Source organism: Psychromonas marina (genome assembly GCF_030161115.1).
Classification (GTDB): domain Bacteria; phylum Pseudomonadota; class Gammaproteobacteria; order Enterobacterales; family Psychromonadaceae; genus Psychromonas; species Psychromonas marina.
On sequence record NZ_BSPQ01000019.1, the window covers coordinates 1 to 57,671 of the forward strand.

General features: G+C 39.9%; 47 protein-coding genes (1 of these 47 running past the window's edge). 22 read left to right on the plus strand and 25 right to left on the minus strand.

The window, feature by feature from the left end:
* The first annotated feature begins 560 nt into the window (after positions 1 to 560).
* From rapA to QQK09_RS16325, 5 genes are all read left to right on the plus strand, one after another.
* The gene (gene rapA / locus QQK09_RS16305; RefSeq protein WP_284205226.1) at positions 561 to 3,473 is read left to right on the plus strand and encodes an RNA polymerase-associated protein RapA; all 2,913 of its coding nucleotides are present in this window, start codon (positions 561 to 563) and stop codon (positions 3,471 to 3,473) included.
* An 86-nt stretch (positions 3,474 to 3,559) separates the two neighbouring features.
* Positions 3,560 to 4,234 (plus strand): RluA family pseudouridine synthase, encoded by a 675-nt coding sequence (locus tag QQK09_RS16310; RefSeq protein WP_284205227.1) that lies wholly within the window; start codon positions 3,560 to 3,562, stop codon positions 4,232 to 4,234.
* Between the two features lie 358 nt (positions 4,235 to 4,592).
* On the plus strand, positions 4,593 to 6,137 hold the full coding sequence (locus QQK09_RS16315) for a Re/Si-specific NAD(P)(+) transhydrogenase subunit alpha (RefSeq protein WP_284205228.1): 1,545 nt from the start codon (positions 4,593 to 4,595) through the stop codon (positions 6,135 to 6,137).
* A 2-nt stretch (positions 6,138 to 6,139) separates the two neighbouring features.
* Entirely contained in the window at positions 6,140 to 7,513 is a 1,374-nt protein-coding gene (gene pntB / locus QQK09_RS16320) for a Re/Si-specific NAD(P)(+) transhydrogenase subunit beta (RefSeq protein ID WP_284205229.1), read from the plus strand.
* A 341-nt stretch (positions 7,514 to 7,854) separates the two neighbouring features.
* Complete coding sequence (locus QQK09_RS16325) at positions 7,855 to 8,601, plus strand: substrate-binding periplasmic protein (RefSeq protein ID WP_284205230.1); 747 nt, start codon at positions 7,855 to 7,857, stop codon at positions 8,599 to 8,601.
* 49 nt (positions 8,602 to 8,650) lie between these two features.
* Here QQK09_RS16325 and QQK09_RS16330 read toward each other — a convergent pair whose 3' ends face one another.
* Positions 8,651 to 9,850 (minus strand): multidrug effflux MFS transporter, encoded by a 1,200-nt coding sequence (locus tag QQK09_RS16330; RefSeq protein ID WP_284205231.1) that lies wholly within the window; start codon positions 9,848 to 9,850, stop codon positions 8,651 to 8,653.
* Between the two features lie 162 nt (positions 9,851 to 10,012).
* Here QQK09_RS16330 and QQK09_RS16335 point away from each other — a divergent pair, with 162 nt between their 5' ends.
* Positions 10,013 to 10,963, plus strand: a complete 951-nt coding sequence (locus tag QQK09_RS16335) for a LysR substrate-binding domain-containing protein (protein WP_284205232.1) — start codon at positions 10,013 to 10,015, stop codon at positions 10,961 to 10,963.
* A gap of 241 nt (positions 10,964 to 11,204) precedes the next feature.
* Positions 11,205 to 12,194, plus strand: a complete 990-nt coding sequence (locus QQK09_RS16340) for a carbohydrate kinase family protein (protein WP_284205233.1) — start codon at positions 11,205 to 11,207, stop codon at positions 12,192 to 12,194.
* A 36-nt stretch (positions 12,195 to 12,230) separates the two neighbouring features.
* On the opposite strand, the gene QQK09_RS16345 is transcribed toward QQK09_RS16340, so the two are convergent.
* Entirely contained in the window at positions 12,231 to 12,884 is a 654-nt protein-coding gene (locus tag QQK09_RS16345; RefSeq protein WP_284205234.1) for an alpha/beta family hydrolase, read from the minus strand.
* Between the two features lie 6 nt (positions 12,885 to 12,890).
* Entirely contained in the window at positions 12,891 to 14,051 is a 1,161-nt protein-coding gene (locus QQK09_RS16350) for an FAD-dependent monooxygenase (protein WP_284205235.1), read from the minus strand.
* A 176-nt stretch (positions 14,052 to 14,227) separates the two neighbouring features.
* Here QQK09_RS16350 and miaB point away from each other — a divergent pair, with 176 nt between their 5' ends.
* From miaB to QQK09_RS16395, 9 genes are all read left to right on the plus strand, one after another.
* A complete protein-coding gene (miaB, locus tag QQK09_RS16355) occupies positions 14,228 to 15,649 on the plus strand; it encodes a tRNA (N6-isopentenyl adenosine(37)-C2)-methylthiotransferase MiaB (RefSeq protein ID WP_284205236.1) in 1,422 nt (473 codons plus the stop codon).
* Positions 15,650 to 15,661: 12 nt separating this feature from the next.
* Positions 15,662 to 16,684 carry a PhoH family protein gene (locus QQK09_RS16360; RefSeq protein WP_284205237.1) on the plus strand — a complete coding sequence of 341 codons (1,023 nt, stop codon included), beginning with the start codon at positions 15,662 to 15,664 and terminating at the stop codon, positions 16,682 to 16,684.
* Positions 16,684 to 17,157 carry an rRNA maturation RNase YbeY gene (gene ybeY, locus QQK09_RS16365; protein ID WP_284205238.1) on the plus strand — a complete coding sequence of 158 codons (474 nt, stop codon included), beginning with the start codon at positions 16,684 to 16,686 and terminating at the stop codon, positions 17,155 to 17,157. Before QQK09_RS16360 ends, ybeY begins: the two co-directional genes overlap by 1 nt.
* Before the next feature lie 9 nt (positions 17,158 to 17,166).
* Positions 17,167 to 18,030: a CNNM family magnesium/cobalt transport protein CorC gene (gene corC, locus QQK09_RS16370; RefSeq protein WP_284205239.1), complete on the plus strand. Its 864-nt coding sequence runs from the start codon at positions 17,167 to 17,169 to the stop codon at positions 18,028 to 18,030.
* A 4-nt stretch (positions 18,031 to 18,034) separates the two neighbouring features.
* Positions 18,035 to 19,585 (plus strand): apolipoprotein N-acyltransferase, encoded by a 1,551-nt coding sequence (lnt, locus tag QQK09_RS16375; protein ID WP_284205240.1) that lies wholly within the window; start codon positions 18,035 to 18,037, stop codon positions 19,583 to 19,585.
* 6 nt (positions 19,586 to 19,591) lie between these two features.
* On the plus strand, positions 19,592 to 20,971 hold the full coding sequence (locus tag QQK09_RS16380; protein ID WP_284205241.1) for an MATE family efflux transporter: 1,380 nt from the start codon (positions 19,592 to 19,594) through the stop codon (positions 20,969 to 20,971).
* A gap of 98 nt (positions 20,972 to 21,069) precedes the next feature.
* A complete protein-coding gene (locus QQK09_RS16385; protein WP_284205242.1) occupies positions 21,070 to 21,831 on the plus strand; it encodes an ATP-dependent zinc protease family protein in 762 nt (253 codons plus the stop codon).
* A 17-nt stretch (positions 21,832 to 21,848) separates the two neighbouring features.
* Positions 21,849 to 23,375 carry an inactive transglutaminase family protein gene (locus tag QQK09_RS16390; protein ID WP_284205243.1) on the plus strand — a complete coding sequence of 509 codons (1,527 nt, stop codon included), beginning with the start codon at positions 21,849 to 21,851 and terminating at the stop codon, positions 23,373 to 23,375.
* 3 nt (positions 23,376 to 23,378) lie between these two features.
* Positions 23,379 to 24,326, plus strand: coding sequence for an alpha-L-glutamate ligase-like protein (locus QQK09_RS16395; RefSeq protein ID WP_284205244.1), 948 nt, complete (start codon positions 23,379 to 23,381; stop codon positions 24,324 to 24,326).
* An 80-nt stretch (positions 24,327 to 24,406) separates the two neighbouring features.
* Here QQK09_RS16395 and QQK09_RS16400 read toward each other — a convergent pair whose 3' ends face one another.
* The 11 genes from QQK09_RS16400 to QQK09_RS16450 form a co-directional block, all read right to left on the minus strand.
* On the minus strand, positions 24,407 to 24,826 hold the full coding sequence (locus QQK09_RS16400; RefSeq protein WP_284205245.1) for a ClpXP protease specificity-enhancing factor: 420 nt from the start codon (positions 24,824 to 24,826) through the stop codon (positions 24,407 to 24,409).
* A 15-nt stretch (positions 24,827 to 24,841) separates the two neighbouring features.
* Positions 24,842 to 25,471: a stringent starvation protein SspA gene (gene sspA, locus QQK09_RS16405; protein WP_284205246.1), complete on the minus strand. Its 630-nt coding sequence runs from the start codon at positions 25,469 to 25,471 to the stop codon at positions 24,842 to 24,844.
* Between the two features lie 112 nt (positions 25,472 to 25,583).
* Positions 25,584 to 26,330, minus strand: coding sequence for a cytochrome c1 (locus tag QQK09_RS16410; RefSeq protein ID WP_284205247.1), 747 nt, complete (start codon positions 26,328 to 26,330; stop codon positions 25,584 to 25,586).
* Complete coding sequence (locus QQK09_RS16415; protein ID WP_284205248.1) at positions 26,330 to 27,607, minus strand: cytochrome b; 1,278 nt, start codon at positions 27,605 to 27,607, stop codon at positions 26,330 to 26,332. The genes QQK09_RS16410 and QQK09_RS16415 overlap by 1 nt, the downstream gene beginning before the upstream one ends.
* Positions 27,607 to 28,197 carry a ubiquinol-cytochrome c reductase iron-sulfur subunit gene (petA, locus tag QQK09_RS16420; RefSeq protein ID WP_284205249.1) on the minus strand — a complete coding sequence of 197 codons (591 nt, stop codon included), beginning with the start codon at positions 28,195 to 28,197 and terminating at the stop codon, positions 27,607 to 27,609. Before petA ends, QQK09_RS16415 begins: the two co-directional genes overlap by 1 nt.
* A 232-nt stretch (positions 28,198 to 28,429) precedes the next feature.
* Positions 28,430 to 28,954, minus strand: a complete 525-nt coding sequence (gene ftnA / locus QQK09_RS16425; RefSeq protein WP_284205250.1) for a non-heme ferritin — start codon at positions 28,952 to 28,954, stop codon at positions 28,430 to 28,432.
* Between the two features lie 409 nt (positions 28,955 to 29,363).
* The gene (locus QQK09_RS16430) at positions 29,364 to 30,695 is read right to left on the minus strand and encodes a DEAD/DEAH box helicase (protein ID WP_431312604.1); all 1,332 of its coding nucleotides are present in this window, start codon (positions 30,693 to 30,695) and stop codon (positions 29,364 to 29,366) included.
* 175 nt (positions 30,696 to 30,870) lie between these two features.
* Positions 30,871 to 31,173: a DUF406 family protein gene (locus QQK09_RS16435; RefSeq protein ID WP_284205251.1), complete on the minus strand. Its 303-nt coding sequence runs from the start codon at positions 31,171 to 31,173 to the stop codon at positions 30,871 to 30,873.
* 116 nt (positions 31,174 to 31,289) lie between these two features.
* Positions 31,290 to 33,830 carry a glycogen/starch/alpha-glucan phosphorylase gene (locus QQK09_RS16440; protein WP_431312605.1) on the minus strand — a complete coding sequence of 847 codons (2,541 nt, stop codon included), beginning with the start codon at positions 33,828 to 33,830 and terminating at the stop codon, positions 31,290 to 31,292.
* 314 nt (positions 33,831 to 34,144) lie between these two features.
* On the minus strand, positions 34,145 to 35,797 hold the full coding sequence (gene pgm, locus QQK09_RS16445) for a phosphoglucomutase (alpha-D-glucose-1,6-bisphosphate-dependent) (RefSeq protein ID WP_284205252.1): 1,653 nt from the start codon (positions 35,795 to 35,797) through the stop codon (positions 34,145 to 34,147).
* Between the two features lie 212 nt (positions 35,798 to 36,009).
* On the minus strand, positions 36,010 to 36,645 hold the full coding sequence (locus QQK09_RS16450; protein ID WP_284205253.1) for a replication initiation regulator SeqA: 636 nt from the start codon (positions 36,643 to 36,645) through the stop codon (positions 36,010 to 36,012).
* Positions 36,646 to 36,826: 181 nt separating this feature from the next.
* On the opposite strand from QQK09_RS16450, the gene QQK09_RS16455 reads away from it, so the two are divergent.
* The 5 genes from QQK09_RS16455 (at position 36,827) to fur (ending at position 39,184) form a co-directional block, all read left to right on the plus strand.
* Positions 36,827 to 37,609: an alpha/beta fold hydrolase gene (locus QQK09_RS16455; RefSeq protein WP_284205254.1), complete on the plus strand. Its 783-nt coding sequence runs from the start codon at positions 36,827 to 36,829 to the stop codon at positions 37,607 to 37,609.
* Between the two features lie 70 nt (positions 37,610 to 37,679).
* Positions 37,680 to 37,898 (plus strand): DUF2788 domain-containing protein, encoded by a 219-nt coding sequence (locus QQK09_RS16460; protein WP_284205255.1) that lies wholly within the window; start codon positions 37,680 to 37,682, stop codon positions 37,896 to 37,898.
* Positions 37,899 to 37,920: 22 nt separating this feature from the next.
* Complete coding sequence (gene ybfE, locus QQK09_RS16465) at positions 37,921 to 38,193, plus strand: LexA regulated protein (RefSeq protein ID WP_284205256.1); 273 nt, start codon at positions 37,921 to 37,923, stop codon at positions 38,191 to 38,193.
* Between the two features lie 15 nt (positions 38,194 to 38,208).
* Positions 38,209 to 38,736, plus strand: coding sequence for a flavodoxin FldA (gene fldA, locus QQK09_RS16470; RefSeq protein WP_284205257.1), 528 nt, complete (start codon positions 38,209 to 38,211; stop codon positions 38,734 to 38,736).
* A 25-nt stretch (positions 38,737 to 38,761) separates the two neighbouring features.
* Positions 38,762 to 39,184, plus strand: coding sequence for a ferric iron uptake transcriptional regulator (gene fur / locus QQK09_RS16475; RefSeq protein WP_284205258.1), 423 nt, complete (start codon positions 38,762 to 38,764; stop codon positions 39,182 to 39,184).
* A 136-nt stretch (positions 39,185 to 39,320) separates the two neighbouring features.
* Here the strand turns inward: fur and QQK09_RS16480 are convergent, their stop codons facing one another.
* The 5 genes from QQK09_RS16480 to glgX form a co-directional block, all read right to left on the minus strand.
* On the minus strand, positions 39,321 to 41,942 hold the full coding sequence (locus tag QQK09_RS16480; protein ID WP_284205259.1) for a TRAP transporter permease: 2,622 nt from the start codon (positions 41,940 to 41,942) through the stop codon (positions 39,321 to 39,323).
* 83 nt (positions 41,943 to 42,025) lie between these two features.
* Positions 42,026 to 42,988 (minus strand): TAXI family TRAP transporter solute-binding subunit, encoded by a 963-nt coding sequence (locus QQK09_RS16485; protein WP_284205260.1) that lies wholly within the window; start codon positions 42,986 to 42,988, stop codon positions 42,026 to 42,028.
* A 332-nt stretch (positions 42,989 to 43,320) separates the two neighbouring features.
* Entirely contained in the window at positions 43,321 to 44,277 is a 957-nt protein-coding gene (locus QQK09_RS16490) for a TAXI family TRAP transporter solute-binding subunit (protein WP_284205261.1), read from the minus strand.
* Between the two features lie 42 nt (positions 44,278 to 44,319).
* Positions 44,320 to 45,654 (minus strand): amino-acid N-acetyltransferase, encoded by a 1,335-nt coding sequence (gene argA, locus QQK09_RS16495; protein WP_284205262.1) that lies wholly within the window; start codon positions 45,652 to 45,654, stop codon positions 44,320 to 44,322.
* A gap of 81 nt (positions 45,655 to 45,735) precedes the next feature.
* Positions 45,736 to 47,790, minus strand: a complete 2,055-nt coding sequence (gene glgX, locus QQK09_RS16500) for a glycogen debranching protein GlgX (protein ID WP_284205263.1) — start codon at positions 47,788 to 47,790, stop codon at positions 45,736 to 45,738.
* Between the two features lie 703 nt (positions 47,791 to 48,493).
* On the opposite strand from glgX, the gene QQK09_RS16505 reads away from it, so the two are divergent.
* Entirely contained in the window at positions 48,494 to 50,377 is a 1,884-nt protein-coding gene (locus QQK09_RS16505) for a hypothetical protein (RefSeq protein WP_284205264.1), read from the plus strand.
* Between the two features lie 77 nt (positions 50,378 to 50,454).
* On the opposite strand, the gene QQK09_RS16510 is transcribed toward QQK09_RS16505, so the two are convergent.
* From QQK09_RS16510 to clcA, 6 genes are all read right to left on the minus strand, one after another.
* A complete protein-coding gene (locus QQK09_RS16510; protein ID WP_284205265.1) occupies positions 50,455 to 51,081 on the minus strand; it encodes a trimeric intracellular cation channel family protein in 627 nt (208 codons plus the stop codon).
* A gap of 60 nt (positions 51,082 to 51,141) precedes the next feature.
* Positions 51,142 to 54,273, minus strand: a complete 3,132-nt coding sequence (locus tag QQK09_RS16515; protein ID WP_284205266.1) for an efflux RND transporter permease subunit — start codon at positions 54,271 to 54,273, stop codon at positions 51,142 to 51,144.
* 2 nt (positions 54,274 to 54,275) lie between these two features.
* Positions 54,276 to 55,355 carry an efflux RND transporter periplasmic adaptor subunit gene (locus QQK09_RS16520; RefSeq protein ID WP_284205267.1) on the minus strand — a complete coding sequence of 360 codons (1,080 nt, stop codon included), beginning with the start codon at positions 55,353 to 55,355 and terminating at the stop codon, positions 54,276 to 54,278.
* A gap of 182 nt (positions 55,356 to 55,537) precedes the next feature.
* Entirely contained in the window at positions 55,538 to 55,885 is a 348-nt protein-coding gene (gene erpA / locus QQK09_RS16525) for an iron-sulfur cluster insertion protein ErpA (RefSeq protein ID WP_284205268.1), read from the minus strand.
* A gap of 149 nt (positions 55,886 to 56,034) precedes the next feature.
* Positions 56,035 to 56,754: a DUF6776 family protein gene (locus QQK09_RS16530; RefSeq protein WP_284205269.1), complete on the minus strand. Its 720-nt coding sequence runs from the start codon at positions 56,752 to 56,754 to the stop codon at positions 56,035 to 56,037.
* A gap of 2 nt (positions 56,755 to 56,756) precedes the next feature.
* Positions 56,757 to 57,671, minus strand: partial view of a H(+)/Cl(-) exchange transporter ClcA gene (gene clcA, locus QQK09_RS16535; protein WP_284205270.1) — the 3' portion only. It continues 504 nt past the right edge of the window; the window shows 915 of its 1,419 coding nt (coding positions 505–1,419); its start codon lies off the right edge, out of view; the stop codon is at positions 56,757 to 56,759.

The window sequence follows — 57,671 nt, forward strand, 5'->3', positions numbered from 1 at the left end:
TGTTGTTACCAACACTGCGACTCAATATTACTGACTAAAACTAAGTACCTTTGCAACAAGTGCAATGTACCGTTGTTATTCTGAATTAATGAATTAATTCGTGTGTCATTGATATTGATTCTTTTTGTCCCCTCTTACAAGTAAGGAGGACTTTTTTGAAATCTACTACCAATGCTCACACAGATTGTTTGATTAAATTGTTAAAGAGCGAGCCTTTCGGCGAGGTGCGTATAATACGCTACCTGTGAACCTTGTCAACACCTTATTTTAAATAAGATTTTCGACTCAAACTCTAGGAGTTTGTTGGTTCCGACTAGGTTAGTGGCTTGCGCCTCAGTCCTTGTCTGTGCGGCGTATTATAGGGAGTTGAATTACATTGGCAAGGGTTTATTATCAATTAAAAACTGTTTGCTTATTTAATAAACAAAACCTATTTTTATACATTTATATGCTAGTTTATTTGAGATCAAACTTTATAGTTTTATGATTAGCAAAGCATGTATACATTTAGGTAATATACGCGCCTTGATTTTTCTCCGTTTTATTTTGAGTGGTATTTTATGACATTTTCTTTGGGTCAACGTTGGATCAGTGATGCAGAATCTGAATTAGGCCTTGGCACTATCGTCGCTATTGAAGGGCGCATGTTAACATTGCTGTTTGCTGCTTCTGGCGAACAACGACTTTATTCAATTGCCGAAGCACCGGTAACACGTGTGCGCTTTAATATAGGTGATGAGATTATTAGTCACGACGAATCTAAAATATTGGTTACCGATATTGATGATGAAGGCGAGCTTATTACCTATATAGGTACTTCAGTGGCGACAGGTGAACCTGTTCGCTTGAAAGAAACCTTTTTAAATAACTTTATTAAATTTAATAAGCCGCAAGATAAACTATTTGCAGGTCAAATCGATAAATTTGATCGCTTTGGCTTACGTTATAAAGCGCTGACCAACCAACACACTCAACAAAAATCAAACCTTCGTGGCTTACTAGGCCCTCGTGTCGATCTTATCCCTCACCAATTTTACATTGCTGAAGAAGTTGGCCAACGTCATGCGCCACGTATTTTATTAGCCGATGAAGTAGGTTTGGGTAAAACTATCGAAGCAGGTCTTATCATCCACCAGCAAATTATTACTGGTCGTGCTAAACGTGTATTGATCGTGTTACCAGAAAACCTGCAACATCAATGGTTAGTTGAGATGATGCGTCGCTTCAATCTGCATTTCAGTATTTTTGACGATAGCCGTTGTAGTGAGGCTTATGCAGATGCGGTTAATCCTTTTGATACTGAACAGTTAGTCTTATGTAGCATCAACTTATTGCGTAAGAAAGTTCATTTTGAAAACGCATTAGAGGCAGAATGGGATCTGCTTATTGTTGATGAAGCACATCACCTGATTTGGGATAAAGAAAAACCAAGCCGTGAATACCAAGTTATTGAAGCATTAGCGCAAGAAACACCTGGAGTTCTGTTATTAACAGCGACACCAGACCAATTAGGTCACGAAAGTCATTTTGCACGTTTACGCCTGTTAGACCCAAATCGTTTCTATGACTACCAAAAATTTGTCGATGAAGAGCTAGGTTATAAACCTGTCGTTGATGCCGTAAATCAATTATTAGATAACCAACCACTGTCTAATGAAGCACAAAATAGTATTACCGACTTACTTAGTGAACGAGATATTCAACCACTACTGAAAGTTATCGAAGATCTGCCGCCTGGTGATAGTGAACGTTCACAAGCAGAGCGCGAATTGATCAGTAATTTATTAGATAGACACGGTACTGGTCGTTTATTGTTTCGTAATACACGTTCTGCAATTAAAGGTTTTCCAAAGCGTATCCTAAAATCGATCGCCCTACCGCTGCCTGAACAGTATAAAACAGCAATGAAAGTATCTAAAATGCTGCCTTCTGGAACGATCGAAGAGCAAGCTTTTAGTGCACTTTACCCGGAACAGATGTATCAAACCTTTGAGGGTGGTACAAGCAATTCATGGTGTGCTTTTGATCCTCGTATCAGTTGGTTAATTGATCTCATTCAACAAAATAAAGATGAGAAAATATTAATCATTGCTGCACAGGCTGAAACAGCTTTAGCATTAGAAGAAGCATTACGTACGCGTGAAGCGATAAAAGCAGCGGTTTTCCATGAAGGGCTATCTTTGGTTGAGCGTGATAAAGCTGCAGCTTATTTCGCACAGGTAGAAAATGGCGCTCAAGTGATGCTATGTTCAGAAATTGGCTCTGAAGGTCGCAATTTCCAATTTGCACACCATTTAGTGCTATTTGATCTGCCTATTAACCCTGACCTGTTAGAGCAACGCATCGGACGATTAGATCGCATCGGCCAACGTTGTGACATCCAAATTTATACGCCTTACCTAAAAGACACTGCACAGGAGCATTTGCAGCAATGGTATGAGAATGGTTTATCCGCTTTCACCCAAACAACACCAACAGGACATACTATTTATGAATTAGTAAAAAATGACCTGATTAACCTACTTGCAACAGGTGAAAATAATAACGGTGAATTTGATAAATTAATTCAAATAACGAGTTCAGAGAACAGCAAGCTAAAAGCACAACTTGAACAGGGTCGTGACCGTTTACTTGAAATAAACTCCAGTGGAGTCTTACATGAGAGTAATCTGTTGGATGATATTACTGAAATAGATCAACTACCTGATTTCACTACTTTTGCCCTACAGTTATTTGATGTTGTCGGTGTTCAACAGGAAGATCAAAGTGAGCACTGTTTAGTCTTGCGTCCTACTGATCATATGTTAACCAGTGATTTTCCGGGCTTACCAGAAGAAGGCGCAACGGTTACCTTTAATCGCCAAACTGCATTAAGTCGTGATGATGTTCATTACCTGAGTTGGGAACACCCAATGATAACAGGTGGTATGGAGATGATTTTAAGCAGTGATACAGGCACAACCTCTGTTGCTATTCTTAAAAATAACTCATTACCACCCGCATCTACTTTCTTAGAGTTAATCTATGTAGTCGAAGCGATTAATACGGATAATGCGCAACTGAGTCGCTTTTTGCCAACCACCCCAATCCGCCTATTGTTAGATAAGAACGGTAAAAACTTAGGTAAAAATGTCACCTTTGATAGCTTTGAACGTCAACTAAGTCCTGTTAATCGTCATATTAGCCGTAAAATAGCCAATACATCACAACCGTTAATTCATCAGTTAATTAAAGATGCATTACCAACGGCACAAACCTTGATGGCTGATATTTTATTAGACGCTAAAACGAATATGCAACAGACACTGCAAGGTGAGCGCGATAGGCTACAAGCACTGCAAGCGGTTAACCCTAATATTCGAGAAGATGAGGTACAATTTATTCGTGACCAACAAACTAACTTCGAACAGATATTAGATCAAACCCAGCTAAAACTAGATTCATTACGCTTTATTGTTTCTACACAAGCATAAACTAAAGCTGTAAGCTGACGGCTAATGCTGTCAGCTTTATCTTACTAGATAGCTTTCTACCTTCCAGTCTTTGAGCGAACACTACTATGCCACATTTTGTTTATAATCCTCCGCAAAAGCCTTACCTCGACATCCTTTATCAAGATGAAGATATTGTTGTATTAAACAAACCTGCGGGCTTATTAAGTGTGCCAGGTCGTGAAAAGAAGCATTCCGATAGTTTGGCACTACGTATTTTACGTATTTGGCCAACTGCCTGTGTTGTACATCGATTAGACCTTGCTACTTCAGGACTGATTGTTTTAGCAATGCGAAAATCAGCACAAAGCCATATCGGCCGACAATTTCAGCAAAAAGTGATTGATAAGACTTACTATGCACGTGTTGAAGGTATCATTGAGCAAGACAGTGGTTTAGTAGATCTACCGATTCGATGTGATTGGGAAAACCGCCCTCGCCAAATTGTTGATTTTGAACAGGGTAAAAGCTCGCAAACCGAATGGAAAGTAATCAAACGTGAAAAACAAACAACGGTTGTTGAGTTAACCCCTTTAACGGGCCGAACACATCAACTGCGAGTACATATGCAACAAATAGGTCACCCTATTGTAGGCGATGATTTTTATGCCAGTGAATTTGGTAAGAAATTTTCACCACAGCGATTAGCACTTCATGCGGGTAGCATTACATTGACCCACCCCACTACAGAGCAGCGCGTCACCTTTAATTGCCCACCAACATTTACCCCATGTAACCTATGAATTTTAGATACATAGATAACAGGTAATTTCTTTCAAAGGTGTAAATTTATTCCATTAAAACCAGTATTTAACAATTTGTTAACATCATATTGCATTTTATTATATAAAATAACGTTATTATTGCTAAATCAGCCCTTTTATAAACTTAAAAAGCTAGCCTAAATCACAATTTTTAACTAAGATTTAACCCTCGATTTTATGTTGTAATAAAACAACCAAATCGAGAAAATATATTTTATATATACGTCACAATTGGCAATACAAAAGGAAAGTAATGTTGATTTTTTTCCTTTTGTAAATTGTACGTAAATCGACATTCATCTATTCATTAATAACCACAAGCGATCACGGACTTACTATGCAAATAGGTATACCTAGAGAGATCCAAGAAAATGAAAACCGCGTAGCAGCAACCCCTAAAACGGTTGAGCTATTGATTAAACAAGGTTTTACTTTTCTTGTAGAAACAAACGCCGGGGCTAACGCTAGCTTTTCGGACCAACTTTTCAGCGAAGCGGGTGCAGAAATTAGCACTACAGCAAGTGACGTTTTAGCATCGGACATTATCTTTAAAGTAAATGCACCGACCCCAGCTGAAATCGAGCAAATTAAAGAAGGTGCAACGCTAGTTAGTTTTATCTGGCCAGCACAAAACCCTGAATTGCTTACACTACTTGAAGCTAAAAATATCAGCGTTATTGCAATGGACAGCGTGCCACGTACTTCACGTGCACAAGCACTTGATGCACTTAGCTCAATGGCAAACATTGCAGGTTACCGTGCGGTAATCGAATCAGCTAATCAGTTTGGTCGTTTCTTTACCGGTCAAATTACAGCTGCAGGTAAAGTGCCACCAGCAAAAGTACTAATTATTGGTGCAGGTGTTGCCGGTCTTGCTGCACTGGGTGCTGCAGGTAGCCTTGGTGCGATTGTTCGTGCATTCGACACTCGCCCAGAAGTAAAAGAGCAAGTTGAGAGTATGGGCGCTGAATTCTTGGAAGTTAATTACCAAGATGAAGAAGAAGTAAGCTCTGACGGTTATGCTAAAACAATGAGTAAAGGCTACCAAGAAGCGCAAGCTGCAATGATGGCTGAACAAGCAAAAGAAGTGGATATCATCATCACTACTGCACTTATTCCTGGTAAACCAGCACCAAAATTAATCTCTGAAGAGATGATTAAATCAATGAAAGCGGGTAGCGTAATTGTTGATTTAGCAGCGGCTGCTGGCGGTAACGCAGCACTCACGGTTAAAGATCAAGTGTTCACTACTGAAAATGGCGTTAAGATTATTGGTTACACTGACTTACCAAGTCGTTTACCAACTCAATCAAGCCAACTGTATGCAACAAACCTAGTTAACTTAATGAAGCTACTTTGTAAAAACAAAGACGGCCAAATTGACATCGATTTTGAAGATGAAGTTATCCGTGGTGCAACGGTTGTTAAAGAAGGCGAAATTTCTTGGCCACCACCAGCAATCAACGTAAGTGCTGCACCTGCGCCAAAAGCTGAAGAAGTTAAAGAAGCCGTTGTTGTTGAAGAAAAAGCACCCAACAAATGGATTAAACCTGTTTCAGCTGTCGTAGCTGCAGGCCTATTTGGTTGGTTAGCAGCCGTTGCTCCAGCTGACTTCTTAGCACACTTCACAGTATTCATGCTTGCATGTATCGTAGGTTACGGCGTAGTTTGGAATGTTGCGCATTCACTACATACACCGCTTATGAGTGTAACCAATGCTATCAGTGGCATCATCATCATCGGTGCATTATTACAAGTGGGTAGCGATAACGTTGTTGTTACCGTGTTATCTACGATTGCAATCTTAATTGCAACGATCAACATCGTGGGCGGTTTTACCGTGACACACCGTATGTTGAAAATGTTCCAGAAGGATAAATAATAATGTCTCAAGGATTAATTACAGCAGCATATATCATCGCTGCAATGTTATTCATCGCTAGCCTTAACGGCTTAAGCAGTCAAGAAAGTGCTCGTAAGGGTAACTTATTTGGCATCATCGGTATGATCATTGCTGTTATCGCAACGATCGCAAGTGCACAAGTATCTGGCATGGGTTACATCACTATCGCTATGGCGGTAGGTGCAGCTATCGGTGTACGTTTAGCACTTAAAGTTGAAATGACGTCAATGCCTGAGCTAATCGCGATTCTTCACAGTTTCGTTGGTCTAGCAGCTGCATTTATCGGTTTCAATTCATACCTAGATCACGGTGTGTTATTGGGCGCAGCTAAAACGATTCATGATGTAGAAGTATTCCTAGGTATCTTCATTGGTGCGGTTACTTTCACAGGCTCTATCGTTGCCTTTGGTAAGCTAAGTGGCAAAGTAAGCAGCTCAGCATTATCACTACCGGGTAAAAACTGGATCAACATTGCAGCGGTTACCTCATCTGCATTCTTACTGGTTGCATTCGTAAGTGGCGACATCGGTATCACAGCACTTATCATTATGACGATCATTGCATTAGCATTTGGTTGGCATTTAGTGGCTTCTATTGGTGGTGCAGATATGCCAGTAGTAGTATCAATGCTTAACTCATACTCAGGTTGGGCTGCGGCTGCAACAGGTTTCATGCTAGCAAATGATCTACTTATCATCACAGGTGCATTAGTAGGTTCAAGTGGTGCGATTCTTTCATACATCATGTGTAAAGCGATGAACCGTTCGTTCATCAGTGTAATCTTAGGTGGCTTCGGTAACGAAGATACCTCTGGCGCTGTAGACAAAGAATACGGTGAGCACACTGAAACTAACGCAGCAGAAGTTGCAGAAGCACTGAAAGCAGCGAAAAACGTTGTTATCGTACCTGGTTACGGTATGGCGGTTGCACAAGCACAATACCCTGTTGCTGAAATAACTAAACGTCTTCGTGAGAAAGGCAAAAACGTACGTTTTGGTATTCACCCAGTTGCGGGTCGTCTACCTGGTCACATGAACGTATTACTTGCTGAAGCAAAAGTACCTTATGACATCGTATTAGAGATGGATGAAATCAACGATGATTTCCCTGAAACTGATGTGGTATTAGTTATTGGTGCAAATGACACAGTAAACCCAGCAGCAAACGAACCAGGCACACCGATTTCAGGTATGCCAGTATTAAGCGTTTGGGAAGCTGAGAAAGTCGTTGTATTTAAACGTTCAATGGGTGCTGGTTACGCTGGCGTACAGAATCCATTGTTCTTCAATGAAAACTCTGACATGTTATTAGGCGATGCGAAAGCGTCAGTTGATGCGATTCTACAGAATCTATAATCAGCAAACTTAATCATTTAAAAAGCCGAATCATTTGATTCGGCTTTTTTATTACCTCTGCATTAATAGCATTGCGCATAATGCCTAGTAAAGTCATATCAATCTGTTTTATCCTCCACTTTAAATCACGTTCGATCCCTCCTAAAAGAAATAATCATTGCACTCATTTTTTGCTAAACCAAGATGAACTCTACTACTCTTATCCGATAGGCTAACTCCCTGCAACTCAAACACTCCAACCTTGGTAAAATTTCGATATGGAGAGTTCAGGATAGAGCAGCTCAATAATCAACAAGCACCTTAATTAAAGTACCTTGGAAATGGATATCAGGTAACGAAACATGAAATATTCAAAAAACTGGCTTATTACGGCGATTGTATTTATCGCTTTACCTTTTACACAGACAAGTCCGGCTGAGACGCTTCGGGTTATGCTGCATACAGGTTCCTTTCCCCCCTATTTTTTTGAAGAGGGAGATCAAAGGACAGGGACGATTAAAGACATTTTCACTGCTATTAGCCAAGAAACTGGAGACTCTATTGAATATGTTCGAGTTCCTTTTAAGCGGGCACTGCGCCTTTTTGAAAACGGAGAAATTGATATCGAGCCAATGACAAACCCAATTTGGCGACAGAATTCATCAATACAGAGTGTTTATAGCATTCCATTCACCGCTTCCGAAGATGTAATTATTTTCCAAGCAGATAAATATATTGCAGTACACTCTGGCGATGACTTATTAGGTAAGCGATTAGGGGTTGTCCAAGGCTACAGTTACCCTGCATACCAAGCATACTTTGCCGCTGGGCGAATAAAAGCAGCGCCCTTTCATGACGAAAACAAACTTATTCAGTTATTAATTGCCAAGCGTTTAGACCAAGCCTTAATTAATAAAGACTTTGCTCAGTATCAAATAAAAAATGAGAATTTAACCGGGCAACTAAAAATAGGAGAGCCTTACAGTGTGCTGGACATGATGATCCGTTTTCACCCAAGCAAAGCACATGTATTACCGAGGTTTAATAAAGCCCTTAAAAAGCTTTTGAAAAGCGGCAGTATCAACAACATTTACAACCGTTATCGTTGAACAAAAGGCAGCCCTTATCAAAAGATAAGAGCTGTTATCAATAGTTAGATTAAGAAAATTGCTCTTGATGCCAATGCGAAAAACGAGGCATGAGCATCATCACCAATAAAACCGATGTTAATCCCCCCATTAAGATGACCACTGCGTAAGGTGCCGTTAACTCTGTTTGTTGAATTAACCCAGCTAACAACGCAGCACCACTCATTTGAATACAGCCTAACATTGCCGATGCGGTGCCTGCGCGCTCACCAAAGGCACTCAGAGCCATTGACGTTGCAGGTCCAAGTAATAAAGCAAAACCAATACACAACAGCATCATAGGGAGCATAAATGCAAAAGCAGCAGGTAAACCTGATGTCGGTCCGAATTGCTGTACTACAACTTGTAATATCGCTGAGCTAAGCAGTGTAAATAGCGCAATAATAGCAGTTGGACGATTACCACAGCGCTTAATCACCCAAGGTGCAGCAAATGCTGCAGCAATATTAACCGTCGCATTTAAACCGAATAACATACTAAAGCTCATTTCTGAAACACCTAAATGGCTAATTAACCAATCAGGTGCATAGGATACATAAGTCAGAATAGAAGCCATACCCACCATACAAGCAAGCGCGTAGAACATGAAGTGCGTATCACTTAACACCGGTTTGAAACGATTCCAATGATAAAGGGAACCACTCGTTTGAGTATTGTTAGGACGCGTTTCTGGCAATCTAAAAGCAACAATCAGTAAAATGATAACGGCAAATAAGGCCATAAATATGAAGGTAGAACGCCAACCAAACTGCAACGCTAACATTCCGCCAAATGTAGGTGCTAATGCCGGTATGACACAAATAACACCGTTTAAATAGCTATAATATTTAGCACTATCAGCACTGTTAAAGGTATCTCTTACCGCGCTAAAGACCACAATTGAAGTTGCACATGCAGCAATACCTTGCAGTATTCTTGCACCCTGCATAAGTTGGAAATCAGTGGTAAATGCAGCTAATAAACTACTCGCGATGTATAATACGATACCCGCTAACGCGATTGGACGGCGCCCAAAACGATCTGCTAACGGGCCAATTAATATCTGCCCAACCCCTAACGCAAACATAAATAAGACTAACGTTGACTGTATGTCACTCGATGAAACATTGAACTCAGTAGCCATCACTGGCATAGAGGGTAAATAGATATCAATAGCGAGGGGGCTTAATACCACCATCGACATTAATATCGGTAAAATTGTTTTGCGCATTAGGAGCCTTAAGGGATTTAGTAATGAGTAATGAGTTGTTAGTTGAAAGCCATTCACTGATAATTTTCAGCGTGCAGTTTACTCAAACAGAGATATGAATCATAATGGCATTTTTTCAGAACTGAATTTCCCTCAGGGAATATCTGTCCATTTGGAGCCTCTATGAATTTAGGAAACCTTGCCAAAATAGATCTTAACTTATTGGTAACCTTACAGATATTATTAGAAGAAGAGAGTGCAACACGTGCTGCTAGTCGTTTGCACCTCAGCCCATCAGCGTTGAGCAAGAGCCTTAATCGCCTTCGAGAAACCTTAGGAGACCCACTTTTCCTGCGAACAGCCCATGGCCTAAAACCAACTGCTCATGCCCTGCATTTAAAACAACAGTTGCCAGAGATATTACAAGCACTTTATCAAGTCACTTTACCTCCTAGCTTTAGTGCAGCAACAAGCCAACGACAATTTTCTTTCGCGATGGTCGAGAGTGCCTACGAAACCTTGTTACCAGCCTATATCGGCCCACTGCTTAATCAAGCCCCAAATATAAAGTTAGATACCTACGGTTGGAATGAAAAATCGATGCAGGGTCTACTACAGGGAGAGATTGATTTTGGCATTACGGCAAGGGATTTGCATCCAACATCAGATTACCGTTTGAATAATCTTCCCTATGGGATTGTTCAGACTACCCTTTTTACTGACAAACAAGTTTGTTTAGTACGTAAGAACCACCCTATTCTTGATACGGTGAAACAAAAACAGTGGGATGTTGCCGCATACCTCAATATGAAGCATGTTCAGGTTCGTTGTGAAGGTAACGATTGGTGGGCACTCGATTATCACCTTGCAGAGTCTAACCAGCATCGCCGCATTAGTAGTACATTGCCGGATTTCTATGGTGCAGCAAGTGTCTGTGCACATAGTGATCTTATTTTCACCGTGCCATCAAATTTTGTCGCGCATGCACAGAAACTTTACCCATTAGTGGAGGTGCCACTGCCAATACCGTTCTCTCCACTTGCTTACGTACTGTTATGGCATCAACGTAATAATGATGAACCTGGACATAAATGGGTTAGAGAAAAAATTTGCGACAGCATCAAGCATCACTAATCATTTACTTTTTTATCACCATTAAGCAACACCAATGAGAGTAAGTAGTAACATAATTTATCTTATTGAGCACTGAAGTCACTTTTACAGCAAAAGCTTGTAAACAATGGGCGCAAGCAGGTCAAATAATTAACTGTTTCCCAAAAAAAGATACTAACCTATAACTTATTACTGCTAGTATCAGCAATCAACTTGATCTTCACAAACTCATTTGAGTGACTTATTTTATAGAAGGTAATAAATGCAAAAAATTCTCTGTTTTGGTGAGTTAGGCGCTTATTGGATTCCTCGTGGTACACAAACTATTGATCAGTTAGAGGTACCTCTTTACGCACAATTTCCCGGTGGTTCGGCTGCCAACGTTGCCGTTGCATGCCAACGCTTAGGTATCAGCAGTGCTCTAGTAGGGCAAATTGGCTTCGATACGGTCGGGCGTTATGTAAAAGATTGCATCGAGAGATATGAAGTAGATTGTAAATACTTACTGCAATCAGATTACTCAACACCGATGGCATTTTTGCATTTAGATACAAAAGGTAAGCGCTCGTTTAGCTTCAATCGAGATAATACTGCTGATTTAAACTACCCTAGCAGTGAGTTACACTCAGAGATGTTTGCAGATGTTGGTATATTCCACTGCTGTTCAAATAGCTTAACCGAACAAGCAATTTATGAATGTACGTTACAAGCGATGCAGATGGCGAAGGCTGAGCAGACATTAACCAGCTTTGATGTGAACTTACGTTTGATCATTTGGCCTGATATGAAGCAAGTTAAACCACGTGTCATGCAGATGATGCACTATAGCGATATCGTAAAATTACGCGTCGAAGAGATCAACTACCTACGTGGTACTCAATCGGAATCTGATTTTTTATCAGAATTATTTGAATGCGGTGTAAAAGTAGTTTTGATTAGTGATGCTGAACACCCGGTACGTCTATATACTAAAAGCCATCATCAATCATTAATGACACCAACAGTTGAAGTCGTTGATATTACTGGTGCTGCAGATGCCTTCAGTGGCGGTTGGTTATATGGATTATTAAAACAAGGTATTCACAACCCATCACAATTAGAAAATGCATGTAATAAAATCACACCGTTAATTGATGCGGTTAATATTGCAATGTGTTGTGGTGCTTATGCGATTACTCAAAAAGGAGCTTGGAGCGCAATGCCAACGCACTCTGACATTAGCGAACTATTAACATCAATCGAAACGATTTAAAGATTTATAGCCTTTATCAACTTAATGAATATGAGGCTATACAGCCTCTTTAATAAAAGAGGCTAAGCGCTGAATCGCTTGTTGCAGATGTTGGTCATGGGTAAAACCACTTTTTACCCTTGGTTTCAGATCATGATCCCCATCTTCTAACCATAGCCACTCGATTATCGAAGGTAAGTTGTAATTATCTACCTCTTCAAAGCTCCCTAATTTATCTCGTGTTCCTTGAATAATTAACTGCTTTTGTTTCACCAACGGAAAATGGTCAATGCGTAATTTATCTAACTTACCAACGGGATGAAAAGGGAAACCTAAACAAGCAACCCCTTTAATTTCTGTTAACTGATTTTCTTCAAACATAGACGCAACTAAGCTCGCCATCCGTCCGCCCATCGATTTACCACCAATCACTATCGGTCTTTTCTGCTCAGCGTTCAATAGCTTGATTCTATCTTCAAACTGCTGAATCAACTTAGGCGCACGCTCCGGTGGTCGACGAGATCCCGTCTCCACGCGTTGCTGCATATAATCAAAATTAAAACGCATGACACAGATGCCCTGTTGCGCAAGTCCTTCTGCGATAGTTTGCATAAATACAGAGTCACAGGGGGCACCTGCTCCATGAGCAAACAGGAACAGTGGCCCATCTTCTGGACCGTCAGCCATAAATGTAGTGCTAGATATCATCATAAATTCCTATAAACCCATCGCATATTTCATCACTCTATTTTTTAACTGCCCACTATTTTGAGCTGCAAGCAATACTGTTTTACGTAATAAACGCACCGCACTAACGTCACTTTTACTGCCCTTATAGAACAGATCCATTGCGCTTTGCATTAACAAGTTGTGTGGCTTACGAAATAACTCGTAACGCTTAAGTAATGTCGGCATAGGCAGATCGCTGCTATGCAGTAATAAGTCGACCAAGCATTGCACATCTTTAAAGCCAAGGTTCACTCCCTGCCCAGCTAATGGATTAATGGTATGCGCCGCATCACCTAATAAAACGGCACAACCTTTATGATAGGTTTGTGCATGGCGACGCGTTAAGGGGAATGAACCTTTATCGATCACTTCAAAATCAAAGTTCAGGGTTGGAAACTCTAGCTCTATCTGCTTTTTAAGCTGGCTATTACTCAGTGATTGCAACTGCTTTATTTTTGCAGGGCTGTGGTACCACACTAAACTGGCGTTATTTTCGGCCAAAGGTAAAAACGCACAGGGCCCCGTTTCGCGAAACTCTTGCCAAGTAATATTTTGCTGTGCACTATCGGTTTTAATATTAATCAGCATACAATGTTGACGATAATCCCAGGCTGTAATACCAATATCCAATAACCGCCTAGTCGCAGAATTAGCGCCATCACAAGCAATTAATAGATCACCTTTTAATAGTTGTTCATCCGTCAATAGTACAGAGACACCAGTATCACTATTATTAACACTTAGTAGTTCACTATTTTCATAAAAATAGACATTATTTAAACGCTCTAACGCTTGCCACAATACAGCCTGAATCCAGCAATTCTCTGCGATATAACCCAGTGCTTGCATCCCTAACTCGGTGCTATCAAATTTTAGCTTACTGCTACCCACTTCCCATGTTTGCAAACCTTGGTAAGCACATAAGCGGTTTTCAGGGAGATCATCCCAAACCCCCGCTTGCATTAATAAATTTTTACTCTGTGCGCTAAACGCGGAAACCCGCAGTTCAAAGGGCGCGTCATCAGTTGGCAGTTGCACAGGATTTTTTTCAACAAGATGAATAACAAAACCCTTTTTAGCAAGTAATAAAGCGGTTAATGCACCAACCATGCCTCCACCAACAACTATTATCTCTCTGTTTTTCATCATCTTATCTCTTTTAAATGGGTTAACTCATTGTACTTAATTGAGCCTAAAATTGAAGACCCAACAAACAAGTAGCAAGTTAGCCATGATCTGCGTAAAATGTGCGCTCTTTTATTTATATACTCATATTAGCGTAATTATCGTTATGAGTATTTAGCACTTCAGATGAGTTACAGATTATGAGTTTAAAATTACACGTCAAAACTTGGGGCTGCCAGATGAATGAATACGATTCTTCAAAAATGGCAGACTTATTAAATTCAAGCAATGGTTATATCGCTGTTGATAACGCAGAAGATGCAGACGTGATTTTATTAAATACCTGCTCAATTCGCGAAAAAGCACAAGAAAAAGTATTCCATCAGCTAGGTCGTTGGAAGCAATTAAAAGCGATCAACCCCGATCTTATTATTGGCGTTGGTGGTTGTGTTGCCTCACAAGAGGGTGATGCTATTCGCCGTCGTGCACCCTATGTCGATATTGTTTTCGGACCGCAAACATTGCACCGTTTACCAGAAATGATCAAACAGGTTAAATCTGATGAAGGTTCTGTGGTTGATGTGAGCTTCCCTGAAATCGAAAAATTTGATGCGATGCCTGAGCCAAAAGCAGAAGGTGCAACGGCCTTTGTTTCAATCATGGAAGGCTGCTCTAAATACTGTACTTTCTGTGTTGTACCCTACACACGTGGTGAAGAAGTAAGCCGCCCATTAGATGACGTTTTATTAGAAATAGCACAACTTGCAGAGCAAGGTGTACGTGAAATAAACCTATTAGGCCAGAATGTAAACTCATACATTGGTGCTACCCACGATGGTGATGATTGTACGTTTCCTGAGTTATTACGTTACGTTGCTTCTATCGATGGTATCGACCGTTTACGTTATACCACCAGTAACCCAATCGATTTCGATGAAGATATTATCGATGTTTACCGCGATACACCTGAGCTGGTCGACTTTTTACACCTACCAGTGCAAGCGGGCTCAGACCGTATTCTTAATTTGATGAAACGTGGTCACAATATTGAGCAATACCGTCAAAAAATTGCAGCACTTAAAGCGGTTCGCCCTGCGTTAACATTAAGCTCTGACTTCATTGTTGGTTTTCCAAATGAAACCGATGAAGATTTTGAGCAAACCATGAATCTTATCAACGAGATCGGTTTTGATACCAGCTACAGTTTTGTTTATAGCCAACGACCAGGTACACCAGCAGCAGATATGCCTGATGATGTGACGCTGGAAACTAAGAAACAACGTTTAGCTATTTTACAAGAGCGTATTACCCAGCATGCACAGCAGATTGGGCGCCGTATGGTAGGTTCTGTACAACGTATTTTAGTTGAAGGCCCATCACGTAAAAACATCATGGAATTATGTGGCCGTACTGAAAATAACCGTATTGTTAACTTTGAAGGCGATCACCGCTCAATTGGTGGTTTTGTAGATGTTGAGATCACTGAAGTACATAAGAATTCGATTCGTGGTAAGTTTATTCGTGGCGAAGAAGAGATGAATCTGCGTGAATCTATCCGCCCAAGCGATATCGTAAACAAAAAAACAGAGAACTTAGGTGTGCACACCTATACGCCAGAATAAGGTTTAACTACGTTGACAACACAATTAACTACAGTACATCTTGATTTAGTGCCACAGGACAGTGACCGTTTAGCGGTATTATGTGGTCCATTTGATGACAATATTAAACAAATTGAACGCCGTTTAGGCCTTGAGATTGTTTATAAAGATGCACACTTTCAGATTATTGGTGAGCATCGTTATGCGCAAGCGTGTAATGACCTTTTAAAAGAACTTTACATTGAAACACAGCCGATTAGAGGCAAAACAGCAACATTAACTGATGGCGATGTACACCTTGCCCTGCAAGATTTAATTGCAAACCATCGTCTGCTTGAAATTCGTTTAGCGGAAGCTAAAACAGGAACTCAAAGCCTAACGATTAAGACTAAACGTGGCGTAATCAAGCCACGTGGTGAAAACCAAAGCCAGTATGTTAGCAATATATTAAGTAATGATATCAGCTTTGGTATTGGTCCTGCCGGTACAGGTAAAACTTATCTCGCTGTTGCTTGTGCCGTTGAAGCATTGGAACGCCAGGAAGTACGTAGAATTTTATTAACCCGTCCAGCTGTTGAAGCTGGTGAAAAGCTGGGTTTCTTACCCGGAGACCTTTCACAAAAAGTGGATCCTTACCTACGCCCATTATATGACGCGTTGTTTGAGATGCTTGGTTTTGAGAAAGTTGAGAAACTGATTGAAAAAAATATCATCGAGATTGCACCACTAGCTTATATGCGTGGACGTACCTTAAATGATGCTTTTATTATTTTGGATGAAAGTCAAAATACCACTGTTGAACAGATGAAAATGTTTTTAACGCGTATTGGCTTTAACTCAACAGCGGTTATTACGGGTGATATAACTCAAATCGATCTGCCTCGTCATCAAAAATCAGGTCTTCGTCATGTTATTGAAGTATTAAATGATGTGGAAGAGATCAGCTTTAGCTTCTTTACCGCTGATGATGTAGTACGTCACCCAGTGGTGGCACGCATTGTGAAAGCCTATGAAGCCTTTGAACGAAAAGTAGAAATAGAGTCGGAAAAATCATAATGGAACTGTTTGTTGATCTACAACTAGCCACTGAAAATGAAACCGCTTTACCGCTATTAGCTGACATTGAAAAATGGGTCGCAATAGCTATCGAAGCGGGATCCGATATAGATAGAGAGGAAGCAGAACTAACCGTTCGTTTGGTCGATAGTGAGGAGAGCCAACAGCTTAATCATGACTATCGCGGTAAAGATAAACCCACTAACGTGCTCTCATTTCCTTTTCAAAATCCACCCGGGATCACATTACCTTTGCTAGGTGATCTGGTAATCTGTAAACAGGTGGTTGAAAAAGAAGCAGATGAGCAATGTAAAAGTTTAAATGCACATTGGGCACATATGTTAATTCATGGTACCTTGCACCTACTTGGTTACGATCATATTATCGAAGAAGAAGCCATTGAGATGGAAACCCTAGAAACTAAATTATTAGTTGAATTAGGCTTTCCTGCTCCTTATAACGAACAAGAGTAAAAAACAGTAATGTCAGAAGAACATTCTACCAACGAGCAAGCAAAATCTGGTTTGCTCGATAAAATCGGCAATCTATTTCAAAACGAACCTAAAAACCAAGCTGAATTATTAGAGATGATCGATAGCGCTAAAAAGCGCGAACTGATCGATCAAAAAACGAAAGAGATGATTAAAGGTGTCTTAGACGTATCAAAACTACGTGTTCGAGATATTATGATCCCTCGCTCGCAAATGGTGACACTTGGGCTACAACAAAGTGTAAAAGAATTTTTACCAATTCTTATTGATTCTGCACATTCACGCTTTCCTGTTATTACTGAAGATAAAGACCATATCGTTGGTCTATTATTAGCCAAAGATTTGATCAAATATGGCTTCAGTAGTGAAGCGAATGAATTCAAAATAGAAGATATTTTACGACAAGCTGTCGTTGTACCTGAAAGTAAACGTTTGGATACCTTGCTCAAAGAGTTTCGTAGCCAGCGTTACCACATGGCTATCGTTGTTGATGAGTATGGTGGTGTATCAGGACTGGTTACCATCGAGGATATTCTTGAAGTGATCGTCGGTGAAATTGAAGATGAATTCGATGATATTGATGTTGATGAAATTAGACAGATTGGTAAACGTACCTATGCAGTAAGTGCATTAACGACATTAGATGATTTCAACGACCACTTTGGTACAACTTATAATGTCGAAGAGCAGGATACCATTGCTGGACTGATGATTAACCGCTTGGGTCACCTTCCTGGTCGCGGTGAAAGTATCACCATTGATGGTTACAAATATAAAGTAATCAATGCGGATAATCGTCGTTTAATTCAACTACAAGTTCGTATTCCCAAACAGATAAAAAAGATTGAAGAGTGACCTTTTGCACCCGATTAATAAATTAACAACAACACTTTTAGGGCAACTGTTAGTTGCTCTTTTATTGGGTGCAATTCAAGTATTTGCGTTCTCCCCCTTTGAACAGTGGTGGACGCTTTACCCTTCCTTTATTGGCCTATTTCTATTACTTCAACAAGTAGCAAAAACCAATAAACGATTTTTCTTGGTTGGGTTTGCCTTTAACCTCGCGATGTTTGTTGCCACTATCCATTGGGTCTATGTCAGTATGGATCTGTTTGGTGGCATGCCTAAAATCATTAATATGCTATTGATAGTATTGCTTTGTGCTTACCTCGCTATTTTCCCTACCATCGCAATTTGGGCATCTCAGCGTCTAAATTTAATCTCTAATACAACCCGCACTTTACTTGTTTTCCCTGTTTTTTGGCTGGTGATGGATTGGGTTAGAGGGTGGTTTTTAACAGGATTTCCTTGGGCCTATTTAGGGTATAGCCATGCAGATACGCCATTAGTTGGCTTTGCACCAATTCTTGGTGTGCAAGGTATAACACTCGCTATTTTACTGATCTCTGCGGCATTAACCCTGATCATTAAGCAACAACGAATAAAAACCAGTGTATTGCTCATTGCCACCATTATTATAAGTGGGCATTTTTTGCAGCAACTACGATTCACAGAGCTACAACCTGCGATTAAAGTCGCTTTAGTACAGGGTAATATCGATCAAAATAAGAAATGGGAACAGTCGCAACTCTACCCCTCTCTTTACAATTACTTAGACTTAAGTGAAGCAGGTGATAATAGCGACCGTGAAAATGAATTAATCATTTGGCCAGAGTCTGCGATCGCTGCACTTGAAATAGATATGCAAGGTTTTTTACAACCACTCTCTCAAGAGCTGTCGATGAAGGGTAAAACCTTAATGACAGGGATCATCGAGTATGATTTACAAAATGACAACTATTACAATAGTATCATTATGTTAGGAAAACTACCTACAGGGCAAGGATACTCACAAACAAGCCCTAACCGTTACCACAAGCATCAGCTACTCCCTATTGGTGAGTTTGTACCTTTTGAAGATCTATTGCGCCCTATTGCGCCCTATTTTAATCTGCCGATGTCTAGCTTTCAGCGAGGTGATGCAGTGCAACCTAATTTACAAAGTGGCTTAACCACCTTAGCCCCCGCACTATGCTATGAAGTCGCCTTTCCAGAATTGATGCGCAATAACGTGCATCGGAATACCGGGATGTTATTGACGTTAAGTAATGATGCTTGGTTTGGTAGTTCGATTGGCCCAGATCAACACCTCGAAATCGCACGTATGCGCGCGATTGAGTTTGCACGCCCCATATTGCGCAGCACCAATAACGGCGTTACGGCTATTTTTGACGATCAAGGTCATGAACTCGGGCGTTTACCTTCGAATAAAGAGGGCGTATTACGTCAAACGGTACAACCTGCTTTTGGTCTAACACCCTATCAACGCTTTGGTTCAACACCACTCTACCTGTACAGTTTATTAATTTTAATAGCGACACTATTCATTTTCCGCAGACGCACAGAATAGTCGCTAATGAAGAATAAAATAGCCACCTTTCGTGCGCCTGATTTTCAGAAGAAACTGTGGCAACTTGCACTGCCAATCACTTTGCAATCTTTACTGTATTCGTTTCTTGGTTTAGTTGATATTTTGATGGTCAGTCAACTTGGCGAAAGTGAGATTGCCGCCGTTGGTTTAGGTAATAAGATATTTTTCTTTAATTTATTGATGATGGTCGGTATCAGTCATGCCGGTGGCGTTTTGGCAGCACAATATTTTGGCGCCGAAGATCTTTCAGGATTACGTAGAAGTCTAGTCATATCACTCCTTTTTAGCTTACTAAGTGTCATCCCATTCATCATTTTTTACACCCTTTCTCCACAAACTATTACTGGCCTAGCGAGTAGTGATAATCAGCTACTGATATTTGCAAATGACTATCTTGTCATTACTGCCTATAGCTTCATATTTACCGCAGTCGTTTTACCCTTAGAAACGGCCCTTCGCTCAGCAGGCGATACTAAAACGGCGATGAACATCAGCATATTAGTGCTGCCATTAAATGCATTGCTTAATTATATTTTCATTTTTGGTCACTTGGGCTTTCCTGAAATGGGTGTTGCAGGGAGTGCATGGGGAACCGTGTTTGCACGCTTTGCACAAATGCTACTAATGGTACTGTTTGTCGTGAAGCGACGTCCCTTTATCATTGCAAAAATGGATGAAGTCAAACAAGCATTAAGTCTGTTTGAGATAAAACGTTACACCAAACTCGCATTTCCAATGGTACTTCATGACAGTGGCTGGGCATTAGGTATATTGGTCTACACGCTTATTTTTGCGATGATTGGCGTACAAGAACTTGCAGTTATGAGCATGGTTTCGACCATAGAACAAACCGTCTTTGCACTGTTTATTGGTATTGCGATTGCCAGCGGCACCATGATAGGACACCAACTCGGCGCGAAGGCTTTTTCCCAAGCATGGCAACAAGCATGGACCTTCATCCTCTTCGTACCAGTACTCGCATTTATTTTCACGCCAATAATTATTGTACTGCGTGAGCCCATTCTATCTCTATTTCCTACCCTTTCTGTAGAGTCGATGCATAGCGCTTCTCAAGTATTGTTGGTACTTGCATTCGCTTTGTTTGTTAGGGTAATCAATTTTATCGGTATCATCGGTGTATTACGCAGTGGCGGAGATGTTAACTACAGCACTTTTATTGATATTTTTTGCATGTGGTGTGTCGGTATTCCGTTAACTTTTATCGCCGTTAAGTACTATCACGCGACACTTATTGAAGCTTATATCATCATGCTCTCAGAAGAACTTATTAAAGTTTTATTAGTCATTCATAGAGTGCATAAAAAACATTGGCTTAGAAATATGCTTAATAGCGTCGCAAAATAACCACGTTTACTTAAAAGCGTGAGGATTTCACTGTCTTTTAATACACAAACTGCTAACATTCTTATTAATTTATTTTTTTATCACGTTAAGGGACATTCATGTTTTTAAACAAAAAAACACTATTCGCTGCATTTACCGCTGTTGCAATCACAGGCTGCGCCTCTACAGCTAACACAGAACAGCAAGAGATGATCACTAACCTTGAAAGCTCTCTCAGCGAGTCAACTATTTTAACTGAGAAAACACAATCTGAACTAGCAACGTCAAAAGCGACCTTAGCTGCTAACGAACAAAAAATATCCGCATTAAGCAGTGATTTAGCAAAAAGCCAAGCTGCATTAAAAGCTGCGATTGCTGCATCAGAAAAAAACTCGGCAACTGAACACCGAACAGATAAAACCAAAGTAACACATGCTGATGATAAAACTATTCTTGGTCAAGCCGAATGGGTTTATGTGTCAACAGCAAAAGAAAACTTCAAAGGCCGTATTGATACTGGTGCCGCAACATCTTCTATCAATGCGGTTGATATGGAACGCTTTGAACGCGACGGTCAAAAATGGGTACGTTTCAACCTAGCTCACTCAGAGGGTGAGAAAGCAGATGTTATTGAAGCTAAAATTATACGTATTGCGAAAATAATACAATCAAGCAAACCGGGTGTTGAGAATGAGCGTCCAGTTGTTAAGTTACATGTTCGTATTGGCGATGTTGCTCATCTAACAGAGTTTACCTTAACCAACCGTTTACACATGGAATATCCAGTATTAATCGGCCGTAGCTTTATGCGCGACGTGATCCTGGTTGATGTAAGTAAAGAGTATAGCTTCCCAAAATTTCAAGCATCCGCTGAAAAATAAATAGATAGGAAACAATGATGAATGCACGTATTTTTTTCTTTGTCTTAGTCGCAAGCTTAATGTCGCTTGGCGTATTTCAATCTGTACAACGTCATATGGCGTTAGATATACCCTGGATACCTGGTGAAACGCGTACCATTTGGAACATTGATGCAAAGGTAGACTTTAATGCTAATGATGGCCCAGTATTAGCAACGTTAACCACTCCTGAGCGACAAGCAGGTTTTACTAAAATAAGCCAAAATGCGGCATCTCCTGGTTATGGTCTTTCATTTCTAGAAGATAAAGAATCAAAACGTGCTGAATGGACTATTCGCGAAGCGTCAGGAAAACAGACACTTTATTATAATATTCAAATGCTTGAAGATAATAAAAGTGTCGACCAAAAAATTACAGAGATGCCTGAACTCTTTGATAAAGAGTACACAGCCTCTAGCTCTACTGCTGGTCGAGCGATTATTAATGACGCACTAAAAACCAGTGCTGATGCGTATAGTTTTACAAGAGAAGTATTGAAGCAACTGAATGCAGATGTACCTAATCAAAACGTAACACTGATATTAACCAGTAAAGCGAGTAAAACTGACATACTAATTGCACTGTTAAACGCAGCGGAAATTCCAACTAAGAAAATTGGTGCTTTAGTATTAGAAGATGGTCGACGTCGCCAACACTTGACGCCATTAGTAGAAGTTTTTCAAGAATCTGAAGGGGTCATCACTTCACGATTGTTTGATGCAAGTTCAGTCGGTGCTGTTGACCGTGATAAGCTATTGTTATGGGATCAAAGCGGTGTAGCATTACTTGAACTTACTGGTGCTAGTGATTCAAAAGTTAGTTTTTCTATGATTGAGCAAGAGCAACCTGCCCTTTCTGCATTATTACAAAAATCCGAAAATGATCACCTATTTAATTTTTCAATCCACAGCTTGCCTGTAGAAGATCAATCTTTGTTTAAAGGTATCTTAATGATTCCTTTAGGTGTATTGATTGTAGTGATGATGCGCGTATTAGTTGGCCTTAAAACCTCTGGTACTTTTATGCCCGTTCTAATTGCGATGGCATTTATCCAAACGAGCTTAATCACTGGTTTAGTTGGTTTTATCTTATTGGTAGCCGTAGGTCTATTTATTCGTTCGTACCTCTCACACCTCAATCTTTTGCTCGTCTCTCGGATATCCACGGTTATTATTATGGTTATCCTACTGATTGCACTATTTGGTGTACTGTCATACAAACTAGGACTCACAGAAGGGCTTAAAATCACTTTCTTCCCAATGATTATTTTGTCATGGACAATCGAGCGTATGTCGGTGCTGTGGGAAGAAGAAGGTGCTAAAGAGGTAATGGCACAAGGTGGCGGTAGTTTATTAGTAGCAGTACTTGCCTACTTTGTAATGAGCAACGATGTAACACGTCACTTAATGTTCAACTTTATCGGCTTACAATTTGTAGTGATGTCACTAGTATTGTTATTAGGTAGCTACACTGGTTACCGATTACTCGAATTACGCCGCTTTAAACCATTGGTTGATAAGGAATAAACTATGTTTTTTTCCAGTCCCTTTAAATTAAGAGATAAAGGTATTATGGGCATGAACCAACGTAACAGTGGTTACATTGGTCGCTATAACCCACGTAAGCTTTATCCATTAGTTGATAATAAACTAAAAACTAAAATTATCGCCAAAGAAGCAAATGTTACAACACCCGCACTGCTTGGTGTTATCTCAATGCAAGCGGAGGTTGAGGGTGTTGAAACCTACATAAAAGGAACTCCTGGCTTTGTTATCAAACCAGCTAAAGGCAGTGGTGGTAAAGGTATTCTGGTTATTACTAAAGTCGAAAATGGGCGTTACTATAAACCCAACGGCGATGAAGTGGCACTTGCTGAAATTAAGCGCCATGTAACTGATATTTTAGCCGGCCTATTTAGTTTGGGTGGCAGTGCCGATGTAGCCGTTGTAGAAGGCTTGATTCAATTTGACAATGCCTTTGATGGCTTTAGCTTTGAAGGCGTGCCTGATGTACGAGTTATCGTTTTTAAGGGATTCCCTGTGATGGCAATGATGCGCCTTTCGACAGCCGCATCCGACGGTAAGGCAAACTTACATCAAGGTGCTGTAGGCGTTGGTATTGATATCACCTCTGGTAAAGCGATCAATGCAGTACAATTTGATAAACCGGTCCAATTTCATCCTGATACAGGTAAAGAGCTAGGGTTATTACAAGTCCCTAAATGGGAACGCTTAATCTACCTTGCATCTAGTTGTTATGAGATGTCTGGTATGGGCTATTTAGGTACCGACATGGTATTAGATCGTGATTTAGGTCCGATGTTATTAGAACTTAATGCACGTCCTGGTTTAGCTATTCAAATTGCCAATGGCCAAGGTATTTTACCGCGCTTAAAACTGATTGAAAGTTTGGGTGATGATCATGGTATGACGGTTGAGCAGCGAATTGAATTTTGTAAAAAGCACTTTTCATCGTAAAGCTAAAGTACTGAGCAACAGATATAAAAAAACCTAGCTAAGCTAGGTTTTTTTATATCTGTAAAAGCGTTAAATATTAACTATTTTACTATTTTCAAGCCAGCTCTATTTTTCGCGATAGGCTTTTCAGCAACTTCCACTTCTTTTTCAGGCTGTACTTCTTTATCTAAAGCTTGATATGCAGGCTCCTCAGGAAACATCGTACCCGCACCATTTTCACGGGCATAGATTCCTTCGATTGCATATAGTGGCACATAGACCTGCATCGGTTGCCCAGAGAATCGAGCATTAAATGCAACGGCATCATCATCCATTGAAAACTGCATCACCGACCTTGGTGCAATGTTTAATACGATTTTACCATCTTCAACAAACTGCTCTGGTACTTCTACACAAGGCTGTGTTGCATCAACAATAATATGGGGTGTACATTCACTGTCCACGATCCAATTAAAGAATGCCTTTAGAAGATATGGGCGTTGCACTAACATACTGCTCATTAGAAAACTCCGTTATTAACCGACGCGAATTTCGCGCTCAGCTTCAGTCATCGATGCTTGGAATGATTCACGTTCAAACACTTTAACCATGTAGCTCTTAATGCCTAAGTGGTCCATACCTAAGTCAATTTTTAGCTCAGGTAAACGCCATAATAGCGGTGCCATGTAACAATCTACTAATGTAAACTCTTCTGACATGAAGTAAGAGAAGTGATCAAAAATAGGTGCAACTTCTAAAATCTTATTACGTAACGTTGTGCGTGCAAGTGAAGACTTAGCTTCATCAGCGCCCATAATAAGTTTAACAAGTGGGTACCATTCAGTTTCGATACGTTGCATTAATAAACGGCTTTTAGCGCGTTCTACAGGGTAAACAGGCATTAGTGGCGGATGAGGAAAACGCTCGTCTAAGTATTCCATGATAATGCGTGAGTTATAAAGTACTAATTCACGATCAACTAATGTTGGTACTTCGCTGTTTGGTGTTAATTCAGCAAGCTCAGCAGATGGGTTTTCATCATCGACATAGGTGATTTCAACATTAACGCCTTTTTCAGCTAATACAATGCGTGTTTGATGGCTATATAGATCTGAAGCACCAGAAAAAAGTGTCATTACAGAACGTTTGTTCGCGGCTACTGCCATAGTTATCCCCTAATATTATGAATAATAATAAAATTATGTTTCTTTAAAAACAAAAAGGCAATGGCGAAAAAATCACCATTGCCTATCAACGAAATTGAGTCTTTAGCTGCGATTAATGAATGTCGCGCCAGTACTCTTTCTTCAATAAGTAGCTAACAATAAATAGAACAAATAGGAAGGCTAATACCCATATTCCTAAGCTTTGACGTTCTAACTTATTTGGTTCACCGGCATATACAAGGAAGTTTACCAGATCAAGTACCGCTTGGTCATACTCATCCGATGACATCTCACCCGTTTCATCACTGGTTAATGCAACAACGGTTTTGTGTTCGATACCATCAGCATCCACAACCACTTCATAAGTCGGTGTAGATATCCCTTGTAACTCTTCTAATACATGTGGCATACCAACATCTGGGAACACAGTGTTATTCACGCCAAATGGACGGCTCTCATCAACATAAAAAGAATGTAAGTAAGTATAAATCCAGTCTGCACCACGTAAGCGTGCTTCTAATGTTAAATCTGGTGGCGCGGCACCAAACCATTTAGCAGACTCTTTTTTATCCATACTATTATGCATTAAATCACCGATTTTACTATCAGTAAAAATCAGGTTCTCTCGCATCAACTCGTCAGGGATACCAAGATCCGTTGCAACACGTTGATAACGTTGATGTCCTGTAGAGTGACAAGCAAAACAGTAATTCATAAACAGTTTGGCACCATTTTGCAATGACGCTTTATCTGATAGATCATAATTTGCTTTTTCAAGGTGAACGTTACCACCTGCAGCAGAAGCAAACATAGGAAATGTAAATAACAGGGCCACTAAGGCGATCATTAATTTTTTCATTAGTGTGTCAACCTTGTTGGTAATGGTTTAGTTTTCTCATTTTTACTGTAAACCCACAGTGCGATAAAGAATCCGAAATATCCAACTGATGCAACCTGTGCAACCGTCGTTAGTAATGGTGTTGCTGGTAATGCACCTAAAACACCTAACACGATGAAGCAGATAATGAACTGTGTGATGTTCAGTTTATGCTTCCAGCTGCGGTAGCGAATCGATTTCACTTTACAACGGTCAAGCCATGGTAAAAGGAACAGAATAGCAATTGAACCACCAAAGAAAACGACACCAATTAACTTATCAGGAATGGCACGTAAAATTGCGTAATACGGCGTGTAATACCAAACCGGTGCAATATGATCCGGCGTTTTTAGTCCGTTTGCCGCTTCAAAGTTAGGTGGCTCAAGGAAGTAACCGCCGCCTTCAGGAATAAAGAATATAACTGCTGCAAAGCAGATTAGGAATCCAGAGACCCCCATAATATCTTTTACCGTAAAGTAAGGATGGAATGGGACAGCATCGATAATATCTTTTTTACCACTGTACTGTTTGTGGAAAGTAAATTTCCCTTTTGCCTCTTCCGATGCAGTGCCTTTTTTCTGTTTAATCTCAACACCGTCAGGGTTATTTGAACCGACTTCGTGCAGAGCAACAATATGCAAAAAGACCAATGCCACTAAAGCAAGAGGTAACGCCACCACATGTAACGCGAAGAATCGGTTAAGCGTAGCACCAGAGATAACGTAATCACCACGAATCCAAAGCGTTAAATCATCACCAATAATTGGAATCGCACCAAATAGCGAGATAATTACCTGTGCGCCCCAGAAAGACATCTGTCCCCAAGGTAATAGGTAACCCATAAACGCTTCTGCCATTAAGACAAGGAAGATTAACATACCAAAGATCCAGATAAGCTCACGCGGTTTCTGGTAAGAACCATAAATAAGACCACGAAACATATGCAGGTAGATAACCACAAAGAACGCTGAAGCGCCCGTTGAGTGCATGTAACGTAGTAACCAACCATACGGTACATCACGCATAATGTATTCTATAGAAGCGAATGCGCCCTCTGCAGACGGGTTGTAATGCATCGTCAACCAGATACCTGTTAGAATTTGGTTAACTAACACTAGCATCGCTAATGAACCAAAAAAGTACCAAAAGTTGAAATTAACTGGCGTCGGGTATTGCGCTAGATGTTTATTCCACGTTTCCGTCATCGGAATACGTGCGTCCACCCAGTCGATACCGTCTAATACTAATTTTTTAAGCATTAGGCATCTCCTTTATCAAGGCCAATAACAATCTGTGATTCACTCACGTAGTAGTGTGGAGGAATAACTAAATTAAGTGGTGCAGGTACGTTTTGGAATACACGTCCCGCCATATCAAATTTAGAGCCATGACAAGGGCAGAAAAAACCAGACTCTACGCCTTCAACTTGCTCAGAAAATGAATCAGGTAGGTAAGTAGGTGAACAACCAAGGTGAGTACAGATACCAACAGCAATAAATATCTCTGACTTTAACGAACGTAACGGGTTCGTTGCATAATCAGGTTGCTGTGCTTGTTCAGAAGCAGGGTCGCGTAATTTATCATCAAGCGTGCTTAGTTCATCAAGTACTTTTTGAGTACGGGAAACAACCCAAACTGGTTTACCACGCCATTCAACTCGAATTAATTGACCAGGTTGAATTTTACTAATATCAACTGCAACAGGGGCTCCAGCCGCTTTTGCTTTCTCACTAGGACTCCAAGACTTCACAAAAGGAACTGCAACAGCAGCAGCTCCAATTGCACCAACAACACCCGTTGTTAGTGTTAGAAACTTGCGGCGACCAGAATTGTCAGGCGCATTGCTCATTTAACCATCTCCATTGGTAGGTACAAAAGTAACCCATTAAACATAAAACTGTGAAGTGCCATCTCCAAAAAATCAATCGAAAATCATTTGGCGCACAAAATCTGGCTGAATTCTAAAGAAATCGCTCAATATTTACAAGCTATTAACATTACTTTTACGAGGGGGAGTAGATAAAAGCATGGCTTAATTGACCATGCTCTCATTAAGGGGATTTTTTAATTGAATTATAGTGTTAAGCGGGCGTGTCCATAATTGATGTTGCTCCCGTTTTAGCTAACTCAGCTAAGTCCTTATCGACCCAGAATAATGCCTTACCATCTTCACCAACAAGTTCAATTTTATCCAAAATACCTTTGAATAATTTTTCCTCTTCATGCTGCTCTGCAACGTACCACTGCAGGAAGTTGAAGGTTGAATAATCATGTGTCGTAAACGCAACATGTGTTAATTCATTGATCGCTTTTGTTATCAAACATTCATGATTATAAGTTTCAGTGAACACCTCTTTCAACGACTTAAACTCATGTGGTGGGGCATCTATTGCACCGATTAAGGGTAACGCACCCGTCTCACTTACGTAGGTAAATAAACGGTTCATGTGCATCATCTCTTCGGTAGCATGCTCACGTAGCATCATCGCCGCACCTTCAAAACCTCGGTCTTCACACCATGCACTCATTTGCAGGTATAGATTTGAAGAGTAAAATTCAAGATTAATCTGTTCGTTCAGTTTTTCTACCATTGTTGCTGCTAACATTATTATTTTCTCCATTTAGTTTCATATACTCCGTATAGCTACAATAAACGTAAATGACTTTTTAAGCAAAGCCCTCTCCTGCTCATTTTAACTATATTTAAATGGAGGGCATTAAATCCACAAAAACATTTATTTCAGATACTTAGCAACCAAAAAAAAATTATGCTGAAATTCAGAATAATTAATGGTTTGCGAGTAGGCTACTTTTCAGTTCAACCATCTCAAACATAAAGTGCTGATTTAAAGCAAGACCTAGAGGGTAAGAATTTAGCAACGTAAGGGGGAATAAAGACAGACTGATCAGCCGTTATTAAAGGGATAGATAAATTCAGCATTAAAAACCAAGATCAAAAAAGGGGAATATTAATTCCCCTTTTTATTAGTAGATCAATTATTAGCTGATCAGTTTTTACTCATCGTTTGGGGTTTCTACACGAGGCTTACGACGCATTGGTGCAAAACCAACATCAGCCGCCTCATGGAAGGTTTTATTCACTGATTTTTTAGTTTTTGGTTTTTTCTGCTGCGCTTGTTTTTTGTCATCTTTAACAAACTTACCCGCTTTAGCAGACTGAGGTACAACTGGTTTTAGCCCTTTGAATTTAGGATTAATCCCCTCAATGCGGTCAAAGGTGATTGACTGCTGTACAAAAGATTCAACTTTTTTGAAGTTGTCCCAATCTTTTGGCCCGATGATTGATATCGCATCACCCGCGGTGCCAGCACGACCCGTACGGCCAATGCGATGGATATATTCTTCAGTATGCTTTGGAATATCAAAGTTGATTACATGGCTAACATTTAATAAATCTAAGCCACGAGATGCTATATCTGTTGTTACCAATACTTTCTCTTTACCACGTGAGAATGCATCCATAATTTGGTTACGGTTGGTTTGTGTTAAATCGCCATGCAATGCAAGTGAAGAACAACCTTTCTCATTCAGTACTGCGCTTAAACGCTCAGTATCTTTACGTGTTGCGGTAAAGATAATCACCTGTTTGGTTGCTTCTTTTTGTACAAAGTGGAAAAGTAACTTCTCTTTTTGATTAAGATTATCAGCAAGGAAGAAACGTTGTGTGATTTCACTATGCTGTTGGTTTTCTGCACCAATTGCAATGCGTACTGGGGCTTTAAGTAGCTCAGCAGCAAATTCATTAACCTCAGCATGACCCAGTGTTGCAGAAAACAAAAGCGTTTGACGTAGACGATGATTAGCTTCTTCGTTTACGGCTTTTAACTGCTCTGCAAAACCAAGATCTAACATACGATCCGCTTCATCTAGAATCAGTAACTCTAAACCATGGAGGTGTAATAGCCCTTTCTTAAGATGATCAACAATACGTCCAGGGGTACCAACAACGAAGTGCGGGTCTTTATCAAGCTGTTTTACTTGATCGTTAAAGTTTTCACCACCCAATACTAGCGTTGATTTCAAACTCGTATTTGAAACTAATAGACGTAATTGCGAATAAACCTGCTTGGCAAGCTCACGCGTTGGCGTCAAAATTAATACGCGTGGATCTCGCTTGGTTAACGCACGAGTTTTTAATACACGCTGCATTGCAGGTAACAAAAATGCAAGAGTCTTACCTGAGCCTGTTTTTGATGATGCGAGTAGATCTTTCCCTGCCACTGCAACGGGAATTGCTTCCGCTTGAATTTGGGTTGTTTCTGTAAATCCCAGATGAGCAAGGGACATAAGTAAACGGCGATCAACGGGTAAATCATCAATGAGCAAAGGACTCTCCAATACAAAAGGTATAAAAAATAAAATAAGGGTTTAGTTAATAATTAAATAACTAATATGTGAGTAGTATAACGATTAAGCAAGAAAAGGAGAAATTAAGATTTACAAGAAACAAAAAAAAGAGCTTAACCAGTAAGCTCTTTGTATAGATTGGAGATAGAAATGCTTAAATTGCGCTTAGACCCATCTCAAAAATAAGTTTTTCAGCGGTACATTCAAATGCGAGTGTAACATTACAGCTAAAACCTTGTGCTGTTGTTGCTTCTTCTCGCGTTACTTCAACGGTTTCAAAACGTGCTTTAGCGGCATCAATGTACTTTTGAGCCAATTTATTAACGCCAGCTTGATCAGCACCTTCGAAAGGAAGTACTAATACAGTATCATCTTCTGCAATCACGCTACCTAGCTCTACAATAGTGCCACATGCTTCACATACATCTGATTCATTTGTGTTTTTATCTTCTGACATAACGACCTCTTTAATGTTTAATTTCAGTAATTATTTTTATTGTAACGCGATTAAAAAAAAAGGCGATATTAATAAATATTAATATCGCCTTTATGATTAAAATTAATACTGTTGTATTAGCTAATCGGGTGTTTCGTTAAGTTCCAAATTGTTGAAGCGTAGTCTTCAATCGAGCGATCTGAGTTAAATTTACCCATTGCGCCAGAGTTAAGGATTGCTTTCTCAGCCCATACAGCTTGGTCACGGTACATCGCATCAATTTTCAGATGCGCTTCGCTGTAAGAAGCGTAATCAGCAAGACATAGGTACTCATCGCCGCCTTCAAGCAGTGAACGTTTGATATCAGATAACGCGCCAGGGTGACCCGGTGTAAAGTAATCGGTATCTAACCAATCTAATACTGATTTCAGTTCTGGGTTGTTGTAGTAATAATCAAACGGATTATAACCTTGCTGTTTCAACTCTTTCACTTCTGCAACACTTAAACCGAAGATAAACATGTGCTCAGCACCAATCTCTTCTGCCATTTCGATGTTTGCACCATCCATTGTACCAACTGTTAACGCACCATTGATGGCAAACTTCATGTTACCTGTACCAGAAGCTTCTAAACCAGCTGTTGAAATCTGCTCAGAGATATCAGCGGCAGGGAATAGTTTCTCAGCAAGTGATACACGGTAGTTAGGTAAAAATACAACTTTTAGCTTACCTTTAACACGTTCATCATTATTTACTTTATCTGCAATTTTATTTAATGCGTAAATAATCTGTTTCGCCATGTGGTAACCCGGTGCTGCTTTCGCGCCGAATATGAATACACGCGGTACCATATCGTAATCAGGATTATCAAGCAGACGTTTATAAAGCGCTAAAATATGCATCATATTTAGTTGCTGACGTTTGTATTCGTGCAGACGTTTAATTTGAATATCAAAAATTGCATCAGCTGATACTTCTACACCAGTCAGATCTTTAATAATTTTCGCTAATTCAATTTTGTTGTCTTTTTTGATATCCATGAAGCGTTTTTGTAAAGCGACATCTTTTGCTTTTGGTAATACGCCACGTAGTTTATCAAGATTAACAACCCAATCAGCACCAACTTCATCATCGTAAAGTGCAGCCAGTTTAGGATTACACGCTTTTAACCAACGACGCGGTGTAACACCATTAGTGACATTCACTAATTTAGTTGGGAATAGCTCATGGTACTCAGGGAATAGATCTGTTTTAACTAGTTCTGAGTGAACCGCTGCAACGCCATTTACTTTGTATGCAGTAACAACACATAGGTTTGCCATACATACTTTACGATCATCGCCTTCTTCAATGATAGAAAGTTTTGCTTTTTTGCTATCATCGCCAGGCCATTTCGCTTCAACTACTTCCATGAATTGACGGTTGATTTCGTAGATGATCTCAAGATGACGCGGTAATACTTTTTCAAACAGTGCAACAGACCATTTTTCTAATGCTTCTGGCAGTAGCGTATGGTTTGTGTAAGCAAATACTTTTTGACATATTGACCAAGCAAAATCCCAATCTAAGCGTTCTTCATCTACCAAGATGCGCATTAACTCAGGAATAGCGATCGTAGGATGCGTATCATTTAATTGAATTGCTACTTTATCAGAAAGTTTTGTCCAGTCTGTGTTGTGACGTTTGAAACGACGCAGAATGTCTTTAACAGAACACGCACAGAAGAAGTACTGCTGAACTAAGCGTAACTCTTTACCTTCTGGAGTTTCATCATTTGGATATAATACTTTTGAAACTGTTTCTGCTTTTGACTTCTCAGCTTGTGCATCAACATAACCACCGGCATTAAATACATCCCAATCGAATGCTTCATCTGCACGGCTTTCCCATAGGCGTAAAATATTAACTGTTTTTGCACCGTAACCTACAATTGGCACATCCCATGGCACACCTTTAAGTTTTTGACCCGCATGCCACACTTTATGTGAACCACCATCTTCATCAAAAACAGTCTCAACGTAACCGTATAGTGGTACATGCTGAATTGACTCTGGGCGACAAATTTCCCATGGGTTGCCGTATTCACGCCATGTATCAGGACGTTCAATTTGACGACCGTCTTGGAATGATTGAGCAAATAAACCGTGCTCGTAATGGATACCGTAACCAATCGCCGGGTAACCTAGTGTTGCTAAAGAATCGATGAAACATGCTGCTAGACGACCTAAGCCACCATTACCAAGTGCCATATCAGGCTCTTCGTCGCAAATTTCATAAAGGTCTTTACCTAATGCTTTAAGCGCTTCTTCTGTCACTTTGAAAAGCTGTAGATTGTGTAAATTATTTGAAAGTAAACGACCCATTAAAAATTCAAGAGATAGGTAGTTTACTGAACGCGTATCTTGGCCTGAATGATTTTGTTGAGTTTGTGTCAACTTATCAAAAACCACTTCATTCACCGCGTGACAAGTCGCATTCCACCACGCTTTATTGTTTGCTTTTTCAGCGTCTGTTCCCAAGCCTTTATGCAAACGATCCACAATCGCTTGTTGCATCTGTTTGCTAGTACATTCAATCTCTGGCACTTTATTTACTGCACTGCTTTTTTTTGCTGTGCTCTTTGCCGGTGCTTTTTTCGCAACTGATTTCTTTGCTTTATTTTTCTTTACTGTTTCCATGTGACACCCATATTTTATAAAAATGAAATTTTGAACCAACAAAATAGATAGAGATAAAAATGCTATAAAATCCAATTTAGTGACAAAGTTAATATAAATATAATTAATTTACCACACTTTAATCACCAACCTTTCCCCTAAGCTAGTGGTTTCCAATGACAGATAGATTAACAAACATACTATTTTCGTCACCCTCCTAAACCCTACGCCCCTTAAGTGATTATTATTCACGCAAAAAAAAAGTGAGCTACCAGTACCTTCAAAGGGGCTGACAACTCACTTTTTATAGTTTTAAATTAGTTAATTAGCAGAATTTATAAACCCGCTTTTGCAAAGGCAGAAGCCACTATTTCCTGTGCCTCTTGCTGTATTTTCGCTATATGCTCTTCACCAATAAATGACTCAGAGTAAATTTTATAAATATTTTCAGTACCTGACGGACGTGCCGCAAACCAACCGTTTTCAGTGGTTACTTTTAAACCACCAATCGCAGCGCCATTACCTGAAGCGTGGGTTAATTTTTCTAAAATTTTCTCACCAGCTAATGTTTCAGCCTCTACCATATCAGGGCTTAGATTCGCTAATACCGCTTTTTGTTCTGGCGAAGCAGGCGCATCAAAACGTGTGTAAACTGGCGAACCAAATTTATCAGCAAACTCTGCATAGTGCTCACCAGGATCACGTCCGGTAACCGCAATAATTTCAGCCGCTAATAACGCTAAGATAATTCCGTCTTTATCAGTACTCCAAACGGTGCCGTTTTTACGTAGGAACGAAGCGCCTGCGCTCTCTTCACCACCAAAACCAAATGAACCATCAAACAGCCCATCAACAAACCATTTAAAGCCAACAGGCACTTCAGACATCTCACGGCCTAGTTGACCTACAACACGATCAATCATTGAGCTAGACACTAATGTTTTGCCCACTTTTGCCGTTGCAGGCCACTCTGGACGGTGTGTAAACAGGTAATTAATCGCGACAGCTAGGTAATGGTTAGGATTTAATAAACCCGAGCTTTTTGTTACGATGCCATGACGGTCATAATCAGGGTCATTAGCAATTGCCACGTCGAACTGATCTTTTAACTTAATAAGGCCAGCCATTGCGTAAGGAGATGAACAATCCATACGGATTTTGCCATCTTTATCTAGAGTCATAAATGAGAAGGTAGGGTCAACGCGATCATTAACAACTTCAATATCTAAGCCATATGTTTTTGCAATTACAGGCCAGTAAGCTACGCCTGATCCGCCCAGTGTATCAACACCAATTTTGATGCCCGCTTTTGCAATCGCATCTAAGTTCAATACATTTTTCAGATCATCAACATAAGGCTGGATATAATCGTATTCTTCTACTAAATCAGACGCCATTGATTCAGCAAAATCTTCCTGCTGAATATCATCGTAGTTGTCATTTAAAATCTCATTGGCACGATCTTGAATGATTTTAGTCACATCACTGTCTGCAGGACCGCCGTTTGGTGGGTTATATTTAAAACCACCATCTTCTGGAGGATTATGCGAAGGTGTGATCACAATCCCATCCGCTAATGCATCTGGATGCGCATTATTATATTGTAAAATCGCATGAGAAATAACAGGCGTAGGTGTGTACCCCCCCCCTGCTTGTACAATTACTTTAATACCATTTGCCACTAATACTTGTACTGCAGATGCAAAGGCAGGTTCAGAAAGTGCATGAGTATCTTTACCGATAAACATTGGTCCTGTGTAGCCTTGCGCCTTACGGTACTCAGCTAATGCTTGGCTGATCGCTAAGATATGTAATTCAGTAAAGGCATTTTTAAATGAGCTACCACGATGACCAGAGGTACCAAATGCGACTTGCTCGCTCGGTATTGTTACATCGGGAAGATTAATATAATAAGCAGATACTAATTTTGGAATATCGACTAAATCGCTTGCGATTGCTGGTTGTCCTGCACGTTCATGTATTGTCATTGATTAAATCTTCCTTTCATATAAATGAGTTAAATATAACTTTTTTACACCCATTGATGGTGAGGGGTGTATTGGGAAATTAGATAGAATAATTATTTAAAGTAGGGGTATTATAATTTTTTTTTGAGCAAAAGCAGTCTTTTTAATCAAAAAAAAGTGTAAATAATCACTTAACCCTGATGATTAAAAAATACTGCTTAATATAAATATTGTTAAATTTCTTCTTTAATACGCTCAATCAGATGATGAGGATAACCCATTGAGGCCATTACTTGAGTTAAAATAATACGTTTTCGCCCTGTATTTGCATTGGTAACTACCCAAAATGGGGTGTAAGGAATATCGCGCGGCTTGCTCGCAATTAATTGATCCACCTCTTCCTGATTATCTGAGGCTAATAATTGTTCTAAGTTCTCACCAAGATAATCACGAGAGCGCCCTTTTGCTACTTTTGCGGCTTGAATGAATGCGTCTCTATCCTCGTAGTACATCGTTGTTAGCATCATTTTAAACTTATTAGTGATCACTGCTTCTTTCTGGAAGGTCTCACTATTAAAAAGCGCTGATATACCATTTGCAAAAGCCTCTGGTAATGAAGAACCTGCAAAAGAGGGTGAATTTATCGTTGTCACCTTCTCAACTTTCTCCATTACTGGCTTTACAACTTCAACAGGTGCAATAGGCGTAGCAGGTAAAACTTCCTGTAAAACTAATTCAGGCTCAGCTTGCCCAACATTAGTAGGGAGTTTTAATAAACGACGTAAAATTTGTGATGGGGTTTCCCCAAACTCTTCTATATTAGTTAAAATATATTTATACAGGTCATCTTCAATATCAATTTGTTTCATTGTTTCACCGGTTGATGCTATTTATTATTTTTTAACTTATCTATATTATCTGAATACATTATCTGAAATATCATGGATATAAGTCTCAGATAAGTTAAAAAATAACGTCACTATGTTGCATATCTGTTAATATCCAACGACTAAGTTAATCTCACTTTATTTTCACTTAAAATTAGATCTTATGCTACTTAATTACCAAATAAAACAGGCCTCTGACAATGACTCTGATAACAAAACAGAGATCATTTTTATTATTCACGGTTTATTTGGCAGTTTGAGCAATTTATCGACTCTCGCCAATGAACTCAAAATACACTCTCATGTTGTACTAATTGATGTGCGTAACCATGGAAAAAGTCCACAAAGCGATACCATGAGTTACCCGGAAATGGTTGCTGATATTTTCGAACTTGCAGATCACCTAAACGTTGAGCAGTTTTCTATCGTCGGACATTCGATGGGTGGAAAAATTGCAATGGGTTGTGCGTTAACTGAACCTGATAGAGTTAAACGTTTAGTGGTCGCTGATATCGCCCCCGTGAGTTATCCCGATAAACACAGTGAAGTATTTAATAGTCTATTACTCCTTAACCTAAAAAAAATAAAGAACCGGTTAGAGGCGAATGAGCAATTATCTCGTTATATAGACAGCCCTGATGTCAGACAGTTTCTATTAAAGTCATTACAAAAAAAGAACAACGAATTTGAATTTGCATTTAACCTAAATGCGCTAGCCCACAACTATGAATATATCCGAGGTTGGCCATTCAATGATAAACACTTTGATAATCCAGTATTATTTATTAAAGGTGGTAGCTCTGACTACATTTTACCCGAGCATCAAAAAACGATTATGAAACAATTCCCTAATGCCCAACCTAAAATTATCGCTAATACAGGGCATTGGTTACATGCTGAAAAAGCTAAAACCTTTAATCGTTTAGTGACAGAATTTTTTAAATAAACAGCCGATATTAGCGAGCACTAATGCTAATTTGTATGCTATATTCCCCCTTTTAAACGAAGCCTTGATCATGTTGCAGCAATACACAGAACAAATTGAGACCTTAGGCTTGTATGGTTTTTACCTTTTCCTGTTCATTTTAATGGGACTCTCCGTACAAGACGTATTAAAACGCAGTAACGTGCCAAAATTTGGACGTAATATTGTGTGGGCAGTTTTGTTCTTTGGTTGTGTTGGTTTTGTTTTTAAAGCCGTTGTAGAAATACTTTGGTCAACTAGCCATGGCTAATCGATAATTTTTAGGTAGAAAAATGGCAAAAGAATCATTTGATCGTATTACCCACGATCTTTTTGCTGACGAAGTACGCCCAGGTAGGCCTAAAAGTAATCCGCACTCTCGTAAAGTACAGCTTAAAATTAATAAGCAGAAACAGGTGTTGCGTGATAGGCAGAAAGGTTTAAAGCGTATTGAGTTAAAAGTAGATAGCGAACTATTCAATTTGCTTAATCAGCTTTCAGAAGAGCAAAATATAAATCGCAGTGAACTAATAACACAATTACTGCATGCACAAATAAATAATTAACAAAGGTATTAAGATATGGCAAGCGTTGGCATTTTCTTTGGTAGTGACACAGGCAATACAGAAGCTGTTGCTAAAATGATCCAAAAAGAGTTAGGTAAAAACCTCGTTGAAGTGAAAGATATCGCAAAAAGCAGCAAAGAAGAGATTGCCGAATTTAGCCTGCTTTTGTTTGGTATCCCTACTTGGTATTACGGTGAAGCACAATGTGACTGGGATGACTTTTTCCCTGATTTAGAAGATATCGATTTTAATGAAAAACTTGTTGCTATCTTTGGCTGTGGTGATCAAGAAGATTACGCAGAGTACTTTCTTGATGCGATGGGACAACTTGGTGATATTGTTGAAAGTAAAGGTGCAATAATTGTTGGTAACTGGTCAACAAAAGGTTATGATTTTGAAGCATCAAAAGCACTTGTTGATGATGATAATTTTATCGGTTTAGGTATCGATGAAGATCGCCAACCAGAATTAACCGCAGCACGTGTAAAAGAATGGTCTAAACAAATTTTTGATGAAATGTGTCTCGCTGAATTGAGCGATTAAACTTATTGTTGTAGGGAACACGATTATGCCTTTAGAGAATGACGCGTTAAAAGAAGCAGGACTTAAAGTCACTTCTCCTCGCTTAAAAATATTACGTCTATTACAGTTACCAGAAAACCAACATTTAAGTGCAGAGGATCTTTATAAGAAACTACTTGAACAAGGTGATGAAGTAGGTGTTGCAACAGTTTATCGTGTTCTAAACCAATTTGACGATGCTGGTATCGTGACACGCCATCACTTTGAAGGTGGTAAGTCAGTATTTGAATTAACTCATCAAGAGCATCATGATCACCTTGTGTGCTTAAAATGCGGTGAAGTAATTGAATTTAACGATGATTTAATTGAACAGCAACAAAAGTTAATTGCTAAAAAATATGGAATTAAACTCACCAACCATAGTTTATACCTTTACGGTGAACCTGTAGACGGTAAGTGTAACCATTAGTAATTAAGCCAAAATACAAAAAAAGCCCCATTTATCAATCGATAAATGGGGCTTTTTTATTGCGTTTAAACTAAACGCGTTATCAACACTTGGCATACCAAGCCTATTTAAAATAGGCTTGGTATGCCAATAATGATTAATCCATTGCAAGCTTAACCAACTCCTCCTTACGACGTCGGTTTTGAATCATGGCAATAGCAAGCAGTAATAATAGTGCAGGTATATACAGCCATTGCTTCGCTAATGCACCTTCGATAGGCACTTCAACCGACAGTACGGTTTGATCCCAATCTAATCCCATTTCAGCCGCAGGGCTATCAAAAACAACATCATCAATCATTACAACACCGTCGTTTTCAATCAGCGTAATACCCATATTATCTAAGCGCTGCTGTCCCGTTTCACCAGCAATTGCAAGATGTGCATAGAATGAAGTTGGCTCTCCAATATCACTGATACCACTGACCTGTATTTTTAGAGGACGATCTGTATGTGCTTGCTGCAGCTCTGTAATAATATTTACCGGCTCAATCGTTTTATAAGTGGGTGAAACCTGCTCCATGAAGTAGGCAGGTCTAAATAGTGTAAAGGCAATGAGTAGCAATAATAATACCTCTAACATACTACACTTATGGATAAAGTATTTTTGCGTTGCCGCAGTAAAAACTAATATGGCAGCGGTGGCGATCACAAACACTGAGATCCCATGCAACCAATCAACCCCAATCAACAGTAACTCAGTATTAAAGATGAACAAGAAAGGTAATATCGCGGTGCGCAAGCTATAGAAGAAAGCAATAACACTGGTTTTAATTGGTTTACCGCCAGAGATAGCAGCTGCAGCAAAGGATGCGAGTCCAACAGGCGGCGTAACATCAGCCATAATACCAAAATAGAAAACAAACAGGTGAACTGCAATCAATGGCACGATCAATCCATTTTGTTGACCCACTTCGACAATAACGCTTGCAAGTAACGAAGAGACAACAATATAGTTTGCTGTAGTGGGTAGCCCCATCCCTAAAATAAGGCTTAATATCCCCACTAAAATAAGCATGATGAGAATATTCCCGCCAGAGGCCATCTCAACAATATTAGCAAGAGGCGCACCGACATTAGTTAAGGCCACGACACCAACAATGATACCCGCTGTCGCCGTTGCAATACCGATGCTGATCATGTTCTTAGCACCAATTTCAAGGCCTTCTAATAGATCCTTAACACCAAGCTTGAACTGTTTAATGAGATTCGATTCACCACGAAAATAAGCGAACAGAGCTTTTTGTGTTAACAAAATAACAATTAATACCACCGTTCCCCAGAATGCAGACAACCCCGGAGATAAGCGTTCAATCATCAAACACCAAATTAATACAATCACGGGTAATAAGAAATGCAGGCCTGAGTTAACCGTCTCTTTGACAGGTGGTAAATGCACAATCGGCGCATTAGCATCATCTAACTCAAGTTCTGGGAAGCGTGCACACCAATAAGCAATAGCCAGGTACGCAAGCGCAACTAATACCGCGATAATATAAACAGAGCTATCTCCTGCGACTGATTTGATCCAACCCAGTCCATAATAAACAACCAATGCAAGTAAACAAAAAGAAAAGACAATCAAGGCAGCGTTACGCAAACGAATTAACAATTTAGCTGGCGGATTTGCACGCTCAAGCCCTTTCATTCCAGCTTTCATTGCTTCTAAGTGAACAATATAAACTAAGGCAATATAAGAGATAAGCGCAGGGATAATCGCGTGTTTAACCACCTCAAAATAACTAATTCCGACATACTCCACCATCAGAAAAGCAGCAGCGCCCATGACTGGTGGCATAATTTGCCCATTAACAGAAGAGGCAACTTCTACTGCACCCGATTTTTCAGCTGAAAATCCAACCTTCTTCATCATAGGAATAGTAAATGTTCCGGTTGTCACTACGTTCGCAATCGAAGAACCAGATATTAACCCAGTTAATCCCGACGCAATAACGGCGGCTTTAGCTGGACCACCACGCAGGTGCCCGAGCAACGAGAAAGAGGTTTTGATGAAGTAGTTACCCGCTCCCGCTTTATCAAGCAACGCACCAAATAATACAAATAGAAATACAAATTTTGTTGAAACGCCAAGCGCAATACCAAACACACCTTCTGTGGTTATCCATTGTTGATTTACAATCGTAGTGATTTTGTTGGCATTATGAGCAAGCAGTTGTGGCAGATTGGGTCCCATAAAGTTAAACACTAAAAAGATCATTGCGATAACAGCTAATGGCGCCCCTAAACTTCTTCTGGTCGCTTCTAATAAAATCAATATGCCTGCGACACCAGCAATAACATCCATTTGATTTGGAATACCAACGCGGGTAACAATACCTTCGTAGAAAATGAAGTAATAAGCCCCAAGAAAAGCACCAATGACCGCTAAGCCCCAATCGGCAACTGGAATGGTGGTTTTATCTGATTTTTTAAATGCAGGGTATGAAAGAAAAGCTAAAAAAAGTGCAAATGAGAGATGAATCGATCGTGCTTTGGTATCATCAAAAACAACTGTCCAATCTAGACCAATGGAATTTAAAAATTGCTGAAAAATAAAAGGAATTGGTGATGAAAAGTATAACTGAAAAAGAGACCATGCAATGGCCGTAAAGGTTATCAACCTTTTAACATTACCTGCGACATGTCGGCCACCAGTTTCTGTTTGTTCCACCAGCTCCTGTAGCTCGTCTTCATTCATAATATGGATCTGTTCGCGCATAATTTCTTCTTAACTTGATATGTAATAAAAAAAGGCAGAGATAAACGCTGCCTTTGATATGTTTTTAAAAATGGAGGTAAGAATTACATCCAGTTGCGCTCTTTGTAATATTTAACTGCGCCATCATGTAATGGAGCAGAAAGTGCATTTTTAATCATGTCTTGCTCTTTTAAATTAGCAAAAGCAGGATGTAATTTCTTAAAACGATCAAAGTTTTCAAAAACGGCTTTTACCACTTGATATACGGTTTCATTGTCTGTTTTTGTTGAACTAACAAATGTTGCAGCAACACCAAAGGTTTCTACGTCGTCAGGAGTGCCCTTGTACATGCCACCAGGGATAATTGCAGGTGCATAGAATGGGAAGTCTGCAATCAACTTATCGACTTCAGGACCAACAACAGGTACTACTTTAGAGTCACATGAAACACCCGCTTCTTTAATTGCACCAGACGGGTGACCAACGGTATAAGTAATTGCATCTAAGTTGTTATCACACAGTGCAGCAGACATTTCAGCAGCTTTAAGCTCAGATTTTAGACTAAAGTCTTTCATCGTGAAGCTTTTAGCATCCATCACAACTTCCATCGTGCCACGCGTACCAGAACCTGGGTTACCAACATTAACACGTTTGTTTTTTAGGTCGTCAAAGCTGTTAATGCCAGAATCAGCACGAACAACAAGGGTGAAGGGTTCAGGATGAACAGAGAACAGAGCGCGCAACTCTTTGTTGCCTTTGTTTTCAAACTTGCTTGTGCCATTGTAGGCATGGTATTGCCAATCAGATTGCGCAACGCCCATGTCTTGCTCACCAGCACCAATTGCATTAATGTTTGCTACTGAGCCACCTGTTGAAGGTGCATTACATTTAATGTTGTGATCTTTGATACCACGATTAACCAATTTACAAATCGATTGACCCACTACGTAATAAACGCCAGTTTGTCCGCCAGTACCGATGGTTACAAATTTTTGATCTGCAGCTTGAGCTAACGAAGTTGATAAAATTAACGCACTGAATAGCGAGTATTTAAAAGTCCTGTTCATTGATAATTCCTTTAAAAGTAAATGATCATTATGCGCAAGTCACATGATTTTTCAATGAGCTAACATCACTTTTGGAATGGGCATTGAAAAAAATGACTCACATTTCGGTAAAAAATTGACTTTCAATTTAATTTACTATCCAAAAATGAGCAGTTAATGATGTTTTTAAACTTTTATACAAGCGAGTAGTTACGCTAACAACTCACTGGTACTCCGCCTTTTAATTGAAAATGCAGCTTAGTACGTTAGTCAAGGGAGGCAGATAAATAGAAAATGAAACAAAAAAGATAGATTGGATAAACGAAAAATAGTTGCTCACTTCAGAAGAAGAGCTACTCATTATTAACAGCGATAGGCAGTAATCCAACCTCTTTATAATATCGAATAGCACCTTCATGCAACGGTGCAGACATGGCATTAAATATCATCGATTGCTTAGTTAATAACTCAAAAGCAGGATGTAGTTGAACAAATTCATCATGGTTTTCGAAGACCGATTTAACCAGTTGGTAAGCAACCTCTTCAGGTAGGTTTAAAGTTGTAGTGATCACAGCACTGACACCAAATGTTTCGGTATCCATCGGACTGCCGAGATACATCCCCCCAGGGATGACAGATCGTCGATAATAGCTCGTTTCGGCAATGAGTTTATCGATATTATGACTGAATACGTTAACTAATTTCGTTTGGCAGGCGCCAGAAGCCTCCTTAATAGAAGGGTTAGGGTGACCAACAACATAGATAATTGCATCGACCTTATCATTACAGAGCGCTTTAGCTTGTTCACTTGGATTGAGCGCTAAAACCTCTTGAAAATCTTTTTCCTGCCATTGGTATAGGTTTAATAGCACTTCCATCGTTGCACGCTGCCCCGAACGCGCAGTACCAAAGTTAACTCTTTTTCCTTTTAAATCATCAAAATGGTCAATATCGGAATCTGCACGCGCTAAAACCGTAAAGGATTCAGCGTGCACTGAAAAAAGTGAACGTAATTCAGGAAAATCGCCGACAGCTTGATAACGGCTAGAGCCTTGATAAGCATGATATTGCCAATCGGATTGCGAAATACCCAGAGTTAACTCTCCGCTGCGTACCCCTTCTAAATTATAAATGCTGCCGAGCGTACTTCTAATTTCACAGTGGTAATCTCCGGTAGTTAACTGATTCGCCAAATGACAAATAGCCCCGCCCATCGGATAATAAACACCGGTTATCCCTCCTGTACCAATGGTGAGGTATTGCTCTTTGGCTTGCATCGAAAATGACAACAATAGAAGAGTAAGCAGCACCGCGGTGAATAGTCTTGTGAAAACGATAATAAAGTCCCTGTACTAGCTTATTTTACGCAGTAATACTTTAGAATTACGCTTCAAGTTATACATCTCTTTTTTCGCAGCAGGTAGCTCATTAATATTAGTAAAATTAAAACCACGCTCCCTAAACCAATGGATACTTTGTGTTGTTAGCACAAAAATTGACTCAAGCCCTAATTCCCGTGCTTTGCGTTCCACATGCTCAACCAGATTATCTGCACGCGCACTACGACGATATTTAGGGTGACTCACTAAACAGGCTAATTCCCCCATTTTTTCATCTTTAAACGGATACAGAGCAGCACAACCAATAACCATGCCGTCCAGTTCTACAATTTGAAAGTGGTGGATCTCATTTTCTAATAGTTCACGCGAGCGTTTAACTAACACGCCCTGTTTTTCAAGCGGTTCAATAAGCTCTAGTAAACCACCAATATCATTAATGGTGGCTGTTCGAATACATTCGGAGCTCTCTTTTACTATTTGCGAACCACTACCATCACGGGTGAATAGCTCTTTTAATAGCGCGCCTTCTTGATAATAACTAATCAAATGACTACGTGTTACTCCTGCTTTACAAGCGGCAATACCCGCTCTTAAGAAACGCAAAGTACCGGACGCATCGCCCCCCTGCTGTGCAAGTAGATCAACATGTAATTGTGCTTGTTCAGGTAATAACTCAGATATCAGCTCACCAAATTCATCTAATACACCGGTGTGAGAACAAAAACCGATCAATTTATCAGCCTGAAGATCGATCGCAACCTGTGTCGCAACATCTTCAGCCAACAGATTAAATACTTCACCAGTAACAGAGAAACCAAGCGGAGAAATGACAGGAATAGAGCCCATATCGAGGTGGATTTTTAGCCCTTCCACATCAATGCGGCGTACTTTACCTGCTAAACAATGATCAATTCCATCCTTCACACCAATAGGCTGAGCAGTGACAACATTACTCACCACGGTGCGAATACTCGCGCCTTGCATCGGTGAGTTTGCAAGTCCCATCGACAAACGTGCTTGCAGCTCAATTTGCACGGTCCCAACAGCTTGCTTAATAAGGGTTAAACTTTTTTCATCGGTAATACGTACGCCGTTCTGAAAAGCGGTTTGATAGCCATGGAGATCCAGTTGTTTTTGAATCTGTGGGCGCACTCCATGCACTAACACCAATTTAACGCCAAGGCTATTCAGCAACGCAATATCATTGATGATATGTTGAAAATTGTCCGTTTCTAACGCTTCACCACCTAACATTAATACAAATGTTTTGTTACGGTGCGCATTAATATAAGGGGCAGAACTGCGAAACCAGTTAACTAATTGTTTTGAATCTTGTACCACTTGCATCCATTTACCTGTCTTTTCTTATACTTAACTTGTATTTAGCGAGTATTTTCCATTACCTCCATGTTAGCAATTGATCTTCTGTTATCCAATTAAAATAACCAGAGAACGTGCGCTAACTAAGTAATCTTTACATACAAAATATTTTTTATCTCCTTGTAAATAGAAATCTTCTCCCTGTTGTAAGGAGGTATCAACAACACGTTGCCATTTCCCACTCGGTGCAGCGGGTAACTCAAAGGTAAGATCTTGCCAGTAGGCGTTAAACGCGACATAGGTGACATGCTCAGAAGTAGGCTGCTTGCTTTCCATGGCGATCGCATGAGAATGTTCTCCCCAATCAGGCTGGTTTACTTTCACACCATGCCAACGAATCCCAGCTTGTTCAATAATATCATGCAGGGAATCACGTCTTGCATCGCTTAAGTGAACAGCTTCTAGTGTGGTGCGATGTTTAATCAGTTGCTTGGTAAAATGCAACAATTCTTGATTGTTGGCGATATCATCCCAGTTGAACCAAAAATCGGCATTATCCTGACAGTAACCATTATTATTACCTTGCTGGCTGCGCGCTATCTCGTCCCCCATCAATATCATCGGAGTGCCTAAGGAGATAAGGTTAATCGCAAGAAAGTTTTTGATTTGCTGTAAACGCAACTGCTTAATTTGGGCATCATCAGTTGGTCCTTCCACCCCATGATTCCAACTATAATTATCAGAGCAACCATCACGATTTTGTTCACCATTGGCATGGTTGTGCTTATCGTTGTAACTCACCAGATCATGTAAAGTGAAACCATCATGACAAGTAATAAAGTTCACTGATTTTTCTGGCTCTAAGTTATGATCGCCATACACATCAGGACTACCAATCAAGCGTGCAACAAATTTTCCTACTACCCCAGGTTCACCACGAATAAAACGACGCACATCGTCACGAAAGTGACCATTCCATTCACGCCAACGCTGCCCTGCTAGACTACCAACTTGATATAACCCACCAGCATCCCAGGCCTCTGCAATAAGTTTAACAGGCGATAAAATAGGATCGGTATCGATACTCCAGAGTGTCGGAGGACTTATCATCGGACGGCCTAATTCATCACGAGAGAGAATAGACGCCAAATCAAACCTAAAGCCATCGACATGCATTTTTTCTACCCAAAAATGTAAGCTATCAATAATCATTCGTCGCACCACAGAATGAGTACCATTGAGGGTATTTCCACAACCACTGAAGTTCATATAATGCCTTCTATCTTCCGATAAAATGTAATACACACTACTATCAAAGCCACGGAAAGAGAGCGTTGGGCCATTTTCATCTCCTTCAGCAGTATGGTTATAAACGACATCTAAAATAACTTCTATATCAGCAGCGTGAAGCGCTTTGACCATATCTCGAAATTCGTTGATAGGACCGAGCACAGATTGGTCTGAGCTATATTCACGATGCGTAGAAAATAGAGACAGTGGGCTATACCCCCAATAATTGACGAGTCCATCATGATGTTCAGTGGGATCAAATTGATGAACTGGCATCAATTCAACGGCGGTAATACCCAGCTCTTTAAGGTAGGGGATTTTTTCAACCAATCCAGCATAGGTACCACGCTTTTCAGCACTAATACCTGAGCTTGGGTGACGGGTAAACCCACCTACATGCATCTCATAAATAACACTGGTTGCGAAAGGATGGCGAGGGTGTTGGTCATCACCCCAATCATAATCGTCTATATCAACTACAACACTTTTAAGGCATGAGTCGATGTTAGAACCATCTTGAATCGCCGCTTCACGGCAGAAATTATCACCGCGTTCAACCAAGAGACCATAGGGGTCTAGCAACAGTTTGTCTGGACTAAATGCAAGCCCTTCGTGAGGGCGATAGGGTCCATTTACACGAAACGCATATAACTGCCCTGCTTTCACACCTTCAACAAATATGTGCCAATAATAGGCAGTGCGGTTATCCATATCTGACAAGGTGAATATATGGTTAGCCTGTTGAGCATCTTTATGATCAAAAAAAAGTAACTCGACAGACTCAGCTAAACGAGCATAAACGCAAAAATTAGCCCCTGCTTGCGTGAAGGTTACCCCAAGTTTGTCTGGGACTCCCTGTGAAAAACGATACATAGAACACTCCTAGACATATATTTTGTTGTGATAAAAATTATAGGTGAAATACACAGATGAGAGCAAGACTATTTTCAAAACTGCTTATATATGTACTGTTTAGCTGATTTTGTAGCGTGAATAGATCACCACTTCCCCTAAATATTGCTAGGTAGCCCCTCGAATATTGGATGTTAGTACAACTCAATAATATCTACAGCAGCATACCCCAAGCGCAATAAACCTCTCCTGTGATCATCAGCTAAATAATAATGATGTATTAGAAATACACAAAAACCAACCTACTATCATTTATTGTCGTTCATTATGAGATGCACAGATTGCTTATCACACCTTATAGAAAAAGGTTTACACAACATATTGATCTAGAAGGACACATTAGTCTATGGCAACAATATCAGACCCATTGCCACAACCAACCATAAAATAAAAACAATTACTCAGACATGTTGCAGACAAAAAAACAAAAAAAACCATCAAAATGCCTCACACCGCACAAACATAAAATATAAATAACAAAAACAAAAACAAAAAATTGCCATTTAAGATCTCTTTCCTACACTTAATTGCAATTTGATCCCTACATCTCATACAAGATAAATCAAAAAGTAGTGGTATTAATTTTTGTTAGGGTAAGTAGGTATATTAAATCAATGAAAGTCATAAATGTTTAGTTTTTAATATTTGATACACGGAGTATTTTATGAAATTTCAACAAACCCTGATCTCTTTATTTGTCATAGGCACTTTATCAGCTTGTGGAAGTAGTAGTTCCTCGGATACCGTCGTGGCAGACGAAGAGAGCACAACAACCCTCTCAGGCAAAGCAGCTGACGGCTACCTTATTAATGCTAAAGTCTGCCTTGACCTTAACAAAAACAAATCCTGTGACGACGACGAACCTAGCGCAATGAGTGATGATGACGGCGCATTTTCCTTAGAAGGAGTTACTCAAGAGCAGATTGATGCAAGCCCCTTGTTAGTAGAAATTATAAAAAATCAAACAATTGATAAAGATAACCCAGGCGTGTTACTAACAAAAAGTTATCAATTAAGTGCACCAGCTGGTTATACTTTTGTCAGTCCACTGACAACCCTTGTGCAAAACGAAGTTGAGAATGGCAATAGTGTTGAAGATGCCGAGTCAAATGTACAAGCAAAACTTGGCACAAGCCTTAATCTTAACGATGATTATGTAGCAGGTAAAGAAGGTGGAGATGACTCAAAAGAGTTCGAAAAACTTCACCAAATAGCACAAGTCACCGCTAACATCATTGCCGATAATATTGAGTTATTACAAACAGCTGCGGATTCAGAGGGCATTGCACTTTCAGAGTTAATCTCCTTAATCTCCAATGAAGTATTTTCTGCATTAGCCAACATAACGATGCAGATCGAAAATATTGCCAATGATGAAGATTTAGAGTTTGATGCAGATGACATTGCTGGTGATATTAATGAAGAGCATATCGGGTTAGAAGTAGAAGGTTTAACAGAAAAAATAGCACAGAATAAGGCAGATAAAGAGTCTATTGTCGCTAACTTAGTCAACCTTATTAAAGACGGAGGTATAAACTGGTTCTGGAGTGAAGATGAAGACGGTTACATTTTATTAGAGTATGGTAATTTATCATTGGATGCGGCAGGTGAAATTAACGATGTTGAATACGAAATAGATGAAAATGGTGAAGCTGTCATGCTCTCCTATGGATCTGATGACGATGAATTCGTATTAACTAAAGATGGCTGGGAAATTAATAATGATACCATCACTGACATTACGTTAAATGATAATGGGTCAATTACCTTCGTAATGGTAACCACGGCACTAAATGAAACGATTACAGGTAAGGAGATTGTCTTAGATGGCTTAAATGTATCAGCAATTTTAGAAGATACTGGTGGTGATGGTCTCTGGTCAGAAGCAATATCTGAGACACTTGTTTTCCCTGAAGGATCAAAAGCGTACAAACTTGATTTTGGTGCCACCACAGCTCGTTCGCCTTATGAATTAGAGCTTGGTGATTGGTGCCAATATGGTAATGAATATGATGTAGCACAATGGTCTGCACTTAATGAAACTTGTAATGGTATTGATTTAAATGATAGTTGGGCAACAACACTTGCAGAGTTTTTAGAAGAGGATAGCAGTGTTACAATTGCAGGAGGAGACGGCTATGATATTACGATTCAACTAATAGCCGGTGGCAGTGTGGAGTTCTATAAACATACTATCGATGAATCTGAACCAATTCAACTTTCATCTGGTACTTGGGAGGATATTACCGTACACACTAAAGTGTTACGCAAAGTTAATATTCCCACTTCTGTTTCAAGCCTTGATACAGATTGGTCACTCCTAGATGATGATGATGGCAATACCTTTTATCTAACTGTATATGAAGACTTTGTCCGTATCGTATCTGCAGATAATGATTTTGGTGATGATGGTGAATTAACATTTAATACCACGGCAAAAGAGTATATCTTAGATAATGCTTCTAGGGATATGCTTTCTGGAGAAGAGACAGAAGAGGAGCCAGAAGAAGAAATAACAGGTGGAACGGGTGACATTTCGCAAGGATAATAACCCGATAAAAACAGGTTAATAGCAATTATCAAGCCCGCAAACAACTGAACTGCGGGCTTTTTATATTAACGATGTTAAGCTTCTCTATCATCACTAAATACAGGTAAAGAGAGGTGCCAATAGATAGCAGAGACACGCAGCGAAAGAGTACCCGCCATTGCAATCACCATCGCCACAATTTGTCCGAAACCAAAATAGTTACAAATAACGTACAATGCAGCACCTAAAATAGAGGCAGTTGCATAGATCTCTTTTTGCAAAACAAAAGGAATTTGTCCGCTGAGTATGTCGCGTATCATTCCGCCTACAACACCAGTAATACACCCCATTACAATAGCAACTGGGCCACTAAAACCAAGCATTAACGCTTTTTGGGCACCAATAATAGTGAAAATAGCGAGGCCAAAAGCATCCAATAATGGCAATAGGTAAGCAGGAAAACGATGAATCCTATGCAACCAATATACCGAAATGATAGCGGTGGTGATAATGACATAAATATAGGTATTATCAACAATCCAAAATACTGGCGTTGCCCCCATCATCATATCTCGAAGCGTTCCACCACCGATGCCTGTAACACCTGCAAGTACTGTTATACCAAACGGGTCCATGCGTAAGCGAGTAGCGACTAACACACCTGAAATCGCACAGGCAATCACACCAATCATATCGGAAATATAGATAAAATTTTCGAGCATCAACACACGTCCTAGGGAAAAATTAGGCGAATGTTAACGACCTAATTTTAATGTTGCAAGTCACAGCTGTTTTTTTGTTAGTAATTTTCCTGAAACTGATGTGAACCAGCGTGAACTATTAACTCCTATCATCAATAAACAGGGCGTTAATATCAGCGTCAGTAACGTAGCAAAAGTAAGTCCACCTGCAATAGCGGTTGCCAACTGCGCCCACCATTGCGTAGAAGGAGCACCAAATTCAATACTGCGTTCCACAAAATCAAGGTTCATTTTTAACACCATCGGCATCAACCCAAGAATAGTCGTCACCGTGGTTAACAGTACCGGACGAATACGCTGTGCTCCGGTTCTTAATATCGCATCATGGGTTTTCATACCACGGCTCTTGAAAACATTGTAAGTATCGATAAGCACGATATTGTTATTTACAACAATCCCCGCTAATGCAATAACCCCGATGCCTGACATCACAATACCAAAGGGGCTCTGTGTTACAAATAGACCAAAAAACACACCTGCGGTTGAAAATATGACGGCACTTAAAATCAAGAAAGCTTGGTAAAAAGAGTTAAATTGCAACACTAAAATAAGCGCCATTACCGCAAGGGCCACCATAAACGCATTTTTCAAAAATATGGAGGCTTCTTGCTGATCTTCATTTTGCCCACGCAACTTGATACTCACCCTTGAATCCAACCCTAACTCCCCTAGCTCTTCCTGTAGTTCAGGTAAAATAAGACTAAGGTTAAAGCCCTCGGCCATATCCGCACTAACGGTCATCACAATACGACCGTCTACTTTTTTAATTGAGGATTGCTTTGGCATAGGCGTTAAACTGACAAAGTGACTGACTGGAATTTGTCCAAATTCAGTCTGCAAGCGTAACTCAGCGAGCTTACTTAAACTACGTTCACTTTCAGGATAACGCACACGTATATCTAACTCATCATCAACATCATCAGGTCGGTAAGTACCTAACATTAAACCATTTGTTAAGAACTGTACGCTACTGCCAAGTAATGTTGCATCAGCCCCATAACGCGCGGCATCGGCACGGTTAATTTTAAATTGCCATTCAACCCCCGGTTTCTCACCATCATCTTCAAGGTTAATGAAGTAGGGTTTAGCCGCTAAAGCATGATGTAATGTATCGGCGGCTTCCTGAAGTAGTTCCGGATAACGAGAGCTAAGTTCTATTTGCAATGCCTTTCCTGTTGGCGGTCCCGCTTGGTCTTTTTTTAGCTCAATTTCAACACCAGGCAACAATTTAGTCCGCGCTTGAATATCGGCAATTATCTCATTAGCAGTACGCCTTTCTTGCCAATCTCGAAGGTTAATACGCATAGTCCCTACGGTTTCTCCGGTAGAATCTCCCGTTTTTACATATAGAGACTCAATCTCACTTTGCAATTCCAATACTTTTTCTTCAATCGTAGCCATGATCTGATCTTGTTCGTCAATTGAGAAATCACCATAGGAACGGACTTTTACATTGATGCCAGTAGGCTCGACTTCCGGAAAAAACTCCACACCAAGGTTAGACTTTGAAAAAAGCGTGATGCCGGAACCGGCAATAATGATCGCAATTAATAGGATCCACCAAGGACTTTTAATCGATTTATGTAAGGTTTTAACATAAAAACCGGTGAACCCTGTAAGTGATAACAGATCACCTTTATCGGCGATAATCGCATCACTTTTCTGTTTTTCAGAAAGTGGACGCGGTTTACCAAATACACTGCCTAAAACAGGGATAAAGATAAGCGCCATCAACAACGATGCAGTCAACGTTGCAATCAGTGTTAATGGCAAGTATTTCATAAACTCACCGGTAATTCCCGGCCAAAACAACAGCGGAGCAAAAGCAGCGAGTGTAGTTGCTGTAGAAGCAGTAATAGGCCACGCCATTCGTTTAGCAGCCGTTAGGTAAGCTTGATGGCGTTTAACACCCGCACTCATTTCACGATCTGCAAATTCAGTAACAACAATTGCACCATCAACCAACATACCCACAGACATGATTAAGGCAAATAACACCACAATATTGACCGTTATGCCCGCCAGCCATAACACCAATATTCCAGTAAGAAATGAGCCAGGAATCGCAATGCCTACTAACGCTGCACTACGTGCACCTAAAATGGCAATAATAACAATCACCACCAACAATACCGCACTAATGACATTATTTTGCAGGTCATTAAGCATCTGCTTTACATCTTTCGAGCTATCGCCTGCATAGCTCACTTGAATATTATTGGGCCAAAACTGACGATTTTCATCAACCAATGCTTTTACTTTATCAACGGTTTCAATAATATTTTCGCCAGGACGCTTGATCACTTCTAGAGAAACAGTCGGTAACCCATTAACACGCACATAATTTGAAGGATCTTTAAAGCTACGACGAATTTGGGCTACATCTGCAAAGGTGATCACTTTATCGCCAGTCACCTTAATCGGCATCTCCATCACATCTTTCACCGAGGAGAAAACCGAGGGTACTTTAATCGGAAAACGACCTTTACCGTTATCCATGATACCCGCTGCAACTAAGCGATTATTACGTGAAATAAGGTTGTAGATATCATTCATATTAAGCTGATAACTTTCCATCAACAGTGGGTCGACTAAAATCTCCACCATATCTTCACGATCGCCGCCAATATTCACTTCAAGAATTTCTGCAAACCCTTCTAGCTTATCCTGCATTAAGCGCGCAAGAGATATCATCGCACGTTCAGGGGCACTGCCAGAGAGTAATATAGTTAAGGCAGGATTTTCTGTCGCGAGGGTAACCTGCCGAACAATGGGTTCATCACTATCTTGTGGTAATTTACTTTTGGCTTGATTAACCTGCTCGCGAACATCAATGAGAGCGTTTTTAATATCAATATCAACATAAAATTCTAATACGACTGAAGCATGGCCTGAGCTGGCAGTAGATTTCATCTCCTTGATACCTTCAAGGCTACTTAACTGCTGCTCTAAGGGGCGTAAGAGTTGACGTTCCGCATCTTCTGGTGAGATGCCTTCATGACCGACGGAGACATAGATAACAGGAATAGGTACATCCGGATCAGATTCTTTAGGGATATTAATATAAGCAGATAGGCCAGCAACTAATAAAAATGCCAACATCATCAATACTGCACGCTTACGCATTAGTGAGCCTTCAATGATTGCTTTCATTGCTATTCCTTAACAGCGCTAGCATCCACTTTCGCCCCCGCTTTAACAAATCCTTGCCCTAAGGTAATAATATCAACAGGGCCATCAAACCCAGATAACCAAGCCCCATTATTGTCCGCCTCTACTAGGCTGATCGCCTTAAAGACCACAACGCCCTCTTTAACAAGCTTCACACCAAGATTACCTTCTTCATCTAATGCTAATACTGAAGGAGAAACATAGATCGCATCGACAGGGTAAAGAGGGATGGTTAACTTAGCACTGATACCTGAAAATATTTTAAAGTCGGCGTTATCAAATTCAGCTTCGATACGAAAGGTACTACTTTTGCTGTCTGCCACTGAAGCGATATAAGTTAACTTGCCTGTGATCGTTTCACCAGAAAGAAGCGTCGCAGTTACTTTTTGTCCATTTTTCAATAACGTAATATGGTGCTCTGTAACATCACCACGAATCACAATCGGATCACTGTTTTCAATCGCAAAGATAGGATCGCCAACTTGTACATAATCCCCTTTATCTGCAAACTGCTCCTGTAATACTCCCGCAAAAGGCGCTACCACATTAGTACGTTTTATCTGCAATTTAAGTTGACGTAAATGGGTTTGCGCTGCCAAATATAAACTATTAACTTCAGCAAGACGCACCCGCCCCTGAAGACCTTTATCGTTAAGAGATTTTACCGCTTTATAATTTAGTTCACTCTCATTTAATTGCGCTTGCGCTTGTGCAAGTCTCTCTGGTAATTCACTTTTTTCAATATTAACTAAGCTTTTACCTGATTTAACGTAATGCCCTTTTTGCGTTGAAATTTTTATTATTTTACCCGCCACCTCTGCACGAACCACGGCGCGACTGTTAGCTTCACTCTTGGCATATAAGTTAATTTCTTTAATTATCTGCTCAGGAACAAAATGGGTCGTTTGTACTTTGGGTAGTGGTGAGGATTCAGTCTCTTTTTGCTGTGCCATTAACTCACTTTGTGCAGGAGATGACAGCATCCAGAAAAACAGCAATGCTACGATAAGCAACGCTAAGTAATAAGGTCTTAAGAGAAAGTAACGAAGAGCAGAAAGAAACATAATTAACCTCAAAAAATAGTAAATAAATCACTTGATGCATACTATAGTGATTAACGCTTAATACTAGATTAAATATGAGGAAATGTTATTTAACAGTTAGTTTTGTATAGGAATTGTTGCATTTTAAAATAAAGTGTTGAAGCACTAACTTCAGCACTTTATTTGCATAACGTTTAATATGGCTAGATAGAAAATGAAGATCCACAGCCACAAGTAGCCGTTGCATTTGGGTTATCAACAAAAAAACGAGAACCATCAAGGCCACTTGTATATTGTACCGTACCACCGACTAAATATTGTAAACTCATTGAGTCTACAATTAAGGTAACACCATTCTTTTCGATCTGTGTATCACCTTCATTAACTTTTTCATCAAATGTAAAGCCATAGGAAAAACCTGAACAACCTCCACCCGTTACATAAACACGTAACTTCATATTTGGATCTTCGTCGGCCATTAGACCCTTTACTTGATTTGCAGCACTTTCGCTGAAATAAATGGGTAGTGCCATTTCTACTTCGGATGTCATGTTAACCTCTAATTCGATGTATTCTGTCGCGCATTATCTAATACCTGACTAATTTGTTCAACTATTATTGTAATTGCACTAAATAATATTATTTGAACATCCAGTATAAGGTCGAATGTATTGTTTATAAAGAAGAAAAATGGTTGTCTTCATTGTTCATCAGCATTATCAAATTCACTTAATGTACTAATATCTTTGGTGGTTAGTACACGCCAATCATAACGCTCTTCAATATTTTGTGCTTTATACCAACGGTTGCCTGCAACGCTTAACTGTAAAATAACTTCATCGACGGTTACTTCATCTGATAGAGAAAAAGAACCTTGAATAGTTTGAAAATATTTAAACTTAAAGCTGCTTTGTAGTTCTTCCGTTAATTCACTGAGTTTAATTGTTTTCAATTTTTCCTCTTCAAAAACCGAAAAGGAGATATCAAATTTACCCGTTAAAAAACGGCGATCCTTCTGTGATTGCATCAACACTAATTCATAATCCCACTGCTCAGTCAGTTCATTCTTCACTACTGAGAAAGAATACACTTTCATGCCCGTTGTCTCTAACTCAGGAGCAATAACACGTTCATAGAAAAATAACTTGTTGTTAGCCGCAGCAAGTTCATCTTGAAGTTGTTTATTACTATGCAACAAGCTTTTGATCGTTTGTTGTTCTGATTCGGAGTTGACTTGGATGCGCGAAAACTCGGTTGCTAAACTGTTATTACGTGCTTGCACCGCTTGCAGTTCTGAATTCACTACAGACAGTTGCTCATCTAATATGTCTTGTTTAAATTTACCGAGTAAAAAACCAAGTAATAAACACATTAGGGAAACAACTAACCATTTTACAAAACTATTTCTTAAACGCTTCACAATTATTCCTTGGGATCAGTGGGGGCAACACGAGAAAGTGCTTTTCGTGTCGTTTCTTGACGCTTACGTCGCATAGATAGTTTCATCGTACGCTCTAAAAGTTGCGTGTAGATAGGTCGACCACCTAATGATTGAGCTACCATTGTAGCACCTAAACAGGTAACAATAAGTGGTAAGATCATCTCATAATTACTTGTCATTTCAATAACTAATAGAATTCCTGTAATAGGGGCGCGTACCGTTGCTGCAAATAACCCGCCCATCCCAGCAATCGCAAAGGTACCTGCGTCAGTCACTAAATGTGGAAATAGCGACTGCGCAGCTAAACCAAATAACATACCAAATAATGTCCCAAGTGCCAGTGTTGGCGCAAAGACCCCACCCGGCGCACCTGAGCCAAAACTGAGTAATGTGGCAATAAGGCGGAATAGGAACAGTATCATTAACCCTCCCATCAGATAATGACCACCTTCAACATGCGGGATAAGCTCCATACCACTAAAAGCGATATCTGGTTCGACAATCGAAAGTCCACCAAACACGGCACCTAAAAACAAGCCTATCGCGACAAAACGCCAGCGCTGATTCTGATGGATAAATAGATACATATCCTGTGTCGCCAAAATCATTTTATTAAATAAGATACCTACCACACCAAAACAAAAACCCAATAATAGGTATAACCATAATGACATTAAACTGGGGTGTGAATAGGAAGTAACAGTAACAACGGCATCTTGACTCGTGATTAAACGCATCACGATGGTTGCCATGATGGCACTCATAAAAACACTTTTAGTCGAGGTTAAGTTGTAATTGAACTGCGAGCGCATCTCCTCGATAACAAACATAATACCCGCTAATGGCGCATTAAATGCAGCGGCTAAACCACCAGCAGCACCAGCGGCAAGCAACGC

Excerpts from the sequence above, each read along its gene's own strand:
- rapA (WP_284205226.1), top strand. The coding sequence starts at position 561 with ATGACATTTTCTTTGGGTCAACGTTGGATCAGTGATGCAGAATCTGAA.
- QQK09_RS16310 (WP_284205227.1), top strand. The coding sequence starts at position 3,560 with ATGCCACATTTTGTTTATAATCCTCCGCAAAAGCCTTACCTCGACATC.
- QQK09_RS16315 (WP_284205228.1), top strand. The coding sequence starts at position 4,593 with ATGCAAATAGGTATACCTAGAGAGATCCAAGAAAATGAAAACCGCGTA.
- pntB (WP_284205229.1), top strand. The coding sequence starts at position 6,140 with ATGTCTCAAGGATTAATTACAGCAGCATATATCATCGCTGCAATGTTA.
- QQK09_RS16325 (WP_284205230.1), top strand. The coding sequence starts at position 7,855 with ATGAAATATTCAAAAAACTGGCTTATTACGGCGATTGTATTTATCGCT.
- QQK09_RS16330 (WP_284205231.1), bottom strand. The coding sequence starts at position 9,850 with ATGCGCAAAACAATTTTACCGATATTAATGTCGATGGTGGTATTAAGC.
- QQK09_RS16335 (WP_284205232.1), top strand. The coding sequence starts at position 10,013 with ATGAATTTAGGAAACCTTGCCAAAATAGATCTTAACTTATTGGTAACC.
- QQK09_RS16340 (WP_284205233.1), top strand. The coding sequence starts at position 11,205 with ATGCAAAAAATTCTCTGTTTTGGTGAGTTAGGCGCTTATTGGATTCCT.
- QQK09_RS16345 (WP_284205234.1), bottom strand. The coding sequence starts at position 12,884 with ATGATGATATCTAGCACTACATTTATGGCTGACGGTCCAGAAGATGGG.
- QQK09_RS16350 (WP_284205235.1), bottom strand. The coding sequence starts at position 14,051 with ATGATGAAAAACAGAGAGATAATAGTTGTTGGTGGAGGCATGGTTGGT.
- miaB (WP_284205236.1), top strand. The coding sequence starts at position 14,228 with ATGAGTTTAAAATTACACGTCAAAACTTGGGGCTGCCAGATGAATGAA.
- ybeY (WP_284205238.1), top strand. The coding sequence starts at position 16,684 with ATGGAACTGTTTGTTGATCTACAACTAGCCACTGAAAATGAAACCGCT.
- corC (WP_284205239.1), top strand. The coding sequence starts at position 17,167 with ATGTCAGAAGAACATTCTACCAACGAGCAAGCAAAATCTGGTTTGCTC.
- QQK09_RS16380 (WP_284205241.1), top strand. The coding sequence starts at position 19,592 with ATGAAGAATAAAATAGCCACCTTTCGTGCGCCTGATTTTCAGAAGAAA.
- QQK09_RS16385 (WP_284205242.1), top strand. The coding sequence starts at position 21,070 with ATGTTTTTAAACAAAAAAACACTATTCGCTGCATTTACCGCTGTTGCA.
- QQK09_RS16390 (WP_284205243.1), top strand. The coding sequence starts at position 21,849 with ATGAATGCACGTATTTTTTTCTTTGTCTTAGTCGCAAGCTTAATGTCG.
- QQK09_RS16395 (WP_284205244.1), top strand. The coding sequence starts at position 23,379 with ATGTTTTTTTCCAGTCCCTTTAAATTAAGAGATAAAGGTATTATGGGC.
- QQK09_RS16400 (WP_284205245.1), bottom strand. The coding sequence starts at position 24,826 with ATGAGCAGTATGTTAGTGCAACGCCCATATCTTCTAAAGGCATTCTTT.
- sspA (WP_284205246.1), bottom strand. The coding sequence starts at position 25,471 with ATGGCAGTAGCCGCGAACAAACGTTCTGTAATGACACTTTTTTCTGGT.
- QQK09_RS16410 (WP_284205247.1), bottom strand. The coding sequence starts at position 26,330 with ATGAAAAAATTAATGATCGCCTTAGTGGCCCTGTTATTTACATTTCCT.
- QQK09_RS16415 (WP_284205248.1), bottom strand. The coding sequence starts at position 27,607 with ATGCTTAAAAAATTAGTATTAGACGGTATCGACTGGGTGGACGCACGT.
- petA (WP_284205249.1), bottom strand. The coding sequence starts at position 28,197 with ATGAGCAATGCGCCTGACAATTCTGGTCGCCGCAAGTTTCTAACACTA.
- ftnA (WP_284205250.1), bottom strand. The coding sequence starts at position 28,954 with ATGTTAGCAGCAACAATGGTAGAAAAACTGAACGAACAGATTAATCTT.
- QQK09_RS16435 (WP_284205251.1), bottom strand. The coding sequence starts at position 31,173 with ATGTCAGAAGATAAAAACACAAATGAATCAGATGTATGTGAAGCATGT.
- QQK09_RS16440 (WP_431312605.1), bottom strand. The coding sequence starts at position 33,830 with ATGGAAACAGTAAAGAAAAATAAAGCAAAGAAATCAGTTGCGAAAAAA.
- pgm (WP_284205252.1), bottom strand. The coding sequence starts at position 35,797 with ATGACAATACATGAACGTGCAGGACAACCAGCAATCGCAAGCGATTTA.
- QQK09_RS16450 (WP_284205253.1), bottom strand. The coding sequence starts at position 36,645 with ATGAAACAAATTGATATTGAAGATGACCTGTATAAATATATTTTAACT.
- QQK09_RS16455 (WP_284205254.1), top strand. The coding sequence starts at position 36,827 with ATGCTACTTAATTACCAAATAAAACAGGCCTCTGACAATGACTCTGAT.
- QQK09_RS16460 (WP_284205255.1), top strand. The coding sequence starts at position 37,680 with ATGTTGCAGCAATACACAGAACAAATTGAGACCTTAGGCTTGTATGGT.
- ybfE (WP_284205256.1), top strand. The coding sequence starts at position 37,921 with ATGGCAAAAGAATCATTTGATCGTATTACCCACGATCTTTTTGCTGAC.
- fldA (WP_284205257.1), top strand. The coding sequence starts at position 38,209 with ATGGCAAGCGTTGGCATTTTCTTTGGTAGTGACACAGGCAATACAGAA.
- fur (WP_284205258.1), top strand. The coding sequence starts at position 38,762 with ATGCCTTTAGAGAATGACGCGTTAAAAGAAGCAGGACTTAAAGTCACT.
- QQK09_RS16480 (WP_284205259.1), bottom strand. The coding sequence starts at position 41,942 with ATGCGCGAACAGATCCATATTATGAATGAAGACGAGCTACAGGAGCTG.
- QQK09_RS16485 (WP_284205260.1), bottom strand. The coding sequence starts at position 42,988 with ATGAACAGGACTTTTAAATACTCGCTATTCAGTGCGTTAATTTTATCA.
- argA (WP_284205262.1), bottom strand. The coding sequence starts at position 45,654 with ATGCAAGTGGTACAAGATTCAAAACAATTAGTTAACTGGTTTCGCAGT.
- glgX (WP_284205263.1), bottom strand. The coding sequence starts at position 47,790 with ATGTATCGTTTTTCACAGGGAGTCCCAGACAAACTTGGGGTAACCTTC.
- QQK09_RS16505 (WP_284205264.1), top strand. The coding sequence starts at position 48,494 with ATGAAATTTCAACAAACCCTGATCTCTTTATTTGTCATAGGCACTTTA.
- QQK09_RS16510 (WP_284205265.1), bottom strand. The coding sequence starts at position 51,081 with ATGCTCGAAAATTTTATCTATATTTCCGATATGATTGGTGTGATTGCC.
- QQK09_RS16515 (WP_284205266.1), bottom strand. The coding sequence starts at position 54,273 with ATGAAAGCAATCATTGAAGGCTCACTAATGCGTAAGCGTGCAGTATTG.
- QQK09_RS16520 (WP_284205267.1), bottom strand. The coding sequence starts at position 55,355 with ATGTTTCTTTCTGCTCTTCGTTACTTTCTCTTAAGACCTTATTACTTA.
- erpA (WP_284205268.1), bottom strand. The coding sequence starts at position 55,885 with ATGACATCCGAAGTAGAAATGGCACTACCCATTTATTTCAGCGAAAGT.